The sequence below is a fragment of the Carboxylicivirga linearis genome (genome assembly GCF_018271995.1).
Lineage (GTDB): Bacteria > Bacteroidota > Bacteroidia > Bacteroidales > Marinilabiliaceae > Carboxylicivirga > Carboxylicivirga linearis.
Window position 1 is genome coordinate 57,672 of sequence record NZ_JAGUCO010000020.1, and the last position, 47,103, is coordinate 104,774.

A 47,103-nucleotide genomic window follows, 5' to 3' on the forward strand; every position below is an offset into this window, starting at 1 on the left:
GGATTTTGTCCATAGTAGGTGCATATTTATATCCTTCAATACCGCCTTCAATTTTAGTTACTTTTACCGGGTTTGATCCATCAGGATTCATTTCCCAAAGTTGTACATCACCTGATTTAGCCGATAAATAAGCTATTTTTTTACCATCAGGGCGCCAGCTTACTTCAAACTCATTATCGTATGTTGAGGTGATTTGCGTAAACTCGCCTCCTTTGGCGGGCATGGTGTAAATATCGGTATAGGTTCTGTTTTCTTCAATTTTGGTGTATGATACAGTGAAAACAACAGTATTACCATCAGGCGAAACCGAAACGTTACCTACCCGGCCAAACGACCACAATACTTCGGGGGTCATTATTTCGCTTTCAACTTTTAAGTCTCTGTTGGTAAAGGTTGGTTTTTCGGGTTTCTTTGATCCGCTACACGCCGACAATAAACCCAAAAGTCCCAGTAAAAAGGTGTACTTCTTCATCTTATATGTGTTTTGTTTATTCTTAAAATCAAGGTTGTTATGATGAATCAATTGGTTGTTTTATTCTTTGACGAATATAAGCTATAAAAATAACATCTTTCGATACAATAGGTTGTGAGAATTGTCATGGTACAGATTTTTGTAGCCTTTTTATGGTGATACCCCTGTGAAAGTTGATCTGATAGATAGGAAGATGATACTATAAGGTATTGACACTGCCGAAAGGAGAACGATAACTTAAAGCAATAGCATCTTGTTGCATAACAATGTTATCTCGAAATTGCAAATTAAGTTACCTGAGTTAAACAATATCATCTCGTGATGTAGCAATGGCAACTTTATCTAAAGCAATGGCATGTTGATGTATAACAATGTCATCTCGAGATTGCAAAATAAGATCTTGGACTAAAACAATATCATCTCGTAATGTAACAATGGCAACTTTAACTAAAGCAATAACATGTTGATGTATAACAATGTCATCTTGGGATTACAATTTAAGCTCTCTGAGCCAAACAATGCTATCTCGAGATAGCAAATTAGTAAAGTGTTGCAGGATTTAAACAGATCTTCTTTCCAATAATTGGTATCAACTTCAGGTTTTATAAAGAGTGTGATTGCTGTATTGTATATTACAGAATAAGATTTTGATGTATTAGAATTAATATATACATAAAAATAGCAATAAACGTTGTTGCGTACTAGTAGTAAAACTAAACTATATATTTTGTTTATATATATGTGTAAAAATAAATAAATGTAAGATGTAGATATATAAAGAGATGCGTAGGTAAAAATAGGGTTTGGATGATATGTTAAGGATAATATATTTTTGATTTGTAATTAATTATTATTAACATCAAGATGTAATTATTTAACAGTTGCAAATCTAACTATTCAGTATTATGACAGAAATTCAGTTAAATCAAAAAGAAATGTTTGGCTCAGTATTGAGTTATTTGAATTTACGCTCTTCGGTATGGAGTGTAATCCCTAAAATTGGTGTTATTAAAAACGAGTTTGAAGAGCTGGTTGCGTCTATTGGTGCAAAAGTTATAGACCAGGATAAGGCAAAAACCTATTTAGGTATGGAGAAAAATCAGCTTAAACGTTTGATAGCTGAAAAGGCAGATGTTTTAAACGATCAGGTGGAAGCTTTTGCCATAATAGAAAGTAAGGCTGAGTTGGCATTGCGTATGAATCAGTCAATGACAGATTTGTATCGGTTAAAAAACGAAATGTTTGTTGATAAGGTAACTGAAATATTGGAAAAATCAGAGAATAATATAGATGCACTAAGTGGAGGATATGGTGTTACAGCCGATCAGCTAGTTGATATAGATGGAGATTTGGATAATTTTAAAGAGCTGAACGGGATGCCCCGAAAATACAAGATTGACTCGGTAATAGCAACTAAAGATCTGGAAGTTTTATTTGCCGATACCAATGCTTTGCTGAATAATAAACTGGATAAACTGATGAAAATATTTAAACATCGCGATGCCAGCTTTTATAACGGTTATTTGGCTGCCCGAAGGATTGTGAATAATTGATTTTTTCCATAATGAGGAGTGTGCTTTTTAGGCTAATGATATCTGGAAAGCACGCTCATTAACTACCTAATAGAAATAAAAAGCAATTTACCTACAAGTGTGTTAGGCCAACAAGGTTGCATAATCTCCAAGTTCAATTAAATCATCATATTAATTAAAAATCTATGAAAATGAAACTTACTATTAAGTATTTAATTTTACTATTTACCATCGTACTATTGTCGAGTACATCCATTGTAAAAGCACAGAAGTGCAATTATACCCATGAAAAAGTAGACGAATTCTCAGGAGAAGTAGAAAGAAGGATACTAAAGAAACACAATTTCTTTTTTCAATTTGCTTTTTACCGATTAGGAGACGATTTCAGGCTCGAATCGTACGTAAATATTCCAGGCGACCAGGCTTTTTTAATTCCAGAAGGGAGTAAGTTAAGTTTGAAATTAGGAGATAAATCTGTCATGGAACTAACATCTGTTAAAAATGCGACACCTCAATCATTTGTGTCTAATAGTCAAATATACTCAGGCTTTGCAATGACTTACCCGATAACAAAGGAACAGTTGATGCAAATTGAAGAAGTGGGTATCAAATTTATTAGAACTTATTTGAAAGATGAATCATATTACGACATGGATTTAAAAAAGAAAAAAATAGAAAATACTAAGGATTACGCCAGATGCATTCTTTTAAACTAAAAGGTCAGACGTCTGGATTGTTGTAGGATATTTCTATCACAATAGCTCGCACTATATAACATTTTACTTACAAATTATTTAAACTATGAAAAAAAATTCGTTAGTAGTTTTAATGGCTACAATCCTAATCTCAACATTCTTTTCTTCATGCTCCAAGAGTGACGACATGAAAGGAAAAGAAATTATTGGTGCATGGGAGTTGGTTACAGAAACCGTATCATGGGGACGTACAGTTACTACCACTGAACTTATGGTATTTAATGCCGACGAAACCGGTTCTATGACAACCTATATAGATGGTGGTTGGGGAGGTGCATCGTCAGAAGCATATAACTTTACATATACTTTTGATGGAACCAGTCTTTTTATTGATGCCGAAGACTTTAGCAGAACAACAGATGCTTTTGTAGAGGACGGAGTATTGACTATTGAGGTCAATGTTAATGGCGAAACTTTCCAGAGAGAATATACAAAGATTACAAAAGAAGAGCTGGAGCAGAGAGAGGAAGAAAGAAAACAGCAAGAAGAGGAGCAGGAAGAAGAGGAAGAAGAGGACGAAACTCAGGTAATAATTGAACAATTAATAGGCGAATGGATTTGGTCGGTAGAGGTAACTGATCCAACTGCAGGGTACGACCTGTATAACGACATAATTATATTCTATGAAGACAAAACCGGTGTATATAGAGAACAGTGGTTATTGGACGGGGAGTATGTACAGAACATAACAACTGAATTTGAGTTTGATGTAGAAGGCGATATCCTAAAATTAGATTTTGATGGGGCTGTTTATGAATATCAGGTAGCAGTAGATGGAAATGAATTAACCTTAACAGTGCCATCAGATGGTGTTTCAAATACATATACAAGGACTGAGTAGTTGGAGCTGTGGTTGATATTTCTAGCGCGAGTTATAAATTCGCGCTATTATTTTATTAAAGAGCCAATGAATGGGAGTAAAGGATAAATAGTTTTATTCGCATCCTGACAGCTTTTCTGGTATCCTTTAACTCTAGCGGGCGATATAATACCGCAAAAAGCGTTGCAAAAAGAAAAATTAGCAAGCAAAGGTAAATAAAATTAGAAATATATCGTTATGTAAATAAAGTGACATGCAGTAAGTATTAAATGTATGTCAATTAAATATGTATAATAAATAATAAAAACCAAACCTTTATGAAACGAATTTTATTTGTTTATGTAGTTTTTAGTATGATTTTAATTTCATGCTCCTCTGATGATGATGTAAACCCAGTTATGATTAAAGAGGATATAAAATTTGAAGTTGTCTCAACTGGAAACAAAGCTGGTGTTATCTACAGAACTTTTAATACTGAAACAGAAGTAGACAGTGTTGATAGTTTTCCTTATAGGTATACATACCTCCAAAAAGAAATTGTACCGGATGATCTTTTAAAGTTGGTATTTGTACCTGAAGGATTTCATTCAGAATTAGAAGAAGATCCGTTATGGACAGATTATAAAGTAGAGTTAAAAATTATAGTTGGATATAAAGTTGTGGAAGAAATGATATTTCCAATTACTAAAGAAACTGACTTTGTACAATTGGAACATTATTTTATTAAAACAGGACCCAACAAGATGGAATAAAGCATGGCTCGTTTATTTAATCCTGATAACTCATCTGGTATTCTTTAATTCTAGCGGGCGATATAATACCACAAAAAGCGTTGCAAAAGGAAAAAGTAGCAAACGTTTTTAAATGAAATTAGAAATATATCGTTATGTAAATAAAGTGGCATACAGTAAGTATTAAATGTATGTCAATTAAGTATGTATAATAAAAAACAAAACCTAACCTTTATGAAACGAATGTTATTTGTTGGAATTCTCTTAGCTATGAGTATCTGTAGTGGAATTTCACAGATTCAAAAGAAAACCTTTTTGATTGGCGGTTATGCTGATATTGAGATTAATAAGTATGATTCGGAATTTAGTTTTAATCCAAACTCTGCCATTTTTTTAACAGACAAGCTGTGTTTAGGGATTTCCCTGCCTCTAGAATATACTTCAGAAAAGCTATATTGGGATTTTACTCCGTTTGGTAGGTATTATTTATCACCTGCGGAATCAAGTAGTGTATACTTTTCTGGTTTTGTGGGTTTAAAAAACATCCTGGAATTAGGAAGTGCATTAACAGACAAAAAAATGGGTTTGGGAATTGGCCATGTTTGGTTTTTAAATCAAAGTATTGGACTTGAAGCTGAATTGCAAGGTAATACCGATTTTAGAAATGTTGGTTTAGGTATGTATGTAGGATTTCAGATCTATTTCAACAGGTCAAATGATTAATTTCTTATTGCGATAAAAAAATGGCTTGATTGGTTCTTCTTTTTTCTGTTGTAGGGTTAGTTCAAATGGACGATAAAATGCTGCAACATGGTCGAACGAAGGTTGTAAATTTATTATTAGACCAATGTTTGTATGTAGTAGTATAAACAAAAGGTATAAAAAAGAGGCATCGTTTCCGGTGCCTCTTTGTAATATATTAACGTCTTTTGTTTCTACGTTTCGAAGGTTTTGGGGTTGCTACCTCAAGGCTTACCTTCTTGCCTTTTACTTTAGCTGAGCTTAGCTTTTTAATAACTTCTTGCTCGTATTCCTTATCAACCTCAATAAAAGAGAAGTTGCGAAGTAATTCAATCTTACCAACTTTAACAGTAGTACCTTTTATTTTACTGTTAATTAAGCCGATAATGTCACCAGAGGTAATTTTATCTGTTTTACCCAGATTGACAAATAAACGACTAAACGCCACATTTGAATTTCTTCTGCTTTTAGCTTCTTTGTATACGTTCAAGTCTGGCGCATCTTTATAATACTCCATAAAGCGGTTGAATTCGGCAGCCACAAACTGAGTGATCAGTTGCTCGCGTTCCATGGTAGCCAGCTTCTCGTATACAGCCGGCATTAAAGTCTTAACCGGAGAATCTTCTTCCAATTCAGTATTGCCTACTCTTTCTAAGAAGTGGAATAACTGTTTTTCACATATTTCTTCCGATTTAGGAACCCACTTGCGCTCGAAGGTCTTCTTGGCAATTTTTTCAATAGCCTTAATACGGTGCATCTCTCTAGCATGGATAATAGCAACCGAAACACCTTTCTTTCCTGCGCGTCCGGTACGTCCGCTTCGGTGAATGTACACTTCAATATCATCCGGCAAGTTATAGTTAATAACGTGCGTAAGGTCGTTTACGTCAATACCACGGGCAGCCACATCGGTTGCCACTAAAAGCTGAAGGTGTTTCTTGCGGAAACGGTGCATCACCAAGTCACGCTGAGCCTGAGATAAATCTCCATGGATGGCATCCGCATTGTAACCATCGGCCATCAGGCTATCTGCAATATCTTTGGTTTCCTGACGGGTACGACAAAAAACAATACCGTATACATCAGGGGTTACATCCACAATACGTTTCAATGCTTTATAGCGATCGCTGGCATGAACCATATAATAATGGTGCTCAACATTAGATGAACCTGAATTTTTAGTACCTACACTAATCTCAACAGGCTCTTGCATGTATTTTTTCGACATACGAGCAATGTCAGGTGGCATGGTAGCTGAGAATAATAAGGTCTGGCGCCATTCTGGTGTTTGAGCCATAATGCTTTCAAGGTCATCTTTAAAACCCATGTTTAGCATCTCATCAGCTTCATCTAAAATTAACCAACGAACATCGCCTAATTCAATGGCTTTGCGGTTGATAAGGTCGTTCATACGACCAGGTGTTCCAACTACAATGTGCGAACCTTTCTTCAGTGCTCTAATTTGCGTTCTGATTTCAGTTCCACCATACACAGGAGTTATAAATAAATCCTTGTAGTATTTAGCGTAGTTATTTAAGTCTTTGGTAATTTGCAGGCATAATTCGCGCGTGGGGCAAAGTATTAAGGCCTGAACTCTTTTTTCTTCAGTAACAACTTGTGGTATTACGGGTAATCCAAAGGCTCCTGTTTTTCCGGTTCCAGTCTGGGCTAAAGCAATAAGGTCGTTACCGTAATTTAAAATCTCAGGAATAGTTTTACTTTGAATAGGGGTAGGTGTTTCGTATCCAAGCTCACCAATAGCTTTCAGAACTTCCTCGGGAAGTCCGCTTTCTTTAAATGTTTGCATAAATAATTCTTTATCCACTCTTTACCCCGATCATGCAGCGATACCAGAATTACTTTATGCTACGACAGTGCTACTGATGGTGACCTGAGTGGTCCTCGTTAAATCGAGCGCAAAGATAGACCTCTTTTTTTAATAATGTAATATTTATACGGAACTTCTTGATATTTTGGCATTAATTAACTTTTTAGCTGTTATAATGACAATATTAAGGATAAAATGATGTTGCGTCCCGGAGCCACAATTCCTGACGAGTAGGTTTTGTACCTTTCATCAAGAATATTTTCGATACTTGCAGTGGCCATTAATATAGAGTTTAACTGGTATTGCGATTTAAGGTTGATGGTGGTCCATCCTGGAGAATAGGGATTCCCATTTTTATCGATGGCATACATGTAATCTTTACCAATTTCGCTGTCTGGCATTTGTGAGTATGGGACCTCACCGTTGTATTGAAGGTTGAAATCTACCTTCATTTTTTTCTTCTCGTAACTCAAATGAGTTATTCCAAACCAGGGAGCCGCGTGGCGTAAAGGAGAATAACTGCCATCGTCTAATTCTTCGCGACCTTTTTGATAGTTAAAACGGGTGGAAGCGCTAATGCCTGATTTCCACTTGAACTCCATACCTAATTGTATACCATAAACTCTGGCATGAGCTGCGTTTTGAATGGCTTGAACCTGACTTAATTCTCCATCGTACATTATGCTATCCTGTCCGTTTAACTGGTAATCACGACGAACCATGGCGTTGGTTAACCATGTGTAATAAGCAGCAATGTCGAGTTTAACTTTTTTAGCTACAATAAATGCAGCTCCTGCTTCGTAATTTATAGCATATTCAGGTTTTAAATCAGGATTGGGTACCACCACGGAACCGGCTTCTGAATCAAATATCTTTCCTGTATCATCAATATTGGGAGCTCTAAATCCTGTTGATATAGATGAGCTTAGTTGTATATTTTCATTGGGGTTGTGGATAAGGCCAAGGCTTCCGGTTAAAGCGCCTGTATTAAGGTTTGCCTCATTAAATGGAAAATCGTAAAAGTCATTATTGAATTCGGCGTTTAAAACAATGTAATTATATCTTAAACCTCCTTGTAAGCTGGTTTTTTGTGTTATTTTATATAGATAATTACCGTACCCGGCCATTGAAAACCAGGTCGATCCATCCGGATATCTTGAGGAAGTTGGAGAATGCTCATTGGTTATAATGTTCTCTTTTATTCCTTTTGAATCAATAAAATTACCAATGGCTTCTATTCCGTAAAACAAACGGTTGCCATTGCCATGATTTTTCTCGAAGTCGATATTCAAACTAAAGGCATCAACTTTCTCTGTTCTGTGTTTGATAGAAGTACTATTCAGACTTCTGTTATGGCGACTTTCTTTAAAATGCTGATACGATGCAATAATATGAAAATGGTCGTATGCTTTAGTGGTTGCAGTATGTTGTATGTTCAGGCTGTTCATTATCCATACCTGCGGTCCATAATACCATTCGGCATTACTGAGAGTATCGTTTTCATAAAGTATCAGGCGGTCGTAACGATCAACTTTCGATGATTCGGAATAATGAAAACCATAATTTATTTGCCATTGATTATTGGGTACGTATTTGAATTTCTGCATCAGGTTAAGCTGATTGTAAGCACTTGGTGTTTGTATTTGGGGGTTGTTGTTTTGGATGATTTCGTCAACTCCATTTCTGGTAACAATATATTCAGGTCGTAAATATTCATCCGGGCCGTGAGATCCCATTCTTAAATCACCGAAGTTAGAATGGGTAAAACTTGTAAATGAAGCCCATTTGTTAAATCCCAGGTTAAAATCGATGTGTCCGGTAGCTTCATTATTGGCAGAAGAGTAGCGGGTATTTGCTCTGACTTTAATTAGCTGCTTACTATTGTGTGATAGAATCGGCTCGAAGGTGTAAAATCCCATTACGCCACCAATGGCATCGCTACCATAAATAACTGAGCCCGGACCAAAAATTACTTCTGCACGGTTAGTTGCAAAAGGATCCAGTGAAATAACATTTTGTAGATTGCCGCTTCTGAAAATAGCATTGTTCATGCGTACACCATCAACTGTTATCAAAACCCGATTGGTAGCAAATCCTCTGATCATAGGGCTTCCGCCACCTAACTGACTTTTTTGAATATATACATCTCCGGTATTTGCTATTAAGTCAGCAGCTGTTTGAGGATTTAAAAAAGTAACATCTTTAGGTTTTAAAATCGAAACTTTAGAAGGAGTCTCTCTTCTTCCTTGCTTCCATTTAGTGGCCGAAACGATAACTTCATCTAACGATAGTTCGCTGGGTTCTAAAAGAACTTCCCAGTTTTGTTTTTGAATCTGATGGTAACTAAGTAGTTGGTTTTCGTAGCCAATAAGCCGGAAATATATACTGTCTTTATCCTTAAACTCTTCAAATGTGCTCTTGCCATTTACATTGGTAACAGTACTAATGGTGCTGGAAGGGGTGAAAATAGTTACCAGTTCCAGAGGTTGAAGGTTTTGTGCATCGCGCACTAATACTGTTTGAGCATGAGATAAAAGTGTTGTGCAACAAATTACTATAACAATTAAAATTCGGGTCATAAATTGAGCCGGGTTGAAATTTCTGAGGTTATTTCTTTGATTTATGATTCAAAGATAGACTTATTCATCAATTTTTGGTGCGAAATGAATTGTAATCTCTAATATTTCAGGTCTGTTACCCGTTCTTATTGGCGGGCCCCAGGTTCCGAAACCAGTGCTGACAATGAAATGAGAACTGTCTTTTTGTTTGTAACCTCTGCTTACTTCAAAAATCTTTTCTGTAATATAGCCAAAGGGCCAGAGCTGTCCATGATGAGTGTGTCCTGAAATTTGCAAATCAATACCTGCATCAGTGGCATCTTGCAAGTTGTATGGTTGATGGTCTAATAATATAATGGGTAGTGACTGGTCGATGTTTTGAAGTAGTTCCTTAATTTCTTTTCTCTTGTGTTGGGTTCTGTTTTTGTCTCTGTCTTCACGAGCTGCTATTACAAATGAATTGTTAATGATAATACTTGTGTCGCGAAGAACTTTGATGCCATGTTCAGTTAAGTATTCAACCGCTCTTTCAACGCCACCAATGTATTCGTGATTTCCGGTGGAGGCATAAACTCCTAAGGGTGCATTCAGTTGTTTGAGGTTCTCTCCTAAGTTTTGCTTAATAACAGGTTGTACGTCTTCGTCAACTACATCGCCGGCAAAAAGTATTAAGTCTGGCTGCAGACTATTAATGGTTTCTACTAATTTATTTGTTTTTCGAGGACCTATAATGGTGCCCAGGTGAATATCAGATGCGGCAACTATTTTTAATGATTTAAGGGAGTTAGCCTGTTTGTCAATATTAATAGTGTGTCGACTGATTTTAGGATGCCAGGCATTTAAGAAGCCAATAAACATGGTAAGTAGTACGCCTGATGTAATTACTGTTCCGGTAATCAGTTTAAGTTTTAAATATGCTTCCGATCCTTTTGTGGGAAGGAAATGAAAAAAATAATTGGCAATTCTAACCAAATCAACCGTTATTAAGCTTAATGTAAAATACAACATGCCGGCAAACCAAAATGCGCCTATCCAGTGCAGTGTTGTTGAGGGAGGAGCGTACCATATTTTCTCAAGAAAACGACCGGCAGGATAAGATAGAAACAATACAAGCATTGTTATTCTGAAGGTGCTTTTTAATGTTGGATAGGCATTTAGCCATTGCATTCCTCTTTGGTAAATGTAGAAGTTAACGAAAAAGTGAATGCTTAATATGATGCTTATGAAAATGATTATATTGGCTGCTTTCATTTTAATTTATTTGAATGTAAAGATATAAAAGACGGTTAAAAGAGTGGTCTCTTAGAATTAACCGGAACTAATATTAATTGTTCTATGGGTGAAATAAGAAATAAACCATCGAAATGGTGGTTGATATTAGGGGGTAGTCTTATTCTGATTGGTATTATTTTAAAGGTGATAGGAATTTCAGGTGTTTATCCGATTGTTGCATTTATTTCCGGAGGCTTAATAAAAGTATTTTATATGTCATTGGGGATTTATCGCAATGTGTTTAAGCTTGGTTGGGAGGTTGTTTTATTGGTGGTGGGCGTTTCGTTAGTTATGGTTGGGGTGTTTCTCAAGGCTAATCCTGAACTAATTCATTTGTCGGGTTGGTTTATTGCTGTTGGTGTCATTTGTAAATTGGGGTTTGTTTATTTGTTTTTTCAACGTCAAAAAAGAAAAAAACTCTTTGGAAATTGAAGAAGTAATTAAATGTTTGGAAAAGGATATAAAAAAAGAATGATAAAATAAAACCTATAAAATAAGGGATTATAGGTGATATATAGTGAATATGTAGGATTAAAAATATCTATATAATAGGATAAATAATCTTGAGCTATTATGTTTGTATCAATAAAAGATGTTTAAATCTTAAAATAAGTAGTTATGAAGAATGTTGTTTGTCCTGTTTCGCCGGATAGAATTTTGGAAGCTCAACCGCGAATATCAGCTTTGTTTGTTGTGGTGTTGTTAACTATTTATCTGTTGACTCAACTTTGGTTGATACCCGCATTTTTGTTTGTGGATTTTCTTTTAAGAGGTTATACAAGCGGTAAGTATAGCTTAATTGGCTCGGTGTCGAAATATTTCGCTTTAAAATATTATTCTCATACACGCAAGATTGATAAAGCTCCTAAGATATTTGCAGCCCGGTTAGGTGTGGTTTTTAGCTTGTTAATTACTGTTTTGTCTGTGGTAAGTGTTAGCGCATGGGGAAGTGTATTTGCATTAATACTAATTGCGTTTGCATCGATTGAATGTTTCTTTAATTTTTGTGTGGGTTGTTATGTGTATACATTATTTATAGTTCCTCGTCTTAAAAGCTGCTAGTTTCTCTTCGAGTAAATTTAAAATTGGCATGGAATTTTAGGTGTTGAAAATCTGCATTTTAGGTATATTTCACAATTGGCTTAATCTGATATTTTTTCAATTTAATCTAAAGAATAAGGGTGTTTGTCAAAAGTTTAGTGACGTTCAGGTGTTTAACCGTAATAATTAACACTTTTAAAAAGTAAAATTTAAAACAAGTGTTATGAAATATCTGATAATAACCCTAGTTGCCTCTATGATGACATTAGTGGTGTATTCGCAGGACTTTTCTTATGTGAAGGAAATTGAACTAAATGATATTAATCAGCTAAATTCAGCTGAAGAGGATGTGTTGGAATGTTGTTACTATTTAGTTGCAGCACGCTATAATAAAAACGATAATCAGCGAATAATAGCCACTGATTTTGTGAATAAATGGGCTAAAGGTAGATTTGGTGATGAGGCCATTTTAAATACGAAAGTAAAAGAAGTTACCGAGGAGCGGCAAGAATTAAATGATTTGTTTGTTACGTATTATACGCTCAGGTTTATCGAGAATGAAGGGGATATGGAAGAGGAAGAGTTGATGCAGGCAGCTTTTACCGGTGTGATATCTTTCTGTGAGAATCCTGTAAATAAAATTAAATTAACCAAGGAGCTAAAAGGTTTAAAGCAGGTAATTGAGGATGGTGCTTTGTCTGCTTATCTGCAAGAGTAGTTAAAAATATTTATTAAAAAAAAGCGGGAGTTCTAATTAAGAATTCCCGCTTTCTTTTATTATTTAGCACTAATGGCTGTCATTATTTTTTGTTCCAGTTCTTCTGCTAATTCAGGATTGTCTTTGATTACCTCCTTAACAGCTTCGCGTCCCTGTCCAAGTTTGGTTTCGCCATAACTAAACCACGATCCGCTTTTCTTAACAATTTCCAGTTCTACGCCTAAATCAAGTATCTCACCAATACGTGAAATACCTTCACCGTAGCGAATCTCAAATTCTGCCTTTTTAAACGGAGGAGCCACTTTGTTTTTAACAACTTTAACACGAGTTAAACTACCCACAACGTTTTCGCCGTCTTTTATTTGGGTAACTCTTCTGATGTCAAGTCGAACAGAAGCGTAGAATTTAAGAGCATTACCACCTGTAGTTGTTTCAGGATTCCCAAACATAACTCCAATTTTCTCACGAAGCTGGTTGATGAAAATACACGTGGTATTTGTTTTGTTAATGGTTGAAGTAAGCTTACGTAATGCCTGAGACATTAATCTAGCTTGTAATCCCATTCTAGAATCACCCATATCACCTTCAATCTCAGCCTTAGGAGTAAGGGCAGCAACTGAGTCAATTACGATGATGTCAATGGCTGAAGAGCGAATCAACTGGTCTGCAATTTCTAATGCTTGTTCGCCATTGTCGGGCTGAGAGATGAGTAGGCTTTCTAAATCAACGCCTAATTTTTCTGCATAAAAACGATCGAAAGCATGCTCTGCATCAATAAAAGCAGCAATACCACCTTGTTTTTGTGCTTCAGCAATGGCATGAATAGCAAGCGTTGTTTTACCTGATGATTCAGGGCCATAGATTTCAATGATTCTACCGCGGGGTAAGCCGCCAACGCCAAGTGCCAGGTTAAGCGCAATAGAACCGGATGGGATAACGGGTACATCTTCAATTGCTGCATCATCCATCTTCATGATGGTTCCTTTACCATAGGTTTTATCAATTTTATCCATGGTTAACTGAAGGGCCTTCAGTTTTTCCTGGTTCACTTTCTTATCTTTTTTCTCTTTTTCTGCCATTTCTATTTTGTTTATGCTGTTTCTTCAATTTGTCAAGGAAGGTATTTTATTTGTTTAGTTCACTCAATATCTGATTAGTGTGATCTTTGGTTTTTACCTTTTCAAATATTTTAATGATCGTACCTTCTTCGTCAATAATAAATGTTTTTCTTAAAACTCCCATATATGTTTTGCCATACATCTTTTTTTCGCCCCATGCATTATACATTTCCAAAATTTCTTTTTCGGTATCTGCAATTAGGTTAAACCGTAGGCTGTGTTTGGCAATAAATTTTTGATGAGATGTAATGCTGTCCGGACTTACTCCAATTACCTCAAATCCTTGGTTGGTTAGTTCGTCGTAATTGTCGCTTAAATTGCACGATTCAGCAGTACAACCAGGTGTATTGTCTTTGGGGTAAAAATATAAAATCACTTTTTTGCCTTTAAAATCATCCAGGCTAATTGTGTTATTGTCTTGATTTAGTCCTTTGAAAATTGGGGCTTTATCGCCCTCTTTAAGTGCTGACATAGCAATTGAAATTTTAATGGTTACAAATATATTTAATATAGAACGATTATGGTTGACCTTGGTTCAAAAGTTATTAACATCCAATATCTCAGTATTGTATGATGCCTTTGTTTATCGTAATTTAATGTTGTTCGTAAAAAGAGTGTTCAGTTCAAGCTATTTGCATTAAGAATTATTTGTTGTTTGTAGTTATTCTGATAAGCGGGCGGCAAAATCATTTGGTTTGATTAATTTTGAAGCTGCCAATACTAGAAAAATATGATTTTGAAACCTATGAAAATTAAATACATTGTTTTGATCCTGACTGTACTTAGCTTTAATGTATTAAGTGCGCAGGAAACTTATTCATCAAAACAGGCATATGAAATTTTTAAGAATGGTGATTATAAAGAAGCGCAAAAAGCATATGGTTATTTGTTAAGTAAATACGACCGTGAACCTAAATACAATTATTATTTTGGTATATGTTTATTGCAAAATAACGAGCAAATATCAGAAGCTGTTAAACGATTGAAGTTTGCAGCTATTAAAGGCGTTAGTCGCGATGCTTATTATTATTTAGGAAGAGCTAATCAGTTAAATTATCATTTTGAAGAAGCCATAAAGCATTATAAGCGCTTTTTAAAATATGCCTCTGCTTCTGACATAAGAAACGATAATGCAGAGAGTTATATTCAGGAGTGTGAGGTTGGATTACAGCTTTCTGCAAAGGTGTATAACTTAAATGTTCTTTCTCGGGATACTGTAGCGAAGAAGGATTTTATCAATTATTATCACCCGGTAAAAGATGTTGGGCAGATAATGCATAATGACGATTTTTTTGAATCGGGTGTGGATCCTGAAGGAGTACTTTATCTTACCGAAAGAGGCGATCAGGTATATTTTGCTTTGTTGAATGAGGAAGGGAACAGGGATGTTTATAAAATGGAGAAGCTGCTGGATGGCTGGAGCGATAGCAAAGTGCTTAATGAGATTAATTCGGAGTGGGATGATATGTACCCATATTTATTGATTGATGGTCAAACTTTATTCTTTTCCTCAAACCGTGAGGGTGGATTAGGTGGTTTTGATATTTATAAATCTACTTTCGATTCAGAAACGAAAACTTTTACATCACCTGTGAACGTGGGTATTCCTTTTAATTCACCAAAGGATGATTTTCTTTTTGTAACCGATGAATTTAATGATAAAGGTTGGTTTGCTTCCAATCGCGAAACCAGCGACAGCCTTGTGATGGTATATGGGTTTGAATGGAATAACAGGGTAGTGAAGAACCTGGTTACCGATATGAATGTGGTGCCGGAAGTGGCAGCTTTGTCATTATCGCAAACATCTTCAGTGGGAGGAAATTCCGGAGTTAGAAATAATGTGTCTACCCACAAGCAAAGTGACGAAGAGTTTAGGTTTATTGTCGCCGATACTTTGGTTTATACTCAAAAGGAGCATTTTAATAGCGATGAAGCATTGGCTTACTTTACTCAAAGTCAGAAATTAATCCAACAGAAAGATAGTCTTTCTGATTTGATGAGAGTGAAGCGTCAGGTGTATGCTCGAACTAATTCAGATTCAGAAAGAAATGAATTGGTGAATGATATTTTACTATTGGAAAAGCAAGTCTATGGTTTAGATAGTAAAATTGAACAAAGTCAGAATAATGCCAGGTATTCCGAGTTAAACAAGATTAAAGAACTGATTAAACAAGGAAGATATTTAGCTCCCAGTCAGGTTAAGAGAGAGAATAAATCAGAGGCTCAGTTGAAAGAAATTCTTATTCCATCAGAATATACTTATTACACAGATGAAGAATTTCAAAGGCATTTAAATGACTTGGATGAGATGTATGAGAAGTTATTTTCTCAGGATGAAATAGCAAGGTTAAAAAAGGCTGACTCTTTATTTGTATGGGGAAATATACTAAACCTTGAGGCATCTAAGCTTTTGGAAGAAGCCGATGATCAACCAACAGTGAAGGTTCCGGTGGTTTCAACTCCCTTTAAAAAACAAGAAGAGCAAGAGGAAGAAATATCACCCATACAGGAAATGATTGACAAATCGAGGGAATTAAAAGATATTGCATTAGAGTTATATCATCAGTCGCTCGATCAGAAGTATCAAATATATGGAGCTAAAATAAACGGGGTTGTTAAATCAAATCCAACTTTAGATTATACTTATATTGAGCAACCACAGATGGATGCCAATACATATTTTAAAAATGCGAAGGAAATGCTGAATCCTGCTTTTGGGTATGATGTAGAGACCTTTGAAAAATCCGGTTCTTTAAAAAGAGCAGGAGTACAAGAGCAAGAGAAAGCATTGTTTGCATTTCTTGATAAAAACGGTGGTGGAGCTGCTGCGGATGTTTTGAAAGATAAAACGGAAGTTGCTGGAACGACTCAAAAAACCTACCAGGAATTACAAGGTTTGCAAGATGATGAGCAGGAAGTGAAACCTGCAGATGTAGTGCAGGCTGCCTTTAAAAAAGAATATGAATATAGGATTCAAATAGGTGTTTTCCGAAATGAACCGAATGCAGATGCATTGAGTAAGTTGCCTGAAATAACAAAGACTGAACTACCATCGCGGAACCTAACAAAATATTTTGCCGGCAGGTATTCGAGTTATGCTGAAGCAACAAAAAGTCTGGATAAAATAAAGTCAGCAGGATTTAGTGGAGCTTTTGTTGTAGTGTTTAAAGATGGTAAGCAAATTAATCTTACTGATGAATTAAAAAAGTAGGAATTAGTTTTTCACAAAAAAAACTGTTTAATTTAAAGAAACAATTGACCTATGGTTTCATTTGGAAAAAGAAGCAAACTTCCGGAAAAAGGTGGAAGCGATAATGAAAAACATGTTCTTATTCTACATAATGATGATATAAATACTTTTGATCATGTTATAGATGTATTGTGTGAGGTGTGTGAGCATGACGCAATTCAGGCTGAACAATGTGCATTAATTACTCATTATAAGGGATCATGCGATATCATGATCGGTTCTGTTGATATGCTTATGTCAATACAGGAACAGATGGTTCAGGAACAACTTTTAGTTACCATTGATTAAGTTACTATGTCATTAACTGTAATAATTTTAATAATTCTGTTGGGATTATTTCTGCTGATTCTCGAGTTTTTTGTCTTTCCCGGAGTAACAGTAGCCGGTATAGGTGGTTTTTTATTTGCAGCCGGAGGTATTTATCTGGTTTATGCTAAATATGGAGCTTCCCATGGTAATATTGCTTTGGTTACTACTTTAATTGTTTCAATAGTTATATTGGTAATGGCATTCAGGTCAAAAACATGGAACCGATTAATGCTTAATTCAAATATTGAAGGTAAGGTAGAAACTGTTGAGGAGGAAAATATAAAAGTAGGTGATGAAGGTGTTACTATTACCAGACTCAACCCAATTGGAAAAGTAAGTGTTAATTCACAAATTATCGAAGGTCGTTGTCCCGGGCATTTTGTGGATGAAAATACGTCAATTATAGTTCAGAAAATTTATAAAACATACGTAATTGTAAAACCTAAAAATTAAACTTACATGGAAGGTTTCGCTCCTATATTATTGATTGCGGCAGTAGTTGTCGTTGTCTTTTTGTTCTTGTATTATGTGCCAATACTACTTTGGTTTTCTGCATTAGTGTCAGGTGTTAGAATTTCGCTTATTCAGCTTGTTCTAATGCGTATTCGTAAAGTGCCTCCGGGTGTTATTGTGCGTGCGTTAATTGAGGCTTCAAAAGCTGGATTGAGAGAAGTTAAACGTGATGAACTAGAAGCACATTATTTGGCCGGTGGTCATATTGAGAATGTTGTTCATGCCTTGGTTTCTGCAGCAAAAGCTAATATTGACTTGAATTTCCAAATGGCAACAGCCATTGACTTAGCAGGTCGTGATGTATTTGAAGCAGTTCAAATGTCAGTAAATCCTAAAGTAATTGATACGCCTCCGGTAGCTGCCGTTGCTAAAGACGGTATTCAGTTAATTGCAAAGGCCCGTGTAACTGTTCGTGCCAGTATTAAGCAATTAGTTGGGGGTGCTGGTGAAGAAACAGTGCTTGCCCGTGTTGGAGAAGGTATTGTATCATCTATTGGTTCTTCTATCTCTCATAAAGCAGTGTTGGAAAATCCTGATTCTATATCAAAAGTAGTATTGGAAAAAGGTCTGGATGCAGGTACTGCATTTGAGATTCTTTCCATTGATATTGCAGATATTGATATAGGTAAAAACATTGGAGCCGGATTACAGATTGATCAGGCTGAAGCTGATAAAAATATTGCACAGGCCAAAGCTGAAGAGCGCAGAGCCATGGCAGTAGCTCTTGAGCAGGAAATGAAGGCGAAAGCTCAGGAAGCACGGGCTAAAGTAATCGAAGCAGAAGCCGACGTGCCTAAGGCATTGGCTGAGGCTTTCCGTAGCGGAAATCTAGGTGTGATGGATTATTTAAAGTATAAAAATATTGAGGCTGACACGGCCATGCGCGATTCAATTGCCAAGCCGGGAAGTAAACCTCCTAAAAAAGATAATTAATTTTTCAAAGCTCCTTCGGGAGCTTTTTTTTTGACCTTTAAATAGTTAATTCCTGACGAAAAAGGAGAGAGGTGAAAAAGCTCTGAAAATTTTTAAAAAGTTTTTGGAGATATGATTCTATTTACTACTTTTGCAAACGCAATCGCAAACGGGGTGTACGATAGAGGAGCTTGGAACGGTTGTTACTCTTAAAAAGTAAGGGTAAAATTAAAATCTTGGAGAGTTGGGTGAGTGGCTGAAACCACCAGTTTGCTAAACTGACGTACGGGCAACCGTACCGGGGGTTCGAATCCCCCACTCTCCGCTCAAATTTTGTTTCGGGGTGTAGCGCAGTCCGGTTAGCGCACCTGGTTTGGGACCAGGGGGTCCCAGGTTCGAATCCTGGTACCCCGACAACTTAGAAGAGCTTTGTAATGATAAAGCTCTTAATTTTTTAGAATTGATTTTTCGGGGTGTAGCGCAGTCCGGTTAGCGCACCTGGTTTGGGACCAGGGGGTCCCAGGTTCGAATCCTGGTACCCCGACGATAAAAAAATCAAAACAAGTCAAAAGCTCATAAACCATTGTGTTTGTGAGCTTTTTTGTTTTTTATTATCCTGTTTAGTAGCAAAGTAAACCACATTTAATGAGACCTATTCGGTGACCTCATTTTCTTATTATCTTTATATGTTGATATATGATAACGATCAGATTCATAGTGTTTAATTTGGTGTGTTTTGATCGATTTTAACATTTGTTAAGTGACCTTACTAGGTGACCTCTGTTTCTATTTAACCGGTAGGTCACCATATCTTTGTAAGATATTGAATGATAGTCTTAATGGATTGATTCAATAATTATTTTTGATCATTTTTATTGACTTTCTAATACTTATGTTAATAATCAAAATGAATCATTTAAAATCAAATATTATGGGAAATAAGGTTAATACACTGGGAGTAGGGTTCTTGCTAAAACAGAGTAAAGGTAGAAACGGTCAAGCACCTTTGTATTTGAGGATAACTGTTAATGGAAAAAGGGCTGAAATTTCTTTAAAGACTTTTGTTGATATTAATAAATGGGATTTTAATAAAGGATTGTATGCTGGATATACCAGGGAAACTCAAAGGCTAAATACTCAACTGGAACAAATAAAAGGACATGTAGTAGATTGCTATCACCAACTTCAGGCCAGAAGAGAAATAATAACAATTGATACAGTTAAAAATCTCTATTTAGGTATAGAAAAGTCAGATTTTACTTTAGTGAAGCTTTTTGAATATCATAATACAGAGATGAAGGATATTCTTAGGTGGGGGACATTAAAAAACTATTTTACAACAGAGAAATATATTAAACGCTATTTAATCAAGAAGCATTTTATCAGAGATATTCCGTTATCTCAACTCAAATATGGTTTCCTCACTGGTTTTGAGAAGTTCATGAAAGAGTCGGAGCCTATCAATCCGGATAATCCTTGCAATCATAACACCGTTATGAAGCATATTGAGAGACTGAAAAAAGTAATTAATCTGGCTGTGCGAAATGAGTGGCTGGAAAAAGATCCTTTTGTGAAATTTAAGCCTAAATATATACGAAAAGAAATTGCCTATTTGGATGAAGATGAATTGGCAAGGATTCAATTTAAACATTTTTCCATCTCGAGGCTTGATTATGTCAGGGATTTGTTCATTTTTAGTTGTTATACAGGGTTATCTTATTCCGATGTGTGTGCATTGACAAGTGAAAATATACAGTTTGGGATTGATGGTAATAAATGGATAATTACGTATAGGATCAAAACGAATCAGCAGGTTAAAGTACCCATCTTACCTCAGGCAGAAGAAATAATTAATAAATATCAAGATAATCCCAGAGTTGAAATGTCAGGGAAACTTCTTCCGATATTCACAAACCAGAAAATGAATTCATATCTAAAGGAGATTGCCGATTTATGTGATATCCAAAAGTATTTAACTTTTCATGTTGCCAGACATACGTTTGCAACTACGGTTACATTGAAAAATGGAGTACCTATAGAATCTGTATCTAAGTTATTGGGGCATCGAAGTATTGCAACAACTCAGATTTATGCTAAAGTTATTGATACAAAGTTAAGTCATGATATGCAACGATTACGTGATGTTTTACCAATTAAGGATAGAAGTGTGAGGTAGGGCTTTGCTTTTTTGCCAATAGTCAGAGCTCCCTCCCAAAAGATAATTAATATGGTTCCAATTGAATTTTTTATTCACTTTAATATTTCTGCCGTATAGTGTATCGCCCCTCCGAAAAATTGCTACAATGTCACTTCCTGTTTTATTGCAAGAGCGACATCAATAGATGGAGTTTATGTACTCTTGCAATAAAACAGAAAGAGATATTAATTTTTGAAGAAGGAGTGAGAAACGATCGGAGGGTGTCCAAAAACGGATACCCTCTTTTTTCGTTCATAATCAGTATATTGCGGCCTTAAGAACTTGTTTATATTGTTGATATTTAGTATCTTAAGGCATGAAACAAATCAATTTCAAGACCTATAATCAAGGTCAATCAGAGTTATTCCCATCTCGCCTTGATGAGTATATTCCAGAGAACGCCCCGGTTCGCATAGTCAGTCAAGTAGTAGAAGAGCTTGATATAGATGATATCATAAAAAGTTATAAGGCCGGAGGGTGTAAAGGTTATCATCCACGTATGCTACTAAAAGTGCTGTTTTACAGCTATCTGAGCAATGTGTTTTCATGTCGTAAGATGGAACAAGCCTTAACAGAAAGCATTGCTTATATGTGGCTAAGTGGTAAACAATTCCCGAAACATTCGTGCATTAACGATTTTAGAAGTAAGCGCTTGAAAAAGCACATTCATAAACTGTTTACCCAAGTGGTTATCATACTGGTTGATTTGGGGTATGTAAGTCTGGAAGTGCAGTATGTTGATGGGACAAAGATTGAAAGCAAGGCCAATCGATACAGTTTTGTGTGGCGTAAGTCTGTGGAAAAGTACAAAGCTAACCTGGAGAAGAAGATTGTCAATATTTTGGAGCAGATAGAACAAGGCATAGTCGACGATAATCAAAGTCAGGATGACGAACCTCGCCCCTTTGATTCGGACGAGCTCAAAAAGCGGGTTGCACAAATCAAGGAGTCAGAGAAAGCACAGGAAAAACCGGTTAAGAAGCTGATAAAAGAATTGGAGACAAAGCACCTGCCCAAGCTGGAAGAATATGAACAGAAGCTCGAAGACATTGGTGACAACCGCAACTCCTGTTCTAAAACCGACAAAGAAGCCACCTTCATGCGCATGAAAGAAGATCATATGAAGAACGGGCAGTTAAAGCCGGCTTACAATGTACAGATCAGTACCGAGAACCAGATGATTACCCATTATGGCATTTTCCAAAACCCGACCGACACGCGCACTTTTATTGATTACCTCACCGGTTTTCATCAGCGTTATAACAGGCAATCAAAAGAGGTGGTAGCCGATAGTGGTTATGGTAGTGAAGAGAATTATGAATATCTGGAAAACGAGCAGATTGAGCACTATGTGAAGTTCAACTACTTTCATGCCGAACAAAAGAAAGCGTTTAAAACCAATCCATACAAAGTTGAGAATCTACATTATAATGAAACAGACGATTACTTTGTGTGCCCAATGGGCCAACACATGCATTTTGTGGCGGAATATCAAAAAACAAATGCTCATGGCTATCAGAGCACTTTAAGAAAATACAGAGCGAAAAACTGTAGCAAATGCCACATCAGAAACCAATGCTTTAAAGGCAAAGGCAACCGCAGTATTGATGTAAACTTCAGGCTGAGAACTTACAAACAAAAAGCCAGGGAAGCTCTTAATAGCGATAAGGGGCTAAATCACAGAAGTAAACGCCCTATAGAACCGGAAGCTGTCTTTGGTCAGATTAAATACAATAAAGGGGTTAACCGATTCAAATTAGCAGGAATCGAAGGGGTTAAGCTGGAGTTTGCACTGATTGCCATTGCTTTAAACCTTAGTAAAATGGCTAAGAAACAGGGACAAAAGGCTCAAAAAGCCTTTGTTTTGGCCAAAAATCGAATAATATCCATCTCATATAGCATTTGTGCCAAATACCATCGCACATATAAGCTCTCAGCAGCATGAACTCATTTTAGGAAGAACTACATTTTTAAGCACAAAACAGAGGGTGCCTCAATTTTGGACACCCTCTTTTTCAATTGATAGCTATAAATATTCCTTAAAATACAGAATGTCATATGATTTGGTTGATTTTGGTTCATTTAACATATTGTAAAGTTAGACTCCAACTTGTAATTTAAAGTACTGCAATAAAGCAGGATTAAATTACAGACAAATGATAATCAAAGAGAATTTTTTAAGGCACGCTTTTTTATCCATGCTTCAGCAAAGATGTTGTCGGTCATGGTATTCAGCAAAAGCGTTCGGCATAAACCCGCCGAAATCAATCAAACACATTTTATTGTGCCAACGCACAAGCCCGACAGCAAAGAGCTTGTTATTATTTCGTACCTCATAATACAAGCCATTTGCTTTGTCCCCTCAAAATATATTTGAATTGATTTCTCTTGCTCACGTCAGGGCTATTTATTCCGTTTCCTTTTGCGAAACCATGACCTTTTTTGAAGGGTGGCTTACGCATTTAAAAAAGCAGTAATGTATGTATATGAAGTTAGAAAATGGAATAGAATCTTATTAGGAAATTGTGGCTGAAATTTTATCTGTTAAAAACAAATGCAAGATGTGTTTTTCAGTACCTGAAAACAAAATTCTTGCTCTCCGAGAGATGTTGAAATTTATGGGTAGTTATTGAATATTATGAGACCAAAAATAGATGATGATAAGAAACGAAATGTGCAGTTAAAGGTATATCTGACCATAGCTGAAAGGCAAAGATTGTAGTAGGGTGTTTAATGTATAGATATACAGATGAATGCAATGATTTTTCGATGCATAATATTCTAAATCCTGTAAATCAGTGGATAAATTGTTCATTTTTATCAGAAAAAATGAAAAATAGTTATAAGAATTTGCTTGAAAACAGGTATTCTAAACTTTTTTAATAAAGTTCAAATAACTATCCTTTACTGAGAAAATTTTCTAAAAATAGAATTGGAATATATAAAGTCTGGTTTGTAAGCATTCATTAAATCTTAAGTTAATTACTAATTTTTGAGATTAAATCTTAGAATTAAATCAAAATAGTAACCCCTGGTTTGACTAGACTCATATTTTTCCTCCATAGAGTTTAATTTTAAATGTGTTTATTAATTCAATGATGTTACATAGTTATAAATCTTGTAACATGTGTTGTATATCCTATAAGCATTGATAAAGATGTACTTATTTTGATAGTTATTGTAACATTATTACAAGGCCTTCTGAATTCGTGAATTTACATTTGTTAAGAGTTTTTAATGGACCATTACAAGTAAAGCTCGTGACGAAAAAATTTATACCGAAATGAAAACAAATAAGTATTTATACTGGATCACATTTATTGCTGTTTTAAGTGGATTAATTTTTGGACTTAATATGGCAGGTATTTCAGGTGCAGTGCCATTTATTAAAGAATATTTTCAATTAAATGATGTAAGTCTAGGTGCAGCAGTTAGTTCTATTATGATTGGCTGTTTAATCGGAGCCTTGTCTATTGGAGCATTAAGTGATAGGTACGGCAGGCGTTTATTAATGATTGTATCTGCTAATCTTTTTATTATTTCTTCATTAGGATGTGCTTTATCCGAGTCTATTACACTGTTTATTATTAGTAGGGTACTTGCTGGTTTGGGTGTCGGAGCAGTTTCTGTGTTAGCTCCAACCTACATCTCTGAGATTGCTCCTGCTGAAAAAAGAGGAACTTTAGTTGCAAATAATCAATTTGCGATTGTAATAGGTATTTTATTGGCTTATGTCATTGATTTTGGATTTGTTAATATTGAAAATGGTTGGAGATATATGATGGCTATTCCGTTTGTATTTGGAATACTTTTTTTAATACTATTATTAGTTTCTTTTCCTGAAAGCCCAAGGTGGTTAGTAAAAGAAGGTAGATATGACGAAGCTCGTTCTGTTTTAAATAAAATTGGAGGAACATTCTACGGTAAAAAAGAATTGGATACTATTATTGATAATGTTAATAATTCTACGAACACCTCTCAAGTTAAATTTAAAGAATTGTTTAAAGGCAAAGTTGCTAAAGTAGTATTACTTGGGAGTATACTAGCAGCATTTCAGCAAATTACAGGTATTAATGCTGTAATTAGTTTTGCTCCAACAATTTTTACTCAGGCAGGTGTTGGTGAGGATATGGCATTGTTGCAATCAATATTGGTTGGGATAGTAAATTTTGTTTTTACTATTGTAGCTTTATGGTTAGTAGATAAAAAGGGTCGCAAAATACTTTTGTTATGGGGAACGATGGGGATGACCATATCGTTAGCATATATGGTTTATGCTTTTATTACAGAAGCATCTGGAAGCATAGGAATATTAATTTCATTATTAGGGTATATTGGTTTTTTTGCTGCATCCTTAGCACCTGTTATGTGGGTAGTAACTTCTGAAATTTACCCAAATAGGATTAGAGGTTTGGCTATGTCTTTCTCTACAGCTATCAGTTGGGTATGTACTTTTTTAACTGTACAATTTTTCCCGTGGATGCTTAATAATCTTGGTGGTTCATTCACTTTCGGGATGTTTGGATTGTTTAGCTTATTAGCTTTCATATTTATTTTCAAATACATTCCAGAAACAAAAGGTAAATCATTAGAACAAATTGAAATTGAATTAGCGCGCAATTAATAATTTTTCAATGGAATAAAGCAGATAAATGCTCCTTGGAGATTAAATTTTAAAAGATGATCAACTAACTATTTAGTATGAAAAAGATATTGTGTATAGGTGAAGTGCTATGGGATATGTTGCCCTCCGGACCTAAGCCAGGAGGAGCCCCAATGAACGTTGCTCTGCATCTTAAAAATATTGGACTTGATGTAAAGATTGCCAGTAGGGTTGGAAATGATGAACAAGGTCATAAGCTTTTGGAATTCCTTGACAAATCTGGATTATCAACTGATTTGATACAGATAGATGAAGAACTTCCAACTAGCGAAGTGCTTGTTAATATTGATAATAAAGATCAGGCTTCTTATACTATTTGTGAACCAGTAGCCTGGGATGCCATCGAATTTAGCTCTGAATTAGAGAAGGCAGCGAATGAAGCAGATGTTTTAGTTTATGGTACACTGGCATCGCGTGGTTTGGTAACACGCAATACGGTTTATCAATGTATTGATCGTGTCAAGTTCAAAATTATAGATGTGAACCTTCGCCCTCCTTATGATATTCAGGACGTTGTTGAACCTTTGATTGCGAAGGCCGAATTTGTCAAGTTAAACGATGATGAAATGCAGTGCTTGGGTCAATGGAATAATCTGACAGATCAGAATGAAGAGCTGTTAATGAGTTGGATGCAGAGTCAATTCGGAATCAATCTTATTTGTATGACTAAAGGTCAGGAAGGCTCAGTTCTATTTAATAATGGAGCGTTTCTAAAGCACAAAGGATACAAGGTGAAAACGGTTGATTCGGTTGGTGCAGGTGATGCTTTTCTGGCAGGTTTTTTATCTTCCTATTTGCAGGATGAAGATGCAATAAAAGCTTTGGATTTTGCTTCAGCAACAGGAGCTTATGTGGCTACCAAAGAAGGCGCAAATCCAGAATATCATCTGGATGAAATTAAAAGTTTATTAGTGTAAAAAAGCAAACTATCAAGCTATGAAAAAATCAATGAATTGGAAATTTATTACAGGATCGGTACTGCTACTGTTTTTATCCTTGTTTTCAATTGAAACATTTGCACAACAAACAAATGTAAATGGAAAGGTTACTGATGATAAAGGAGAACCGTTGACTGGTGTAAATATCGTCCAGAAAGGAACAACAAACGGTACAATAACTGATATAAACGGTGTATTCAACTTAGTGGTTTCTCAGGATGCAGTGTTGGTATTCAGGTTTATTGGGATGAAGACTTTTGAAACTCCAGTAAATGGACAATCAATTATTAATGTTACACTTCAAAATGAATCGATAGATCTTGATCAGTTAATTGTAGTGGGCTATCAAAGTCAGCGAAAGGCTGATTTAACAGGTGCTGTTTCTGTGGTTGAGGTAGATGAAATAATGAAACAGGGAGAGAACAATCCCATAAAGGCATTACAAGGAAGAATTCCAGGTGTAAATGTTATAACAGACGGAAATCCAAGTGGTGCCTCTACTGTTCGAATCAGAGGGATCGGAACTTTAAATAATAATGATCCTTTATATGTTATTGATGGGGTACCAACAAAAGGGGGAATGCATGAATTAAATCCTTCTGATATTGAAAGTATTCAGGTATTAAGAGATGCCTCAGCAGCTAGTATATATGGTTCAAGAGCCGGAAATGGAGTTATTATTATAACTACAAAACAAGGTAAGGATGGAAAAACAAAGGTTAATTTTGACACCTTTCATACCTTTTCGCAATATGGAGAAGTCATTGATATGATGAATTCTAATCAATTTGGACAAGCTCAGTGGCAGGCCATGATAAATAGTGGTGTAAATCCAAATAATAATCAAATTGGGTATTTGTATGATTATGAATACGGTAATGATGGTAGTCCGATTCTGAATGGAATGAAGCTACCAAAGTATATTGATGCTAGGGATGGAACCAATACCATGTTAACATCAGATACAGATTGGTTTAATTCTATTACTCGTCCAGGATTTGCACAATCTTATAATTTATCAATTAGTAACGGTACTGAGAAGTCTAATACATTTTTTTCATTAGGTTATTACGACAATACTGGGACGGTTAAAGAAACGAGGTTTAAACGTTATTCGGCTCGTTTAAATTCCAGCAGTAAAATCTTAGGCGATATAATTACAATTGGTGAAAATCTGACTATAAATAATACGTCTGAGTTACAAGCCCCAGGTGGTGTACTTGATTTGGCTATATTATCTTTACCTGTTATGCCATTAAAAACGGTTGATGGTGACTGGGGTAGCGTTACCTCTGGAATGCGAGACAGAGATAATCCAGCAAGAATACTTGATGCGAATAAAGATAATCCATACAATTACTGGCGTTTATTTGGAAATACTTTTGTTGATATACAACCAATTAAGAATCTCCATATTAAAAGTAATTTTGGTCTAGACTATTCTAATTATTATCAACGTGCACTTATATATAGTTTTGGAGGGAGACTTGGATCAGACCTGACGTCTTCAAAAATTATTCAGAGCCACTCACTTAAATGGAACTGGACTAACACAATGAATTACGATTTCCAGATTGATAAAAGCAAGTTTAGTATACTTTTAGGAACAGAGATGATTGACCATTCTGATATTAATTTCTCAACTGAAAGGCGAACATATGAAGTTGAGGATCCTGACTATATGTGGCCATCAGCAGGAGTAGGTGAAATGTATTCTACAGGTGGAGCTACGGGGTATAAGCTTAATTCTTTCTTTGGGAAGATAGACTATGCTTATGCAGATAAATATTTAGCATCAGCGACTTTAAGACGCGACGGCTCTTCAAGGTTTGGTAAAGAGAACAGGTATGCAACTTTTCCAGCTTTCTCAGTAGGGTGGCGTATTGATCAGGAAAATTTTATGGAAGGAACAAAAGGCGTGATTTCTAATTTGAAATTAAGAGTGGGCTGGGGACAGACTGGTAATCAAGAGATAGATAATTATGCGAACAGAACGCTTATTATCGCCAATTATATTGGTGAAACAGGCGCCGGAATTAATACAGGTACAGCCTATGATATCAATGGTGATAATTCAGGCTTGTTACCGTCAGGATATCAATTGATTCTAAGAGCAAATGATGAAATAAGATGGGAAACGACTACTCAAACAAATGTCGGTGTTGATTTTGGCCTCTTTAACCAGAATTTAACTGGTAGTATTGAATTCTATTTAAAAGATACAGAAGATATTTTGGTTAAGCCACCTTATTTAGGAGCTATTGGTGAAGGAGGAGATCATTGGTTGAATGGAGCTTCAATGGAAAATAAAGGTGTTGAATTTTCGATTGGTTACAAGAGTAAGACATCCTTTGGTTTATCATATGATATTACTGCGAATGTATCCGGAAATCGAAATAAGATTACCAAATTGCCAGAAAGTGTTGTTAATAGTTATGGAGGGAATGGCACAACAGATAATATCCTTGGAAAACCAATTAATTCGTATTATGGATATGTGGCTGACGGTTTGTTCCAATCTCAGGAGGAGGTAGATGATTATGTGAATCAAACAGGTAAAGGCTTAGGACGTATCAGGTATGCAAATCTGAATGATGATGATGTTATTGATGAAAATGATCGCACCTGGATCGGAAATCCTCATCCTGATTTTGAATACGGTTTAAATATAGGTTTGGGGTACAAAGGATTTGATTTTACAGCTTTTATACAAGGTGTTTATGGGAATGAGGTTTATAACTCAGTGAAAAGGTTTACCGATTTTTGGGCTGTTGATGAATTAGGGTCTAATAAAGGAACACGTGTGTTGAATGCCTGGAGTCCCACAAATACAGGGTCTGATATTCCTGCTTTGTCATATAGTGATTTAAACAACGAAAAACGGACCTCGTCATATTATGTGGAGTCGGGATCCTACCTGAAATTACGGATGCTACAACTAGGGTATTCACTACCAGATGGTGTATTGCAGAAGCTAAAGATGGGAAAAGCTCGGTTCTATATTAGTGGACAAAATCTACTTACCATAAAAAGTAAAGAGTTTACAGGTTTAGACCCAGAGAATCCTCATTTAGCCTATCCGATCTCAACCTCATTTACACTTGGGATGAATGTATCTTTCTAAGAACTAAATCTAAAAAATGGAAATCATGAAAATATATAAACTGTTGTTTCTTATACTTATTTCAACTCATCTTATTTCCTGTGAGGATTTTTTGGATGTTCCATCCTACGGAACCCTTACAGAAGATAACCTAACTGGAGTGAAGCAAATTGAAAATCAGGTAATATCAGCCTATGCTGCCATTGGAAACGATGAAATTAACCGGCCATTAAGTCTATGGAATTATGGAAATGTAAGAGCCGATGATGCCTATAAAGGTGGTAATGATCAGAATGACGGTGATTTTTTACATTTTCTGGAAATATCTTCTCCATCAATAGGAAACGAAACCTGGTACACTGATGTTTTTTGGTATAGAAATTATGTAGCTATTTCAAGAGCTAACCTGGCGCTTAAATTATTAAATAATATTAGCAAGGAAGAAATGTCTAATAAAGAGGAAAGAATTGCAGAGATGCGTTTCTTACGAGGGCATATGCATTTTATTCAAAAGGTTTTATTTAAGATGGTACCTTATGTGGATGAAACTATGTCTCCTGAGGATATATCTGAACTTTCAAATGTAAAATGGACAAATGATGAATTATGGCAAAAGATAGCTGACGATTTTGAGTATGCCTATAATAATTTACCAGAAGAACAAGATGAGGTTGGGCGAGCAAATAAGTTTGCAGCTGCAGCATATTTAGCAAAAGTGTATTTGTATAAGGCTTATAGGCAAGATGAAATGCATAATGTATCTACAATAGATCAGGATGACTTACAAAAAGTTATTGATTTAACAGCTTACGTAATGACATCTCCTTATAAATTAGAGAACGATTTTGCATATAATTTTCTTCCAGGAAGTTATGAAAACGGACAAGAATCATTATTCGCTATACAATTCTCTCAAGATGATGGTACCACTTTTGGGAGATTGAATATGGGAAATGCACTCACTACACCAACACCAGGGGGTGATTTTAATAAGCCTAGTCAGAATCTGGTTAACGCTTTTAAAACTAAAGATGGTTTACCTATGTTTGATTCTTTCAATGATGAGAATTATAGTGAAAGCACAGATAAAGTAGATCCAAGGTTATTTCATACGGTGGCAATTCCCGGTAAACCATATAAATATACCGATGTAAATTATGAGGTGAATCAATCACGTAATCCTGGAATGTATGGTTATTTCTCATCCTTAAAAGAAAATGTAGATCCGGCCAGTGAATATTATATTAAAACCGGTCCTTGGTATGCTAACTCCAAAAACAATATTGTTATTCGCTATGCAGATGTATTGTTAATGAGAGCTGAGGCTTTAATTGAGACTGGTAGCTATCAGGATGCACTGCCTTTAATTAATCAGGTGCGCAATAGGGCAAAAGTGAGTACATCCTTAATCAGTTTTGCAAATAACCTGGATATACAAGCTTATGAGGATGGTGTTAACTGCAACTGGACTCAAGACTATGCCCGACAAGCTTTAAGGTGGGAGCGCCGTCTTGAATTAGCAATGGAAGGAAGTAGATTCTTTGATCTGGTTCGTTGGGGTATTGCTGATGAAGTAATGAATGCATATTATTTAGGAGAAGCTACTGACCATACTTATTATCAAGGAGCTGAATTTGAAAAGAACAAGAATGAGTATGTTCCTGTTCCTATTCAGCAAATTAATTATAGTAAAGGTAGTTATGAGCAAAATTATGGATTTTAATTATGAAGAATGTTATGAAGACCAATATTTATAAATTTATCATTATCCTGTTATCAGTAGCTTTGTTTTCCTGCGAAGAGGATGCTAATGAAAGCCTGGATTTTTCAGGAGACACAAGTATTCATTCATTTGTAGTGAATGGAGTAGAGGGTACAATAAATGAAGAGAACTCTACTATTTCTGTAATTCTTCCTTCGGGATCTGATCTGACAGGATTATCCCCGGAAATAACTATTGCAAATGGTGCAGAAATAACACCTGGTAGTGGTGAGTCAATTGATTTTGCAGATGCAAATGGTAATTTACTTGATGTAACATATACTGTAACAAATACTGATTTATATCAAAAGTATACAGTAAATGTTGATGTTGCCAGAGCTAAGATAACAAGTTTTAAAATTGGATCAGTAGAAGCTAACATCGATGAGCAAAATAAAACCATTTTGATTTACTTACCTGAGGGTACTGATGTTACCTCATTGATTCCTATTGTAGAATATACAGATGGTGCTACTATAGCGCCTCAAGCTGGGACTGCAGTTGATTTTACAAATCCTGTAACCTATACTTTGAATTATCTTGGTTCGGTGTTCAATTACGAAGTAACAGTTATTTTAGGTGAAGCACCTACACCTATATTGGTACTTTACAATGGAGAGGATGTATCTCCAAAATGGGAATCTATTGCAAGTTCAGTCAACAATGGAACAGTAAATCCTGTAACCGATGGTATTAATTCAACACCTACCTGTGTTTCACTGCTTCGTACAAACACAGGTACAGATGATGGAGGAAGACCATGGACAAGTGGAGTGTTATGGAATGCGAATCAGGTAAATGTTGATCCAGCCATTTATGGAAGTATAACAGTTATGGTATTGAAAGATGTAGCAGGAGATGTTCAGCTTGAAATACAGCAAGCCGGCGAACTTAACAAGGATTGGTTGCATGCTGAATATTCAGCTGATCATGTGGGCGAATGGCAAGAGCTAACATTTGTAATCCCAGAGGCTCGTACTGCTGTGATAAATAATATTCTTGTGATGCCACATACTCCTGAGACAGGTTTTGAAACACAGACAATGTATTGGGATGAAGTAAAAGCACATCCAATAGAGTAAAAATTGAAATATGCGGATGGGAATATCCCGTCCGCTAATAAAAATACAAGTTATGAAGATTCTACCACTATTATTATTGCAGATAATTCTATTCTTAAGTTCAAGTTGTTCTAAAGATGGGAGAAATGATAAAGAGGAGGTTCCGATAGTTGTAGACACAACAACAACATGCAGGTCAGTTGTTGAGAGTGGTGGTTACTCTACATTTTACAAACCTCAGATTGGTTATGTGGGAGATCCAATGCCATATTTTAATCAGGATGATAATAAATATTATTTGTATTATTTACAAGATTGGAGAAATGGATCAACAACAGAGCATCCAATCTACAGTACCACAACAATCGATTATAGCACATTTACTGGTTTTAATGAGGCAATACCTACAGAAACAGCCGATTCTCAGGAAGCGTATTTGGGAACAGGAAGTTTTATAAAGGATTCAGAGGGGAAGTTATATGGTTTTTATACCGGCCACAATGGTAGTTTATATCCAGCTGAAAAAGTAATGCTGGCCACTTCAACTGATATGAAGACCTTTACAAAGGTTCCTTCATTTACTTTTGAAGCTCCGGATGGATATGATAAAAATAATTTCCGTGATCCATGCGTGTATTATGATCCAACAAGATCTGCCTATGTAATGTTGGTCACCTCCATAAAGGATGGTAAAGGTGTATTAGTCCGATATTCTTCATCAGATCTTGAAAATTGGGATTTAATTTCACCACTTACTGATTTTAATTCTGATGCTGAAATTCTGGAGTGTCCCGATATTTTTAAAATGGGAGATAAATGGTATTTGGTATTCTCACGAATTAACAGGGATGAACACAGAAAAACATTCTACAGAGTATCAGATAGTCCTGATGGCCCTTGGGTACGTTGTGAAGATGCAAGCGGTCACCATGAAACTATAGACGGATTGTATTTCTATGCCGGAAAAACAGCTTCTAATGGTATTGATCGTTATATCTCAGGATGGTGTTCAACAGGTCAGGAAGTAAATGGTAATAACGAATTGGATTGGGCAGGAAGTTTAATAACCCATAAACTGGTTCAACAATCCAGTGGAAAGTTATATCCAATGATACCAGATGAGGTGGATAATAAATTTAACACGCAGACTCCATATTCAATGTTAAAGTCTCAAGGTGATGTAACTGAAGATGATGGAGCCTATGTATTGAATTATATTGATGAAAGATCTTACGCTTTATTTAATAGAAATACTGTTCCTGTAAAGATTGAATTAACCATTGATGCATCACAGTCTAATAGTTTTGGTTTTTCTTTTGGTGCATGTAATGATTTATCTGAAGTTTATTCTGTTGCTTTTGATCTGACTTCTACCAACAGATGGTCTATGCCATCTCTGTTTTTAAATAAAGAGTCAAATTATTCAACAGGTTCATATACAACCGAATTAAATTTTACTCCCCTTATTGTTCCGGATGATAAGGTTTTCGATATAAAGATTGTCATTGAAAAGTCAATTTGTGTGGTTTATGTAAATGATAACGTAGCTTTTACCAACCGTATTTACAAAATGGATAAGAATCCATGGACCATTTTTGTAGATGAAGGTATAATAGACATTTCAAAACTTTCTGTATACAAAATAGGAGATAAGTTATAAGTATAAATAAGTAGCTAGCTAACATTAATATCTATGTTTAATTTTTTAAGTAAAGAAAAATGAAAAATCTAATATTTACTCTTGTATTCATTGTTTTAAGTATTGTTGTCAATGCACAACCCCATAATGTCACCATTTCAATAGATATGACATCCTATGCAGGTTCTGATTACGAGGCTGTAGTAATGGGAGGTGGAATTAATTCGTGGAATGGAGCGCTTACTTTAACAAATGAGCCTGGAACAAATATCTGGTCAACAACAGTTCAAAAGGAAGGCTGGATTGATTACCGGTTTGAAGTTACTGGAGGTGTAGTGGGATGGAATTGCGAATTTCGTAATGAAGCTAATGGAGAAGAAGGAACAGGAACAGGATCTTGTTTTACAAATCCATGGGACGGTACTCAAACAAACGTGCATTGGTTCGAAGTTACAGAAGATATAGTACTGCCAACTATTAGCTGGGAATCTTGCGAATGTATTAGTTGTACACCTACAAGTGCTAAATCTATGGAAATAGATAATGCTGAGATCTTTGTTAATCGATCAAATGTATTAATAATAAAAGGATTGGAAACAGGAGCTGTGACTGTGAGGATCTATGATATTCAGGGTAATCTGAAAGTCATTGAGACAATTGAGGGTGTTGGAAATGAGCTAAGTATGGATGAGCCTCAAAACTTATGTAGTGGATTATATATTATTAAAGTTGAAACAGAAAAGGGTAATATCATTAAAAAAATAATGATACACTAGAATTTACTCAAGTGTAATATTCGCTCTCAAAGTTTTTTGTTACGGAAGTTTTAGGTTTTGATGATGATTCCTTTAAATCAATTTAATAACCTGAATTCAAATCACATCTTTGAATTCAGGTTATATAGATAGTGTTTTAGTTTAAGTAAAAGATAAAATGTTGAGAAATGATTATTAAAAATGAATTAGCCAGAATAGGCTTATTATTATTTACGATTCTATTATTTAGCTGTAATGATAATAAGTCTTCAGGTGTACCAACAGCAAACGAGAAGTATAGACCACAATTTCATTTTACACCTCAGGCTAATTGGATGAATGACCCCAATGGAATGGTTTATTATGAAGGAGAATATCATTTGTTTTACCAGTATTATCCGGATAGTACCGTTTGGGGACCAATGCATTGGGGACATGCTGTGAGTAAGGATTTAATTCATTGGGAACATCTTCCTATAGCTTTATATCCCGATTCACTTGGATATATTTACTCAGGAAGTGCAGTGATTGACTGGGAAAATACAACCGGGTTTGGATCAAAAGAGAATCCGCCAATGGTGGCTATCTATACCTATCATAATATGGAGGCAGAAAGAGCCGGCGCTAATAACTTCGAAACTCAAGCACTTGCATATAGTTTAGATAAAGGACGAACCTGGAAGAAGTATAAAAACAATCCTGTTTTACCCAATCCGGAGTTAAAACATTTTAGAGATCCTAAAGTTATCTGGCATGAGGAATCAGAACAATGGATTATGATATTAGCTGCTGGCGACCGGGTAAAATTTTATGCTTCAAAAGATTTGAAATTGTGGTCTTTTAAAAGTGACTTTATGAGAGATACAGTTGCTCAAGGAGGTGGATGGGAATGTCCGGACTTATTTCCGTTAAAACTTGAAGGAAGCGATATAACTAAATGGATAATATTGGTGAGTATCAATCCCGGAGGACCTAATGGAGGATCTGCTACGCAGTATTTTGTAGGAGATTTTGATGGCAGTTCTTTTCAACCTGATGTGGACACAGCTAAATGGTTAGATTGGGGAATGGATAATTATGCAGGCGTGACCTGGTCTGACATACCTGAAGAAGACGGGCGACGATTGTTTATTGGGTGGATGAGTAACTGGCAATACGCACAGGAAGTACCTACAGAAAGTTGGAGAAGTGCAATGACCTTGCCCAGAGAGTTGAAATTAGTACAAGAGAAGGATGATATTATTATAGTCTCCAATCCGATTAAGGAATTTAATGTGCTTAAAGAACAACATCAAATGGATTACGAAACCTTATTGTCTGGTGAAGTTCCTATTGATATAAAAGAGTTGGATTTGAATAGCTGTGAATTAAACTTTGTCTTCGAGCCGCAAGAAGCATCTCAAAATGGACATACTACAGCATTTGGACTGCTTCTAAGAAATGACGAGGAAGAAGAATTAAAGTTGGGATATAATATGTTGTCAAAGAAATTCTTTATGGATCGTACCAATGTTTGTAAAGCCTTTTCAAACCCTCAATACCTGAGCCTGATTACGGGTGATTATACCATTCAGAAGCAGGTTAAAATGAAAATTATTATCGATGCTTCTTCTATTGAGGTTTTTGTAGATGATGGGAAATTTGTAATGACGAACACTATCTTTCCTCAAGATCCCTTTAACCAGTTGTCATTGTTCTCAAGTCTTGGAAGTGTTAAAATTCGGGAGGCAGAATTTTTTAATATTAAAAATAATAAGACGAAATAAAAATGAAATAAATAGTTGTGTAAAGTGCAGTAAGGGTTTCTTGCTGCATTTTTTTTATATTAGATGACGTTTAGTAAAAGAACCTGTTGATGCCCTTAGTAAATAATGTATTTCAATTTTTTAATGGTTTAAACTACCTGGTATGGATACATTAAAATATAAAAGTATCTTTCTTGTAATTGCTTTATTGTTCTCTTTGTCAATATATGCAAATCAGGAATATTTGATTGGTTTTTCTCAATGTTCTTCTGGTGATTGGCGCGCCCAAATGGAAAGTGAAATGTATCGCGAATTGATATTTCACAACGATATGGAGATGATCATTAAGAATGCAGAAGATGATGCTGAGCTCCAAATTAGACAAATAAGAGAATTAGTAGCTGCAGGAATTGATTTATTGATAGTAGCTCCCATAGAAATTGATGCAATTGAACCTCTGGTGGAAGAAGTTTATCAAAGTGGGCTTCCGGTAATTTTGATTGATAGAAAAACCAATTCAGACAATTACACGGCTTATGTGGGTGGTGATAATGTGCTAATAGGAAATACCGCAGGGACTTATCTGGCGGATAAATTAAAAAGGGAAGGGAATATTATTGAGATATTAGGTTCGCTAAATTCATCACCGGCTATTGAAAGGATGGTTGGATTTGAAACGGTAATTTCTAAATATCCTCACCTAAAAATTATAGATAAAGTATATTCCAATTGGAACAACAAGGTGGTACTTGATAGTTTGCCATCTAAACTACAAAGTAATTCAAAAATTAGTGCAATTTATGCGCATACCGATTTTTTGGCTGCTGCAGCAAGTGAAGTAGTCAGGCAGGTTATGCCTGATAATGATATTGTTATTGTAGGAATTGATGGTTCACCGGAAGCGGGTGGAGGAATTGAATTGGTTGAAAAGAATGTAATAGATGCCACACTTATATATCCAACTGGAGGTAAGGAAGCTATTGTATTGGCATCAAAAATACTTTCAAAACAGCTATTTAATAAAAATAATTTATTACAAACAACGCTAATTAATAATCAAAATGTTAAAATAACCCGTCTTCAGTATAATACCATTCAAAATCTTCAGAATGACATTGTCCGATCTAAAGATATGTTAGATTTATTAGGAGGACGATACAAGACTCAACGCCTATTACTTTTTGTATTACTTTTTTCCCTGGTTTTAGTTATCGTTTTAATTATATTACTCTTCATTGCTCTGAAGAATAAGAATATAGCTAATTATAGATTAGAAAAGCAAAAAGAGTCTATCTCAAAGCAGAATGTTGATCTTAAACAGATGTCTGAACAATTAGAGGAAGTAACACAATCAAGATTGAGTTTTTATACCAATATCTCTCATGAATTCAGAACTCCTTTAACTTTGATAATAGGACCATTAGAGAGTTTGATTACTAAAACAGATGCAAAATCGGAATTAAATAAAGAACTTTCAATTATATACAGGAATGCAGTTCGCTTGTTACGTCTGGTTAATCAGTTAATGGATTTCAGGAAGATTGAAAACCGTAAAATGCAATTGAAGGCAGGGGTGTATGTATTGCTGGACTTTATGAAGGGAATTAAGGAATGTTTTTCAGATGTACTAAAGCAGAAACAAATTAGCTTGGAAATTACTTGTTATGATCCAAAAATAAAAGTGTGGTTCGACTGGGATAAGATGGATAAAGTCATGTTCAATCTTCTTTCAAATGCGATAAAAGTTTCACAAAAAAATGAACGCATTCAGATTATTATTACTGGTGAGGAAGATATGGTCAAAATAGAAGTTAAAGACCATGGAGAGGGAATTCCTACCAATGAATTAGAAAAGATATTTGATCGGTTTTATCAGGTAAATAAAAGTAACTCCTATGACGGTTCAGGAATAGGTTTGTCATTGACTAAAGAGTTAATTCTATTGCATAAGGGTGAAATTAAAGTACAAAGTGAGTTAAATGTTGGCACTTCATTTATAATAAAACTGCCATTAGGAAATACTCATTTAAAAGAGGAAGAAATGATTTCAATAAATATGCAAAAACAGAATTTTATTTCGCCGGTTTATGCAGATTTTCAGGAAACGAATACAATAGAAGATCATATTAGAACAGAAAAAACATTAGATCTGCTCAATGAAGAGAAAGCAGTATTGCTCATCGTCGAAGACGAACCTGATGTGAGAAATTACATTAAAACTTGCTTTGATTTAAATCATTATATCATATTAGAAGCAGAACACGGTGTTGAAGCTCTCCAGATAATTGAAGAAGAGGGCCCGGATATTATTATTAGTGATGTGATGATGCCCAAAATGGATGGACTGGAACTTACCAGAAAAGTGAAGAGTGATTTAAGGTTTTGCCATATCCCAATAGTGCTTCTTACAGCCAAATCATCTCTTGAACATTTGTTGGAAGGGTTGGAAGAAGGTGCTGATAGTTATATTCCTAAACCATTTAATAAGCAGCATCTGATTTTAAGAGTAAGGAAACTAATTGATGCCCAGAGAAAAATTCAAGAAAAATATCAGGCGACTTTAATTAATCCCAAGGAAGATAAAGGAATTAGCAAAATAGATAGGAGGTTGCTTCAGAGGATAAGTGATTTAGTATTGGATAATGAATATAGTGAAAAAGTAAATGTTGAAGATTTAAGCAGCGAATTGGGCTTGTCAAGGGTTCATTTATATCGAAAAATTAAAAAAATTACCGGACTGTCGGTCAGTGAATTTATAACCCAGATAAAGTTAAAGCAGGCTATGGTATTATTAAGGCGTAGTGAAAAGGCAATCTCAGAAATTGCCTATCAGGTTGGATTTTCGTCTCCGTCATATTTTACGAAATGTTTTAAGGAACAATTTAAAATGTCACCTACTGAATTTAGAGATAATTTATAAGGCGAAATTAACAGAGGTGTTAATTTTATTTCTTATAATTTAGATATTGCTTTTAGATTTTGAACTAAATAAGAAGCAGTCTCATACTACCCATATTTTTAATAAGTTATTTCAAGTAGAATTATTTATTGTGAAAATATTCCCGAAAATTACATGTAATGAGTTTTAATCCTATGTAATATTTTAGATGTTCCAGTCCCTATAATTATCGAACTGAGAAAATAAAGCAGCTTGAAAATGTTTAATTTATTATTGTCATTAATACTGTGTGAATATTCTTTACTGGTTTTACACCAGTTTCAAAATTTGTTCTAGCTAAATCCCCTAAAGAGGTACGATTACTGTCGTACTTCTTTGGGGGATTGATACTAATCAGGGTGGATGGAAAAAATGAAGTTTAGGTTACAACTTGTCGATTGTCGGGTTTGATAAGCAACATTTGAGACTCCATATGAAATCAATTACTCGCTTCTGTTGAGATCAACCAGTGTATTTACTATTCTGTAATCGAGTAATACACGTCCAATTTAGGTCGAATGGTCTCATTAGGATTATCACTGGATGCAATCAGCAATAACTTGTATACCACTTCATTCTCCAGTTTAAGCATTAAACCATGTCTATTATCCTTGTTCTCAAATAAATCAATAATTAGGTCGGTTAATTTAATATCTGTAAAATCCTGTGTTGGTAATGATGCACTTGAAACGTTTACCTGATTAACTTCGGTAGTGTTTGGTTGAGTGTTCCAGGTAATAGTTGATTCATCCCAGTCGGACGTAATTCGTTGAATCATGAAACTATTGTCTCCTTTATGTTCAGTTCCATAGTTAGAATCATCATCGAAATACAAAGACAAGAAAGCACTGTCTATTTGTGCTTCTTGAGGAATAGCCGATAAATCAAAATCGATCGCTACCCTGTTTATATTTGTACCGCCATTCTGGGTCCAGGCATAAAGATGAATGTCTTTTAGATCACCGTAATTATTATCTGGCTTTATTTTACTAAAAACAGCATCCTTACCAGTTTCACCATCAGGTTGCAAATTCAATACAAGGTGTTTTTCTGTTGGTGTAGAATCTTCTTTTTGACATGCTGTTATACCTCCCAAAGTGATGGCAGCAATCAAAATAAATTTCATTTTTTTCATGTGTAATTTGTAAAGTTTAAAATATTTATTCTGTCGTTATAATAATTCTTCTAAATACTAATAGGAAAGTGTCTCGCTTCATATGATTTCATAACCAATTGAGTTGACCCAAAGTTAACTAAGTTGTCTGGACGATCAAAACAACCACTTTTTATTCCTGCGTGGAAAGCGTTGTCATTTTTTTTAGACAAGTGTTTTTTCAAGAAATTCAAGAGGGATATAAAAATACTTTATAACAGCCTAAGGTATATGAAGTGAAGAAGCTCTCAGGTTGTGAATTGTTTGGATTTTATCGAATTAACTCTATGTTTAAAATTTCAAAATGACGAAGTCCTCAAACCCTTACTAAATAATACATAGATACCATTAAAATCTCACAGAAGTAAAGATCACACCATTATTGGCCAACTTGTCACTATTTGAATCTGCCTTAGTAAAAAGGAAAAGAGCTATGATTTATTTTTTACAGATTATAAATGGGAAAGAATCTGTAACGGAAAAAGTGATGATAATTAATTGATTGTCAAATATGTAATGCGTTAAGAAATCAAATTTTAATTGCTGTATCTCATATAAACTGGGTTTATCATGTTAATCAATAAAATACTTAGCCTTATACAGTCTGTATTTAATGGTCGATCAAAGTGAAACAATTTCTTTAATCATTTAATAGACCTAAGATATTCCTGTTTATTTGATATGGATATAATTGATTAGAGTAAATGTTTTGATGCTATTTTTTTAGAAATGTTTTAGTGTCATTTATTGCATATGATTTTAATATTTTGTATTATTGAATTGGTAAACAATGGTTTACGAGAGTGGGTGACCTGCAAGGTGACCTCAGCAATTATAGATTAGTAAGGTTAAGATAATAAACGGTTTATGGTAGAGGTGTATCGTCCTGGTACCCCGACGATAAAAAAATCAAAACAAGTCAAAAGCTCATAAACCATCGTGTTTGTGAGCTTTTTCGTTTCATAATATTGTTAAGTGGCAATTTAATATGATGCTGGGTTAGGGATTGAATATATCTGTTTAATGTTCTACTTTTACATTTTACTATTCAACAAACTCTACCCTTATGAAAACAAATAGAACAATATTACTTGTTTGCCTCTCCTTGTTTATAAGTATTAATAGTATAAAATCTCAGGATAAGAAAGAGAAAAATCTTTCAATCATTCCCCTGCCAGTAATTGCTTCTAATCCAACCAATGGTTTTATGTATGGTTTAGCGCCCGGAGCTAGTTGGTATATGGGTGACAAATTAAATACCAGTATTTCTTCAGGGTTAGGTACGGTAATTTACACTACCAATAAGCAACTAATTATTACGGCCAAAACCAATGTTTTTTTTAGTAATGATAAATGGAACCTTCTTAATGACTGGAGATATTTTATTACATCGCAGCCAACATTTGGTTTAGGAACAGGCCCCAATTCCAATAAAGTAGTAGATGGCGGATTTGAGTATGATGATAATCAGTTTAGTCAAACGATTAAAACAGCTCAACAAATGGAGTTTAACTTTTTAAGGCTTCATCAAACGTTGCTGAGGAAACATCAGGATACACGATTATTTTATGGTGTAGGTTATCATTTCGATTATCATTATAAGGTTGTTGATAATCTACTTGATTTGGAAAGTGATCCACCAGTATTAACAAGTCATTATCTGTACCAGAAGGCTAAAGGTTTTTCTGATACTGAGTATACAACTTCAGGGGTATCGTTAAATGTTTTATTCGATAGTAGAGATAATGCCATCAATCCATATTCAGGTAGATATGCATTTGTTAATCTTCGGATTAATCCTGAGTTTTTGGGAAGTGATCAGTCATCAAGCATATTATGGGCTGAATATCGCGATTACGTTCACTTTAGTGAGGAGCGTCCACGGCATATGTTAGGTTTTTGGACCTATGGTTGGTTTGTAACTTCGGGCGACGTACCATACCTTGACTTACCTTCTGTTGGGTGGGATCAATTCGGAACATCAGGAAGGGCTTATACTCAGGGACGATTCAGAGGTGAAGATCTTTGGTATGCTGAGACTGAATATCGTTTCCCGTTGCAAAAGAATAAAGAAACTTTAGGAGGTGTTGTTTTTGTAAACGGAACAACAGCAAGCAGCAGAACTAATAATATCAATCTGTTGGATTATTTAGATATTGGTTATGGAGCAGGTTTACGCGTAATGATTAATAAAAAGTCAAGAGCTAATCTTACTATTGATTATGCTTTTGGTGAATATGGTGCGCAAGGTTTTTATTTGGGTTTGAACGAGAAATTCTAAGCAATGTTTGAAGTTTCCTTCATAAGAATTTTGAAGAGATAGGTGATTTGTCTAATTACTCACACTATGATTAATTACCTATCCATATATTTTCAAATCCTGGATAAAGATCTAGCCTGTTCGGGATTTTTAATGATATATAAACAAATTAGCTACTACCATTTTTTATACAAAACAGTCAGGAAGAGGCGACCGAGCCATGCTTTATTCCCTACATGTGGTGTCATTAATTTTCTATTATTTTAACTGCTGCATCATATCCATCACTAAGAAATTCATAAATCTCTTTAATTACAGCTTTCTCTAGTGTTTTGTTGGATAAATCAAACAACTTCCCTTTCAGCAACTGGAACCAATTGGTTTTACCCAAATTAAAATGATTTTTTAATTCTTCAATTTCATTAAATATAACCTCTTGGCCACATCCCTGTCTTTCAAGTTTTTCTATAATCTCATTCAATTTGATATGCAATTTAGATTCTTCTTCTGCGTCAAACTTGTCTTTATTTTTAGGTTCATAAGTATAGAACCTATTTATATCATCAATTTCTTGGTCAATAACAAAGATTCCTATTTCTCGCTCTTTCTCGTATCCACAGTTTCCATTACACCCTTTGGCATGTTCTTCTTTATCTTTGATAGTTTCTTCTCGAATTATCTTAAGGAAATCTAACTTATCTCTATCGCGATTAAAGTCAAATAACTTTGTCGTAATAATTGATTTTAAATTTTCAAGATTATTTACCATCCCACTATTGTATAGTCTGAAGAAAAATTGTTCTGCTTCTTTCTCTATAACATTCATATTTTGGGTTTTATTTAGGTTATAATATTTGAACCACTTAATGCACCTCAACGGCCAGGCTATGCTCAGTGTGCTTGTGTTGCGCCTGCGGCAAGCTTATGCTTTGTTAGCCATTGTGTGTGCCCAGCATGAGCACGAGTACCAAAGTACTCAAAATAATCCAGAGGGTGAAAGTCCCTTACTGGCAAGTTGGCGAAGTCAGTTAGTAAGCTGCAAGCTGGTCAGGGGTGACCTTGGGAGTGAAGACTATTGCGATTGAATAATGAGCAATATCGACTACAAAAACCTGTACTGACGAACAGAATTGAAAATCGACGCAGTCAAACCGCGTATAAGGCTGGTTAAGGAGGGTAAGCAAGCACATCATTGCAAAGCCCGAAGCCAATAATCCCTAGTTAGTAGATGCGGCACGCATAGGTTGAAGGATTGTGCTCTTACCTGGGGAGAGCTCCGTAACCACGCGCTGGTAGAGCGGAGCAGTCAGTGTTCGGCTGAGTTCATGCCGAAGTCAGACGCCATAGTAGTCAGGAGAAACAAGCTGTAAAGAATAATACAGAAGTCTTACCTGATGAAGCGCTGAACGATACGTAATTGGAAATTCTTTAGAGGGGTATAAACTTCGAGTTTACTAGCCCTATTCAAAACTACAATCAAGGTGCAATGGTATAAAGAGCATTGTATTGATACGTGTCGAACCGCCCAGTACGAGACCCGTACGTACTTTTTATAAAGTAAAAAGTCGTGGTGTGAGAGCTTCTTCCTGCTAGTGTTTGCTAGTGGGGCTGGCTACTCGATTATGTGTAGTGTTTATTTTTTCTTAGTTCGCTTAGGTTTTACCTTACCTTGAATCAGTTTTTGAAGACTTTCAATTCTATCTAAAAGCTCATCAAATGTCAAAATTTCAACATCTTTACTATTGCTTCGTACAAGTTCAAATGACCTCAATTGTTTCTTATCCAATTTTTTAATCTCACCCATTAAAACAACACACTTAGAATTATAGGTCTCGAATGGTTCTTCGGATTCCATTTTTATAACAGAGTAATGTTTCTGGAAATTATCTCTTTGATTAAGAACTTGTGAAATCCCTCCAGACAGGTCATCACTTAAACCATAAACATCTAAACCTCGATAGGGTTTCCCCTTTTTTACTAATTCTGTTTTATGAGTCTTTATTTCTATGAATGCAACATTTTCAGTTAGATTGTTCTTCACTAAAAAGTCATTCAATTTCCCATTTTTATTTGATAAGTTTTTCCCTCCAACGTATGCTTCGTCTTGAAATAGAATAATTGGGAAAGAAAATATATGTGAAAAAATCCAATTATGTTTATTTAAAAACTCTTGCCATTTTTTTTCAGTAGCATCAGAATCGGCTGTTCTTCCCATTAAGGTTTTATACTCAGATATTACATCTTCTATGTATTTAGCATCTAATTTCTGTTTTGTATCTAATAATGTTTCTGCAGAAAGGAAATCGTCAGTTACAGATAACTTATCAAACATTTCTTTAATCGCAGTTTTGTCTTTGTCTGAAAATTCATCAATTGAGCTTCCCCATGTAGCAATAGTTTCAGCTATTGAGTTTTTTACGTACTTAAGTTCAACTTCTTCAATTTCCTTTGGAAATATGTTTTTCAATAAATGATGAGCTAAATTTGCTCTGTCTTGAGATTGTTGGTCAAGTTTAGCGGAAAAAATATCATATAGTTTACGTAAATCTGATTCAGTTAGAAGTATTTCCTTTTTGGCTAAATCTAGTTTTGCTGAACCCTTTTTTATTATTCTAATAGTTTCAACCTTTAGCTCTTTCCCAATAAAATCACCTACTGGTTTTAGTTTACTATTTAATCCATAACCAAACGTTGCCACTTTAACTGTACCAACAGGTAATTTACCTTCAAATCCCTCATACATTATTTTATTAATGCTTGGGTACTTTTCTTTTCCATCAAAACCCCAAGGATAATGTACTATTAAGTCTCTTCGTCGGTAAACTTCCTTACTAATTTTTTGAATCTTCTTTTCTGAATCGATGAATTCATAAACAATCATCGTAGCAGTTTTTTTGATTTCTTTTTCTTCTCTAATTGGTTCAGTTACTGCCATTATTTTAGGTTTTATTGTTTTCTGGGACGATTCTTTACATTACACACAACGTTGATAATATGGGGCGTTTGGCATTTTAAGGCTCCAAAGTATCAAACCGCAGTACATTTTATTAAATGTTAACATGCTCAAATTTAGTACTATCCGCCAAATGACCTATATTTATTGTTGTGGGTAGTGATTTTATCATTATTCAATTTTCGAATTCATTACAAGTCCAAGCATTTTATAAATATTGTTTTTTTCATAATCATAATCGTTTTCAGTATCAACTCTATGTACCAAAACCATTTTATAGTCAGGATATATTGCAAGCATATGTATTCCTACACCTGTATGATAGAATGAAACGATGTCTTTTTTATCATCAGTTAACCTTAGTTTCCACAACATACCATATCCTAAATTGTATTTTTCATTATAGATGGAAGTTGGTGTTGTACTAGATTTTATCCAACTTTCCGAGATAATCTGTTTATTATTCCATTTTCCATTATTTAGATAAAGTTGTCCATAAAGAGCTAAATCTCTTGTAGACATTCTAAAATGATAAGCAGGGTATTTTGATTTACTCTTTTCGTATTGATAAAATCCATCCACTTTGGGCATCTCAACATTTTCGTCATCTCCATCGATAACTACATATTCACCTTTATACTCAGACATACCGATTGGATTTGCAATCTCTTTAAGAAATAGTTCGTAAATACTTTCTACAGTCTTTTCCTCTAAAATTGCTCCTAAAGTATTAAAATCCCAATTGTTATAGTAGTAATAAGTTCCTGGTTTATCTGAATTTCTCTTTGGTAGACTGTTAATCATACCTTGAGACATTGCAGCAGCAGGATGATAGATTCCCGATTTTGATTTTAATAAATCAGCTATTCTTGCATTTTGTTCAGTGGCAGAAAGTGTATCTATATCTTGAATGTTTAATTCTTTTAAAGTCATTGAAGTGTCAATCTTGCCCTGTTCAACTGCAATTCCAATCAATGAGTTAAGTAAGCATTTTCTAATCGAATGAATCAAGTGTTTTTTAGTCGTATTTCCATACTCGAAAATTACATCACCGTCAACAAGAATAATCATTGATGAAGTACCGCTTTTATCTAAGAAGTCACTTAAAGTATCAAGTTTTTGAGATGAATAACCTTTTAATTCAGGTGCTGAATATTTTAAATTACTATTCAAAGAGTCACTACAACTTATTGTCATTAAAATTAGTGACATTATCATGGCGATATTTATAATCTTATATCTTTTCATCTTATTTGCAGTGCGTTGTTTTTCATTACCCACAACGGTTAACTAGGCGCTGAAATGGAAACTGATCTTATATGTGAATATAAGAGCGGTTTCTGTTTTTGCGTTTAGTGGGTGTTAT

At 35.1% G+C, this 47,103-nt stretch carries 34 protein-coding genes and 3 tRNA genes (1 of these 37 cut by a window edge); 27 read left to right on the forward strand and 10 right to left on the reverse strand.

Annotated features, from left to right (window positions below):
• Positions 1 to 472, reverse strand: partial view of a S9 family peptidase gene (locus KEM10_RS18395; RefSeq protein ID WP_212217755.1) — the beginning only. It extends 1,616 nt beyond the left edge of the window; the window shows 472 of its 2,088 coding nt (coding positions 1–472); the start codon lies at positions 470 to 472; its stop codon lies beyond the left edge, outside the window.
• Positions 473 to 1,377: 905 nt separating this feature from the next.
• On the opposite strand from KEM10_RS18395, the gene KEM10_RS18400 reads away from it, so the two are divergent.
• The 5 genes from KEM10_RS18400 (at position 1,378) to KEM10_RS18420 (ending at position 5,033) form a co-directional block, all read left to right on the forward strand.
• Complete coding sequence (locus KEM10_RS18400) at positions 1,378 to 2,025, forward strand: hypothetical protein (protein WP_212217758.1); 648 nt, start codon at positions 1,378 to 1,380, stop codon at positions 2,023 to 2,025.
• Positions 2,026 to 2,189: 164 nt separating this feature from the next.
• Entirely contained in the window at positions 2,190 to 2,720 is a 531-nt protein-coding gene (locus KEM10_RS18405; RefSeq protein ID WP_212217761.1) for a hypothetical protein, read from the forward strand.
• 85 nt (positions 2,721 to 2,805) lie between these two features.
• Positions 2,806 to 3,600, forward strand: coding sequence for a hypothetical protein (locus tag KEM10_RS18410; RefSeq protein WP_212217764.1), 795 nt, complete (start codon positions 2,806 to 2,808; stop codon positions 3,598 to 3,600).
• A gap of 296 nt (positions 3,601 to 3,896) precedes the next feature.
• The gene (locus KEM10_RS18415) at positions 3,897 to 4,331 is read left to right on the forward strand and encodes a hypothetical protein (protein ID WP_212217767.1); all 435 of its coding nucleotides are present in this window, start codon (positions 3,897 to 3,899) and stop codon (positions 4,329 to 4,331) included.
• Between the two features lie 213 nt (positions 4,332 to 4,544).
• Positions 4,545 to 5,033 (forward strand): hypothetical protein, encoded by a 489-nt coding sequence (locus KEM10_RS18420; RefSeq protein ID WP_212217770.1) that lies wholly within the window; start codon positions 4,545 to 4,547, stop codon positions 5,031 to 5,033.
• Positions 5,034 to 5,229: 196 nt separating this feature from the next.
• Here KEM10_RS18420 and KEM10_RS18425 read toward each other — a convergent pair whose 3' ends face one another.
• From KEM10_RS18425 to KEM10_RS18435, 3 genes are all read right to left on the reverse strand, one after another.
• Positions 5,230 to 6,858, reverse strand: coding sequence for a DEAD/DEAH box helicase (locus tag KEM10_RS18425; protein ID WP_212217773.1), 1,629 nt, complete (start codon positions 6,856 to 6,858; stop codon positions 5,230 to 5,232).
• Between the two features lie 191 nt (positions 6,859 to 7,049).
• Positions 7,050 to 9,458, reverse strand: coding sequence for a TonB-dependent receptor (locus KEM10_RS18430; RefSeq protein ID WP_212217776.1), 2,409 nt, complete (start codon positions 9,456 to 9,458; stop codon positions 7,050 to 7,052).
• A 60-nt stretch (positions 9,459 to 9,518) separates the two neighbouring features.
• Positions 9,519 to 10,688 carry a metallophosphoesterase gene (locus KEM10_RS18435; protein ID WP_212217779.1) on the reverse strand — a complete coding sequence of 390 codons (1,170 nt, stop codon included), beginning with the start codon at positions 10,686 to 10,688 and terminating at the stop codon, positions 9,519 to 9,521.
• Between the two features lie 84 nt (positions 10,689 to 10,772).
• Between KEM10_RS18435 and KEM10_RS18440 the strand changes: the two genes are divergently transcribed.
• The 3 genes from KEM10_RS18440 to KEM10_RS18450 all read left to right on the forward strand — a co-directional run bounded on the left by KEM10_RS18440 (position 10,773) and on the right by KEM10_RS18450 (position 12,468).
• Entirely contained in the window at positions 10,773 to 11,141 is a 369-nt protein-coding gene (locus KEM10_RS18440; RefSeq protein WP_212217781.1) for a hypothetical protein, read from the forward strand.
• A 186-nt stretch (positions 11,142 to 11,327) separates the two neighbouring features.
• A complete protein-coding gene (locus tag KEM10_RS18445) occupies positions 11,328 to 11,771 on the forward strand; it encodes a DUF4395 domain-containing protein (RefSeq protein ID WP_212217784.1) in 444 nt (147 codons plus the stop codon).
• Between the two features lie 202 nt (positions 11,772 to 11,973).
• A complete protein-coding gene (locus KEM10_RS18450; RefSeq protein WP_212217787.1) occupies positions 11,974 to 12,468 on the forward strand; it encodes a hypothetical protein in 495 nt (164 codons plus the stop codon).
• 59 nt (positions 12,469 to 12,527) lie between these two features.
• Here KEM10_RS18450 and recA read toward each other — a convergent pair whose 3' ends face one another.
• Together recA and bcp are read right to left on the reverse strand one after the other, a co-directional pair.
• Positions 12,528 to 13,547: a recombinase RecA gene (gene recA, locus KEM10_RS18455; protein ID WP_212217790.1), complete on the reverse strand. Its 1,020-nt coding sequence runs from the start codon at positions 13,545 to 13,547 to the stop codon at positions 12,528 to 12,530.
• 46 nt (positions 13,548 to 13,593) lie between these two features.
• Positions 13,594 to 14,058: a thioredoxin-dependent thiol peroxidase gene (gene bcp, locus KEM10_RS18460; RefSeq protein ID WP_212217793.1), complete on the reverse strand. Its 465-nt coding sequence runs from the start codon at positions 14,056 to 14,058 to the stop codon at positions 13,594 to 13,596.
• A gap of 273 nt (positions 14,059 to 14,331) precedes the next feature.
• On the opposite strand from bcp, the gene KEM10_RS18465 reads away from it, so the two are divergent.
• The 18 genes from KEM10_RS18465 to KEM10_RS18550 all read left to right on the forward strand — a co-directional run bounded on the left by KEM10_RS18465 (position 14,332) and on the right by KEM10_RS18550 (position 39,353).
• On the forward strand, positions 14,332 to 16,797 hold the full coding sequence (locus tag KEM10_RS18465) for an SPOR domain-containing protein (RefSeq protein WP_212217796.1): 2,466 nt from the start codon (positions 14,332 to 14,334) through the stop codon (positions 16,795 to 16,797).
• A 51-nt stretch (positions 16,798 to 16,848) separates the two neighbouring features.
• Positions 16,849 to 17,124, forward strand: a complete 276-nt coding sequence (locus KEM10_RS18470) for an ATP-dependent Clp protease adaptor ClpS (protein ID WP_212217799.1) — start codon at positions 16,849 to 16,851, stop codon at positions 17,122 to 17,124.
• Between the two features lie 6 nt (positions 17,125 to 17,130).
• Complete coding sequence (locus tag KEM10_RS18475) at positions 17,131 to 17,598, forward strand: NfeD family protein (RefSeq protein WP_212217802.1); 468 nt, start codon at positions 17,131 to 17,133, stop codon at positions 17,596 to 17,598.
• 6 nt (positions 17,599 to 17,604) lie between these two features.
• The gene (gene floA, locus KEM10_RS18480; protein WP_212217805.1) at positions 17,605 to 18,591 is read left to right on the forward strand and encodes a flotillin-like protein FloA; all 987 of its coding nucleotides are present in this window, start codon (positions 17,605 to 17,607) and stop codon (positions 18,589 to 18,591) included.
• 217 nt (positions 18,592 to 18,808) lie between these two features.
• Positions 18,809 to 18,895 (forward strand) — tRNA-Ser (locus KEM10_RS18485).
• A 14-nt stretch (positions 18,896 to 18,909) separates the two neighbouring features.
• Positions 18,910 to 18,984, forward strand: a tRNA-Pro gene (locus KEM10_RS18490).
• Between the two features lie 55 nt (positions 18,985 to 19,039).
• Positions 19,040 to 19,114, forward strand: a tRNA-Pro gene (locus KEM10_RS18495).
• 387 nt (positions 19,115 to 19,501) lie between these two features.
• Positions 19,502 to 20,746 (forward strand): site-specific integrase, encoded by a 1,245-nt coding sequence (locus tag KEM10_RS18500; RefSeq protein ID WP_212217808.1) that lies wholly within the window; start codon positions 19,502 to 19,504, stop codon positions 20,744 to 20,746.
• A gap of 337 nt (positions 20,747 to 21,083) precedes the next feature.
• Entirely contained in the window at positions 21,084 to 22,712 is a 1,629-nt protein-coding gene (locus KEM10_RS18505) for an IS1182 family transposase (protein WP_212217811.1), read from the forward strand.
• A 1,338-nt stretch (positions 22,713 to 24,050) separates the two neighbouring features.
• Positions 24,051 to 25,391, forward strand: a complete 1,341-nt coding sequence (locus KEM10_RS18510) for a sugar porter family MFS transporter (RefSeq protein ID WP_212217814.1) — start codon at positions 24,051 to 24,053, stop codon at positions 25,389 to 25,391.
• Between the two features lie 77 nt (positions 25,392 to 25,468).
• Positions 25,469 to 26,347, forward strand: coding sequence for a carbohydrate kinase family protein (locus tag KEM10_RS18515; RefSeq protein WP_212217817.1), 879 nt, complete (start codon positions 25,469 to 25,471; stop codon positions 26,345 to 26,347).
• A gap of 19 nt (positions 26,348 to 26,366) precedes the next feature.
• Positions 26,367 to 29,492 (forward strand): SusC/RagA family TonB-linked outer membrane protein, encoded by a 3,126-nt coding sequence (locus KEM10_RS18520; RefSeq protein WP_212217820.1) that lies wholly within the window; start codon positions 26,367 to 26,369, stop codon positions 29,490 to 29,492.
• Between the two features lie 25 nt (positions 29,493 to 29,517).
• A complete protein-coding gene (locus KEM10_RS18525; RefSeq protein WP_212217823.1) occupies positions 29,518 to 31,194 on the forward strand; it encodes a RagB/SusD family nutrient uptake outer membrane protein in 1,677 nt (558 codons plus the stop codon).
• 2 nt (positions 31,195 to 31,196) lie between these two features.
• Positions 31,197 to 32,315: a DUF5018 domain-containing protein gene (locus KEM10_RS18530; RefSeq protein WP_212217826.1), complete on the forward strand. Its 1,119-nt coding sequence runs from the start codon at positions 31,197 to 31,199 to the stop codon at positions 32,313 to 32,315.
• 52 nt (positions 32,316 to 32,367) lie between these two features.
• A complete protein-coding gene (locus KEM10_RS18535) occupies positions 32,368 to 33,954 on the forward strand; it encodes a glycoside hydrolase family 32 protein (RefSeq protein WP_212217829.1) in 1,587 nt (528 codons plus the stop codon).
• Between the two features lie 59 nt (positions 33,955 to 34,013).
• The gene (locus KEM10_RS18540) at positions 34,014 to 34,709 is read left to right on the forward strand and encodes a T9SS type A sorting domain-containing protein (RefSeq protein ID WP_212217832.1); all 696 of its coding nucleotides are present in this window, start codon (positions 34,014 to 34,016) and stop codon (positions 34,707 to 34,709) included.
• Positions 34,710 to 34,876: 167 nt separating this feature from the next.
• Complete coding sequence (locus KEM10_RS18545; RefSeq protein WP_212217835.1) at positions 34,877 to 36,454, forward strand: glycoside hydrolase family 32 protein; 1,578 nt, start codon at positions 34,877 to 34,879, stop codon at positions 36,452 to 36,454.
• 142 nt (positions 36,455 to 36,596) lie between these two features.
• Positions 36,597 to 39,353 (forward strand): substrate-binding domain-containing protein, encoded by a 2,757-nt coding sequence (locus KEM10_RS18550; RefSeq protein ID WP_212217838.1) that lies wholly within the window; start codon positions 36,597 to 36,599, stop codon positions 39,351 to 39,353.
• A gap of 496 nt (positions 39,354 to 39,849) precedes the next feature.
• Here the strand turns inward: KEM10_RS18550 and KEM10_RS18555 are convergent, their stop codons facing one another.
• Positions 39,850 to 40,506: a DNRLRE domain-containing protein gene (locus tag KEM10_RS18555; RefSeq protein WP_212217840.1), complete on the reverse strand. Its 657-nt coding sequence runs from the start codon at positions 40,504 to 40,506 to the stop codon at positions 39,850 to 39,852.
• Between the two features lie 1,084 nt (positions 40,507 to 41,590).
• Here KEM10_RS18555 and KEM10_RS18560 point away from each other — a divergent pair.
• Positions 41,591 to 42,805 carry a BamA/TamA family outer membrane protein gene (locus tag KEM10_RS18560; protein ID WP_212217844.1) on the forward strand — a complete coding sequence of 405 codons (1,215 nt, stop codon included), beginning with the start codon at positions 41,591 to 41,593 and terminating at the stop codon, positions 42,803 to 42,805.
• Between the two features lie 226 nt (positions 42,806 to 43,031).
• On the opposite strand, the gene KEM10_RS18565 is transcribed toward KEM10_RS18560, so the two are convergent.
• The 3 genes from KEM10_RS18565 to KEM10_RS18575 form a co-directional block, all read right to left on the reverse strand.
• Positions 43,032 to 43,610 carry a hypothetical protein gene (locus KEM10_RS18565; RefSeq protein WP_212217847.1) on the reverse strand — a complete coding sequence of 193 codons (579 nt, stop codon included), beginning with the start codon at positions 43,608 to 43,610 and terminating at the stop codon, positions 43,032 to 43,034.
• Between the two features lie 807 nt (positions 43,611 to 44,417).
• The gene (locus KEM10_RS18570; protein WP_212217849.1) at positions 44,418 to 45,719 is read right to left on the reverse strand and encodes a Shedu immune nuclease family protein; all 1,302 of its coding nucleotides are present in this window, start codon (positions 45,717 to 45,719) and stop codon (positions 44,418 to 44,420) included.
• A gap of 189 nt (positions 45,720 to 45,908) precedes the next feature.
• Positions 45,909 to 47,018, reverse strand: coding sequence for a serine hydrolase domain-containing protein (locus tag KEM10_RS18575; RefSeq protein ID WP_212217852.1), 1,110 nt, complete (start codon positions 47,016 to 47,018; stop codon positions 45,909 to 45,911).
• Positions 47,019 to 47,103: the final 85 nt, after the last annotated feature.

Coding starts and splice junctions, on each gene's coding strand:
- KEM10_RS18400 (WP_212217758.1), top strand. CDS start 1,378: ATGACAGAAATTCAGTTAAATCAAAAAGAAATGTTTGGCTCAGTATTG.
- KEM10_RS18405 (WP_212217761.1), top strand. CDS start 2,190: ATGAAAATGAAACTTACTATTAAGTATTTAATTTTACTATTTACCATC.
- KEM10_RS18410 (WP_212217764.1), top strand. CDS start 2,806: ATGAAAAAAAATTCGTTAGTAGTTTTAATGGCTACAATCCTAATCTCA.
- KEM10_RS18415 (WP_212217767.1), top strand. CDS start 3,897: ATGAAACGAATTTTATTTGTTTATGTAGTTTTTAGTATGATTTTAATT.
- KEM10_RS18420 (WP_212217770.1), top strand. CDS start 4,545: ATGAAACGAATGTTATTTGTTGGAATTCTCTTAGCTATGAGTATCTGT.
- KEM10_RS18425 (WP_212217773.1), bottom strand. CDS start 6,858: ATGCAAACATTTAAAGAAAGCGGACTTCCCGAGGAAGTTCTGAAAGCT.
- KEM10_RS18430 (WP_212217776.1), bottom strand. CDS start 9,458: ATGACCCGAATTTTAATTGTTATAGTAATTTGTTGCACAACACTTTTA.
- KEM10_RS18435 (WP_212217779.1), bottom strand. CDS start 10,688: ATGAAAGCAGCCAATATAATCATTTTCATAAGCATCATATTAAGCATT.
- KEM10_RS18440 (WP_212217781.1), top strand. CDS start 10,773: ATGGGTGAAATAAGAAATAAACCATCGAAATGGTGGTTGATATTAGGG.
- KEM10_RS18445 (WP_212217784.1), top strand. CDS start 11,328: ATGAAGAATGTTGTTTGTCCTGTTTCGCCGGATAGAATTTTGGAAGCT.
- KEM10_RS18450 (WP_212217787.1), top strand. CDS start 11,974: ATGAAATATCTGATAATAACCCTAGTTGCCTCTATGATGACATTAGTG.
- recA (WP_212217790.1), bottom strand. CDS start 13,547: ATGGCAGAAAAAGAGAAAAAAGATAAGAAAGTGAACCAGGAAAAACTG.
- bcp (WP_212217793.1), bottom strand. CDS start 14,058: ATGTCAGCACTTAAAGAGGGCGATAAAGCCCCAATTTTCAAAGGACTA.
- KEM10_RS18465 (WP_212217796.1), top strand. CDS start 14,332: ATGAAAATTAAATACATTGTTTTGATCCTGACTGTACTTAGCTTTAAT.
- KEM10_RS18470 (WP_212217799.1), top strand. CDS start 16,849: ATGGTTTCATTTGGAAAAAGAAGCAAACTTCCGGAAAAAGGTGGAAGC.
- KEM10_RS18475 (WP_212217802.1), top strand. CDS start 17,131: ATGTCATTAACTGTAATAATTTTAATAATTCTGTTGGGATTATTTCTG.
- floA (WP_212217805.1), top strand. CDS start 17,605: ATGGAAGGTTTCGCTCCTATATTATTGATTGCGGCAGTAGTTGTCGTT.
- KEM10_RS18500 (WP_212217808.1), top strand. CDS start 19,502: ATGGGAAATAAGGTTAATACACTGGGAGTAGGGTTCTTGCTAAAACAG.
- KEM10_RS18505 (WP_212217811.1), top strand. CDS start 21,084: ATGAAACAAATCAATTTCAAGACCTATAATCAAGGTCAATCAGAGTTA.
- KEM10_RS18510 (WP_212217814.1), top strand. CDS start 24,051: ATGAAAACAAATAAGTATTTATACTGGATCACATTTATTGCTGTTTTA.
- KEM10_RS18515 (WP_212217817.1), top strand. CDS start 25,469: ATGAAAAAGATATTGTGTATAGGTGAAGTGCTATGGGATATGTTGCCC.
- KEM10_RS18520 (WP_212217820.1), top strand. CDS start 26,367: ATGAAAAAATCAATGAATTGGAAATTTATTACAGGATCGGTACTGCTA.
- KEM10_RS18525 (WP_212217823.1), top strand. CDS start 29,518: ATGAAAATATATAAACTGTTGTTTCTTATACTTATTTCAACTCATCTT.
- KEM10_RS18530 (WP_212217826.1), top strand. CDS start 31,197: ATGAAGAATGTTATGAAGACCAATATTTATAAATTTATCATTATCCTG.
- KEM10_RS18535 (WP_212217829.1), top strand. CDS start 32,368: ATGAAGATTCTACCACTATTATTATTGCAGATAATTCTATTCTTAAGT.
- KEM10_RS18540 (WP_212217832.1), top strand. CDS start 34,014: ATGAAAAATCTAATATTTACTCTTGTATTCATTGTTTTAAGTATTGTT.
- KEM10_RS18545 (WP_212217835.1), top strand. CDS start 34,877: ATGATTATTAAAAATGAATTAGCCAGAATAGGCTTATTATTATTTACG.
- KEM10_RS18550 (WP_212217838.1), top strand. CDS start 36,597: ATGGATACATTAAAATATAAAAGTATCTTTCTTGTAATTGCTTTATTG.
- KEM10_RS18555 (WP_212217840.1), bottom strand. CDS start 40,506: ATGAAAAAAATGAAATTTATTTTGATTGCTGCCATCACTTTGGGAGGT.
- KEM10_RS18560 (WP_212217844.1), top strand. CDS start 41,591: ATGAAAACAAATAGAACAATATTACTTGTTTGCCTCTCCTTGTTTATA.
- KEM10_RS18565 (WP_212217847.1), bottom strand. CDS start 43,610: ATGAATGTTATAGAGAAAGAAGCAGAACAATTTTTCTTCAGACTATAC.
- KEM10_RS18570 (WP_212217849.1), bottom strand. CDS start 45,719: ATGGCAGTAACTGAACCAATTAGAGAAGAAAAAGAAATCAAAAAAACT.